Raw genomic sequence first — 57,414 nt, 5'->3', positions numbered from 1 at the left:
GATGGCGTTGGCGCCGAGGTTCTTCTTGTTGTCAGAGCCGTCGACCTCGATCATGGTGGCGTCCAGCACGCGCTGATCGTCAGCCTCGATGCCGGCGATCGCGTCGGCGATGGTCTCGTTGACGTTGCGCACGGCGTTGCGCACGCCCTTACCTTGGTAGCGATCGTCGCCGTCGCGCAGCTCGTGCGCCTCGTGCTCGCCGGTGGACGCACCTGACGGGACGGCGGCCAGGCCGTGGGAGCCGTCGTCGAGGAAGACCTCGACCTCGACGGTCGGGTTACCGCGGGAATCCAGGATTTCACGGGCGTACGTCAACATGATGTCAGCCACTGACATTCTCCTTGCATCGAAGTTGGCTTTTCCACCCCCAATTGTTCCAGAAAACCTCCCTGCCGGTCAGGGGTTCCACGGCCCGCTTCGCCAACCATGACCCTAAGCACCATGCGCACCACCTTCCCCATGCGTAACACTCTGCTATGCTTTTGGCCGTTCAACCGTCCAGCTCCATCCCCGCCATGAAAGGATCCACCATGCGCTTTACCCCCGCCAAGATCGCCGCAGCCGCCGCTGCCGTGACTGTGTCCGCTGGCCTGCTTACCGCCGCACCGGCTCAGTCCCAGACCGCGAACATGGAGAACCTGATGAAGGTCGCCGCCCAGGCCGACTCCATTTCGTGCCCCGACCTGAAGAAGCAGCTGGACAAGACCGGCCGCGTCAACGCCAACACCACACGCGCCGACCTGGTGAACATGGCTAACGCCGAACTCGCCTCCAAGCCGGCACTGCGCGCCGCTGCCGGCGGCACCATCAACAAGGTCGCCGACCGCGCCGTCGCCTGCGGCCTGGTCAAGACCCACAACAGCGGCGGCAACCGCGCCCCTGCCCCGGCACCCGCCCCGAACAACCGCAAGCCCGCACCGGCACGCCCGGCAGCTCCGGCACCGGCCCCCGCACCGGCACGCCCGGCTAACCCGGTCGACCAGATCGTCCAGCAGGTGAACCAGGCCATCGGCAACCCGGCCCAGATGTCCTCCGACGCCCAGGCGCAGATCATGAACCAGATCAACGCCTACCGCGCCCAGGTCAACGCTGCTCTGCCGGCCGGCTCGAGCATCTAAGCCACACACCAACAAAGGGCCTTCCCCACCCCCGGGGAAGGCCCTTTTCACATCCCGCCCCCCTACCGGTGCGCCGGCTGCCCGACGGCATAACTCGCGGCCGCGTCACGAACCCGAATCACATAGTCATTCGACTGGTTGTATCCGAGGATCGCGTCCTGCCAATCTTCCGGTTCCGATAGATCCCGCCCGCCATCGCAGAGCAGGTTCGCTGCACCGAGTGCCGCATCGTCGATCTGCTGCGGGTCGGCGTACCCGTCGCCGTTGGCGTCGCGCCCGTACCGCGACCAAGATTCGGGAATGAACTGCATCGGCCCCACAGCACGGTCGAATTCCGCGTCATCATCGAATTCCCCGCCGTCCGTGTCGGGCACATGCGCGAAGCCATCGCCATTCAACGCCGGTCCGACGATCGGCGGAAAGGCACGGCCGTTCTCATCCAGCCGCGCACCTGCAGCGATTTTGCCGCTGTACGTTCCGTGGCGCGTTTCCACCCAGCCGACGCCGGCAAGCGTGTTCCAGTGCAGGTTGCAGTCCGGCCACGCCTCCCGCGCGATCAGTTCCGCATTGCCGTAGGCGCGCACCGCCTCCGGGGCAATTTCGATCCCGTCCGCGATCGGCGCTGCCCACTCCTCAAGCAAGTCAGACGTCCGGCCCGGCCCGTGCACATCGATATCCGGCGGACTCACGGCGGCAGCCGGCGGAACATCTGCGGGAACCGGCACGCGCTTTTTCGTGCTCAGAGGCGTATCGAGAACGCTGAAAAGCCACATCAGTAGCGAGATGATCAGCACGATCGCCATCACTACGGCCAGCATCGCCCCGCAACCGCAGCCCGCACCATCGCGCGGGCGTCCGGGGGTTTTACGAGACGTACTCACGGTCGCTCACTCTACCGCGCCCGCATTTGCCCCCAGTTAGTCGGCCGACTTTTTCCATTCAAGTCACAATTTTCACTTCAGTCACTGTAGTATCAACGTTCGTCTGGAAAAACAGATACACAACCACCAGCCTCACTTTCCCGAAAGGACTTCCCCACCATGCGTTTCCGCACCGCCGCCATCGCCGCAACCGTCACTGCAGTTGCCACCACCGGCATCATCAACGGCAACCAGGCCGACGCCCAGAACAACACCCTCGAACTCGTCCGCGCCCTCAACGGCGGCATCGCCACCATGGACTGCAACTCCGTGGGCACATTGCTCCGCGGCGCCAAGCTTGTCGACGACACCACCACCCGCTCCCAGCTCACCTCCAAGCTGAACAAGCAGTTCGGCGCCGATGCCTCCCTCACCCTGATCGCCGCCCCCACCATCAACGCCGTCGGCGACCGCGCCCTTGCCTGCGGCGTCGTCAAAGCCGACCCCGCCACCCCGCAAAACCAGGCCATCGAGTTCGCCTCGAAGCTCTCCTCCCAGGCCGGCCTGCCGGAGCTGCGCAATGTGCTGCCCGCCGTCGCCTCCAACGGCAGCAGCTTCTAAACCACAGGCGATAAATATACGAACGCTGAGCGACGAAAGCGCGGACCCTGGCCTTGGGTTCGCGCTCGACGGGAACCTCTAGTCGAGTTTCACTGCTAGAGAGCCATCAACAAATCGCCAGCGTGTGCTGTGAACAGCCTTCTAACCGAATGCACTCATTTATCGCCCAGCACTCGATGATTCGCCACGATCATCCCTAGTGCGCTGTCAAATAATCCAAAATCTGTTTAGCTACAGGGCACGAAGCTCCGTACGAAGGGTGCTGATGCAGTCAGATCGCAGCATCGGCATTCATTTCGATCAGGTAAAACAACAAATGGCGGTATTCGAGTCACCGCACCGATAAATTTGCCCCCCATGAGTCCACCGCTAAATCTTCTTACTTTTGAACGCCCCCGCTGCGGGCTTTCGCTTGATCAGAGTCCTGCGTGCCCGACAATTTAACGCGCAGCCGAAAGTGTTTCGGAGGTTCACTCGATACTTATACTCCGGATTATGGCACCCGTTTTTGCCTTAATTAGCATCTCAACGAACCAATCGATCGCGGCTTGGGCCCCGGCGACTTGTAGCCTGATTTGAGTTTTCCCATATTTGGGTCGAGCCTCCAGCCCAGCCAATGCGCAAGTGTGAGCAATCCAGCGATCAAACTCTTTTACCCTCACCTTTCCCTCCACCACAATAATCGCGCTGAGAGAGTCGCCCACCCTGCTATTAGGGAAATAGAATTCAGCGAGGCGATCTGCTGCGTCGAGAGCCTCCCCCTGCCACGGCCAGTGGTGAATATCGATGTCAGGGTTAGCATTAATTTCAAGAAACGCCCAGCTTTGGTTGTCTGGGGATTTAGAGATGTCCTCAGCGAGCAGATCGATTCCCAAAATCTCTGGATTCCCTAAAACATCCGGGATCTGCTCACAAAGGCTCACGAAGTCTGGGTGCACCTCACCTGTTCGATCAACTGCATCTCCACCTGAGCCAATATTTGCCACAAAGCGCAAACGAACCTCAGCATCTTTCGGCGGCACTGAATTGATTGTTGTTCCTTGTTTTTCAAGACAATCCAACGCAATGTCGTCGATCTCAATCGGATGCGACTTCGTCGATGGGTTCAAAGCTCGCTTCCGGTTCTTCTCCTCTACGAGCTCTTTCACAGAAGAAATACCATCTCCAATGACGGATGCTGGCCGACGTTCAGTCGCGGCAAAAAAGCTTTGCCCGATAGTTAAAAGGCGATAATCTCGACCTCCAATTTGCTCTTCAAAGATTGGCGTTGCGCCCGCACTCAATAGAGCGGTCTCGAAAGAGTTGAAATCCTGGATATTCATGCTCACACCAGCGCCGTGAGATCCGCCGTTCGGTTTAAGAACGCCAGGCAATAGATCTAGCGCCTCAATAGCTGCAAAGTTTTCCCGCGATGTAGATCCCTTAAGTTCATAACTTCGAGGCACTCTCAAATTTGCTTCTGACAAAACCTTCTTTGTCGCCGTTTTGTCACGAGCCAGCTTGTGCGCGGACAAGCCCCGCTCAGCAGACATCAAGCCGCGAAAAAGTTTAACCTCGCCTTGCGATATGGCACCCCACAGCGGTAGATGCCCAGTCTTGTTCCCCTGCGATGTAACCACGCGGATATTGCGTCTAAGGAAAGCCCTACGAAAAAGGGAAACCTTGTTTCCCACCGATAGGTTCGAGGCCACATTCGCAATGCCCTCATAGGAGTTAACGTCCTCTTTAGCTGAGCTCATTTAACCGCCTATCTTCTAAAATCGTCGCTGTACCTTCAACACCTACTTAAGGCGAATACTAGCGCTAGCTTTTCTCAAAGATATCTCTTCGGGAGGCTGGTCGCTCATCGACGTTCAATAATGGTCGAACGAGCGGAAGTTTCACGGGTGATGTAAGAAGAGTCATCATCCATGAATTTAGTGATGGCAGGACTCGTGAAACCGTTACCTCGGATTTTCAGAGAACTCTTGAGGACACGAACTTGCCGAATCGATCGAAGCTAGGTGCTGGCTGAATCTACGGCACCGGCTACTCAAAATAGCGCATGAGTGGCATCTAGAAGCACGCACATCCGATCCCTTAATCTTGTACGAGAATCCGACCTCCAGCCTAGAGCCGATTCTCCGACTTTAATCGGACCGAAGCCTCGCATCCTTGCCGGCCGCTTGGCCTTGCCGCCAAAGGCCCCTATCCCGACTCGGCTTGTAAAAAATTGCAACTAGACACGGCCGGTGTGTCAAGTAACATTGGCCCGTCCCTTGCGCCTCTACGGCCCCTTGACTTTTTGGAAAGCGAATCATCACGTTGAAAATTCCTGTTGAGCTCCTCACCGAAGGCGGGCTTAATGCACCCCGATTCGAGGTCGACGCTGAAAACCCAGTTTTTGATTACTCCCCTGGTTGCGCAATATTCGAGGCAGAGTTATCGCGTGGAACGAAACTTGAATGCTTGACAGTAATCCGTGGAGACGCGCCCACAATAGTTTCTTTCCATGGGGCGCTCCTCCGCAAGAAGTACAACCTCCCGCGTTTTGAGCGCCTCAAAACATTGGTCGGTTTCGAGTGCAACGCGGTCTTTTTCTCAGACCCCGCCCTACATCTCAATAAACGGCTCGAACTCGCGTGGTTCACGGGATGGAAGGACCTGGACCTTCATCAGTTAATAGGACATTGGATTAACAGTTTTTCAAAAGGTGTTAATTCAAACCGCGTTATTCTTTCAGGATCGTCCGGCGGAGGATTCGCCGCTCTCCAAACTGCGCCTTATATTGATGATTCAATAGCTGTGGTTTTTAATCCTCAAACACAATTGGACCGATATCTCGTCGGAGGCCGCAGCGACGGACTCAAGGCCCAACGCGATTACCTGAGAAGCGTCTACCCCGAGTTACTAGCTCCCGACGGAGGGATTCCAAAAAATTGGGGCCGCTTAGTAGGTTCCAAAGCATCGGCGTTGGATCGATATGAAAAAGTTCGTGGACAACGAATCCACTACTGGACATCTCCCAATGATTTCCACCACGAGGATCACTTTAAACCTTTTAATCAGGTGTATAGCCAGAACGAGAATCCTCTCATCCCGTTTATCTACGAAACCAGGCCGGGACACCGACCACCTTCACTTGCAACATTTAACGAGGCAATCGAGACTGCACTCAGTTGCGAATAGCAACGGCTATCAACCATCAAACCTGGCTTTGAATTTCCCTCTACCTAATATGGAGATTCTCGATAAGGCATTGATGCTAGCATCACCAAACAAACAGATCCCGATTAGACGGCTCTCTTACCCACAAATATCCTTAAGGCTGTCTAGCGCGGGAACCTTTTACTGAACTAAAACGTTAGGTCTAACGGAATGCAAGCTGGAAAGAACCTTCTAGAGCAGGCTCGCCTTGCCGGCAACTCTCACACTCACGCCCTCTCGAGCGTCTATGCCGCAATAAGTGCACTCAGGCAGGACAACAGTATCGATGCGAAAGACCGTAGCGCTGCACTTAGACGCTTGTACTCAAAGCTCTCTTGGCGAGACGTAAGGGCCACAGTCGCAAACGAGGTGGAGCGTAGGAGGATCGGCGTTTCCTTCCGATCGAGCATTTCCCACATGCGGCTGGTTAAGCATGAACTTCGGAAGAAGGGCTACGCACTCTCTCCAGGCGGAAATCCAAAGATGCAGGACAGAGATTTCGCCCAAGCTCTTGGCGTGCCCACGCCTAAAACACTGTCTCTAAGCCAGACCGCTTCCGAGGTAAGCGTTCAAGCCAATACAGTAATCAAGCCAATAACGGGTGCTGCATCCAAAGGCGTCTTCATCGTCGATTCAGATTGCAAAGTGCGCTCTGTCTACTCGGGCAAGTCCTACGAGAGTTTTCTTGATGGAGTCGACAAAGAGTACGCGGGCACACATCTAGCCACTGAGCCGGTCTGGCTAACGGAAACGCTAATTGGAAACCCCAACAAACCAGCACGCGATATCAAAGTCTTCTGCTTCTATGGCCAGCCCGGCCTTGTTGAGGAAATACACCGCAACTCCAGCCCACGGGGGAAAAACGAATATTGCTTCTACTACCCCTCCGGGGAAAAGGTTCACGTAGATTCGAACCGAGCGAGGTACGATGGCAGTGGCTTCCCAGAGGCTGCTTTAGAGTACGCTTCGAGGATTTCAGCGGAATCTCCGGTTCCATTCCTTCGCGTTGACTTCTTAGAGTCAGAGGGAACGTTGGCACTGGGCGAAATTACTCCTCAGCCAGGTGGGACATACGCGGGTCAAGTACACGACCACATTGACCGCGAGCTAGGTGAACTCTTCCTTGAAGCAGAAGCGCGTCTCACAATAGATCTGCTGAACGGGAAGAAATTCGATACTTATTTTGAGTGCTATCCAGCGGCCCGGCCTTCTGATTAAAATGACAGAAGCGTCTTTTCCTGATCCAGACACTGCAAACCTATATCGAACGGCAGCGACGCGTCTCACACCCCTAAGACGCTAGTATGGAGCAATGACTAACCACTTCTTGGGTAGCACGAGGTTCAGCCTCTACGAACCTGCATCTCCCTCATGGAGGCTCTCTCGCCAGGTGGGGCAAAAGAACTCAGAAGAATATCTGGCTAAGCTATATAGTCCTGCGCGCATGGATCGACGGGTAGAGATTTTTTTCGATTACACGCTTCCGATAATCAACAAGGGCAGCCACGATCACAATTTAGTGCATGTCGTCAGTTTCTCGGAAGAGCTCCCTTCTAAATATTTAGAGCATCTAGCAAACGCATCGAAAAAGTATTCTTGGCTCCATCTAGATAAACGAACTGCCAATAAAAGAAAAGGAAAACCTATCGATAGTTGGGCCAAGAAATCATTCAAACCTGGCGACATTTATGCCGAATACCGCCTTGATGACGATGATCTTGTAGCGACAAGCTACTACGACACTGTCGCGAAGTACCTCACCGTCGAAAATGTTGGCTCGTATGTTTCGCTCGGCTTGGGTTTACAGGCTTTCTACGACAACGGAGCATTCCGCGAACCTCGCGTCGAGCACCGCCCCAAAATTGCAATCGGACTCGCCCGAGTTTGTGCTATTACCGAGGACAGAAAAATCGATGGTCCTCGTAGGGCCGCTCATACACAGGTTGACCGTTATGCACCCGTAATTATTGATAGCCAACAGATCCAGTTCCTCCACTCGATTCATTTTGATCAGGATTCAGGGGTAGACAAACCAGATGGAGATCTAGGTAACCGGTTTCGCAACTATTTGAATCAACCGAAACCGGACTCCATTCCAGCCGATGCTTTTCCCAACGTTCCTTTCGAGAAAATTGAGGAACCAGAACAAATCAAGATGCTTATCGGCGCCCACGCGAATTTGAGAACCGTAAGAGCGACTCTGAAGAAAATTGGTCGACGGCTCTCCAATATTCGGTTCTAAAGACGACGCTTAACGACGGCTAGTTAAGGCTGAGCCCCCCATACTCTTAGCCTTCTTGCTGATCAGGCGGAGTATCCTGTTTGAAAACGCCTCGCGAGTGAACTGAGATTCAAGGTGCTTCCGCGCAATTTGTATCTGCCGATCGTAGAGCTCAGGATCAGACCAATACTCATCAACTAGCCTTCCGACCTCGGCGGGTTCTGCGTAAACAGCGGCCGGGCCAAACACTTCCTCATAGTGTTTGGGAAGAATCACAACGAGGTTAGCGGCAATCGCTTCAAGGATCGATCGCCCGAACGCTTCCACTGCATTAGGGTGCTGGAAGAACACAAAGAAATCCAGTGAATGCAAGAACTTCACTACAGGCTCTTCATCTCGCGCGAGAATTTCCCAATTTGCCGGCGAATCAGAACGCCCCAGAACCTTCAATGGCGTCTTGCCGCCACCCATTATGCGTACGGACACTCGATCGTCAATGGGGTATGCGCTAAGAAGATCGTCTTTACTGGCGGGCCATTTCATAGAGTCGTCACGAGAGTGCCGACCAATGACCGGTTTACGCTTCAATGACCGTTTACCGGACGACTTTTCCCATTCTGCAGGCTCAAGAATTCCCGGTGAGTTAAACGACTCAAGTTCATTTGAAGTTAAATAGGGTTCTATCGCCTCCCTGGCCTGCGGCCCCTGGGGGATCCAGCTCACATTCGTATCGAACATGAACTCCGCATTCCTAGTGCAGTCACCGACCAAATAGCGTATGTCCGAGCCATCAATTTCTGAAGGCGCCTGATTCGCAACGATATACAGATGACCTACTTCTATCCTGCTCGGATCATTTGGGGGGAACTGCAATATCGGTGGATACCGTAAAAGCATGATCTGTGCTGTCACTGGGTCGTCGTAAAAAACCTGTGTTACAACGCCGCTGTTGACCAACTCCTGGATTTGATCATTCAACCGTTTCCCAGTCTTCGACATGAAACGGGCTGCTTCAAGATTAAGAATCGCTATCTTGAGGCCAACGGCGTGCAGAGCAGCAATCTCTTCCATCATCGAGTTTTGTGGACCGCCCTTTTTTGTCCAATCACCAGCGAAAATCACATCAAACTGCTCACTGGAGCTTGAGCTGCTACCTAGACGAGATGGAACGGCCACCGGGGGTAAAGCGTCAGGTTTGATCTCGAGCTCAGTTTTCGAGGCCTTTGCGTGCCAATGGCTATAGGCACCTTTGAAATGATCTCTGGATGGATGGCTCCACCCGGCTCCGAAGTCCGCCCTCGATAGGCTATCGGGCAACACTCGAACGATTGTGAGAGGTTTTTCAATCTGGTGGATCTTCTCACCCGTATACGCCTGAGCGCGGTGCACGAGTTCAGTGTCTGCTGCTTTCCGAGCTTCCATGAATCCGCCTAACTTCCTGATCAAATTCATAGGCATCATGAGCGACGAAGCATTCGAATTTTCAGGCTTATATCCAAGGCGAAGCTGGCTTAGGTTTTCATCGCAGAGCACAGCGTTCACGCGGCAGCCCGGGCTATCAGGATTATCGAAAAGATACTGCACCTGGGTTTCTAAACGCGATGGATGTGACCAATCATCATCATCCTGACCGGTGAAAAATCGACCTTTAGCAACTCGCACCCCGTAGTTCCTACACCCATATGTCCCTTGGTTTCTATCCATGGTGTGAACCGAGACTCGATCATCAACCTCCTGGAGATCTGCAAAGATCTCAGAGTATTCGGGGCCAGATGCATCGTCGACCACAATGACTTCTATCGAGGTCAGCGTTTGTCGAAGAATGGATCTAACTGCTGTGAAGATCTCATTTCTAGTTGGTTGATATGAAGTAATGATCACGCTGACCAGCGGCTGGTTCGAATCGTCACTTTGCGAAACCGCTTTGGAAGAAACTTCACAGGCCAGCCGGTCAAAGGGGGCACCATCGCCGACTTCCAAACTGACCGGACTGACATCAGCACAAGTGAAAATTTCATTAAAGCTCCGCATCCATTCACTGGAATCAGAACTGCGAGAGAAGCTGGTGAAAGGGTTCAGTAGCTCTGCCCTCAGGTACCCGTGGCCAATCCGGTTGATATCTTTCCACCGATTCAAGTACTGGACTGCCGTACTCGCTCGGCCCCCAAGGATCAACGACTGCACCAACATGAGACGCCACTTGCGTGTGGACAAATTTTTCGGCAACAGATCAATGGCTGCTTCTAAAAGATCGACCGCAAAAGCATTTGAGGGTGAATCGGCCGTGTTCTCGATTAGAAGGTAGTACGCGATTTCTCCGAATACGTCTGCGTTACCAGTCGGTTCAATCTCAGCTACCAAGGAGCGTTTTCCGCCTTGAATATGCAGCTTCAACAGCCTTGCTTCCAGAGCGGTCCAGTCTGCTGCAGAATCGCTTGCCTCATAAGCAAGAATATCTAGATAACTGTTCGCCCTCAAACGTCGAGCAGTTGCGACTGCTGCCCCCCGTCTTCTCGACGATATCTCCGCGTAATCTTCCAGTAGTTGCTCACGTGTTAGAGCGAACCTATCGCGCCCATCGGAAACATCGAGCCATTTACTTTCCGCCACCATCACTCAACTTCCTTTGCAACGACTCCAGAACCTTCAAATTCACAAATCTCTTCCTGCCGTGCTGCATCCGCTTTTGTTTGAAACCTCGCCGATGGTTCCAAGGGAACGACACCAAGTTTTCTAGCACGCTCCACGAATTCGTCTTCACTCAAGAAGTTGCCCGAGAAACCAACTCCGGCGAGCACCTGCTTGTTATAGAAGTCCTTATTGTCCCAAGCTCGAGAAACGACATTCCGAACTTCCTTCAGGCCGCAATAAAGCGCCGCGTCTCCATAAACTGGCTCTTGCTCAGGGGGAAGAATTACTACTACCCCGCTCGCCATAGCCGTTAGAACCTCCGGAGCTGGCTCAGCCTTCGGTAGAGACGGGTCAAACCCTAGCCAGAAATCAAGGGAGGCATAGTAATTTTCCTCGCTGACATCTTCCTCAGAAATCAGTGTCGCATTTTCCCTCAGTAGAGCCTGCGCCTTTGAGGACAGCCCTTCAATGCCATCCCATAGGAGCACCTCGTAGCTGTCATTATTCGTATACACATTCCGAATATCTGAAAGTTTGTCAGGCCAGTTGGAGCTGTGCGATCTGTTGGATCGTCCGACCAACGGAACGTCATTTTCCGTTGGGCGAACATCAAATGAGTCGTGAGCGAAAAGCACAGGCCATTTTTCAAAAGGAATTGAAATGCTATTTGCCTGTTCTCCAAACAATTGCTCGAGATTCCGGCGCCCAAGTTCATTGAGACGAGACCGCCATGAGTGTTTCTCATTCGCGGTCACAATCTGTCCCACGGACCACTGCGCGCGGAGGTTTTCTGCAAACGAGAGCGCAGTTAGGTCACGACAAATTACGGAGGCTGCCGACAATTGATCATTCAAAGTGATGAAAGAAACCTCGCGGGCTCGAACCGCGTCGAGAGCCGCCCTTTGGAATCTCTTTTCAGTTACACCGGAAGTGCCGTAGAGGTGCGCAATCCCCACGTGATAGCCCGCGTTAGCAAGAGCTCTTGCCTCACGTAGGGAAGCAACTGACGAAGCCGACATGAAGTCCCCTACAAAGACGACGTCAAACCAACCCAAATTTTTCCCGCGCATTCCAGGTTCCATATTTGCTGGCCGAGCATCTCTTGTCTTGCCATCCAGAGCATCCGCTTCATGCATACGCGAGAACGCGGAATGGTAGAAGAGCCTCGCGGGGTCTTGGTAACCGCGGTCGATCTCACCAGCTGTTAGCGAAGTGTCGCGAGTACGTGTGAATGAGAAGGGAGCTTTTCCCACCTGCGGGATTTTGGATCCTGTTGCTGCGATAACTCGGTTCTTGAATTCTTCATCGCCGCCACGATTCACATCGTCCCATTGCCCCACCTGATCAAAGATCTGCTTCCTGAACATCAACGAAGAGTAGTTGTTTTGAATCAGCGTAGGTGTCGAATTGATTCGTACGAACCGCAGGTCCGTGGTCGATCTGATGTGCCCTGTTGTGTTAGCAACGATGTCTTCGTGTTCAAGCAAATGCTCAACTTGGGCTTGAATCTTACGCGCGTGAGACCAGTCGTCGTCATCATGAACAGTGATGAACTCACCTTTACACTTTTGCAACCCAGCGTTCCGCGCGATATATGCACCTTTATTCTCTGTAAGCTCTAGTAGTTGAACTTCTGGGTAACGGGCACATACATCCCTCAGACGTTCGTTGTTTTGTGCGCTTGATCCATCGTCTACCACAATGATTTCGAGGTTTGCCCAAGTCTGAAGAGTCAGACTTTTGAGTGCAGTCTCGATCCTGTCCGCCCCCTCATAAGTAGGAACAATGACGGAGACGAGTGGGCCGTCGACGTCGTGTGGCGTGGCTTGAGTCTTGATCGAATCAAGGGTGGCAGAGCCATGTTCATCGACACCAATTTCATCCAAGGCATAACGTCTAAAGACAGCATTTACGCACTCAAGCCACCCACTTGAACCAGGCTTCAGAGAATTCGCTCTTGTGAGGGCGTAGTAATTGGGATCCTTGCGTCGCAATCCAGACTTTTCCAAGATGGTCAGGGCCGCTTTATGATCGCCTTGTTCTTGAACCACTTCGGCAAGAAGCTTCAAATCATTGTCCTTAAGGGCTCTATCGCCGAACACCCAGTGAAGGCCCAAGAAAAGATTCCGGGCTGCTTCGAGATCTGGCTCAGAGCGACGCTGATTAGCTATCACCCGGCCGAGAGCCAACAAACTCGCCCGGTTCCAATGTCGAATCGCTTTTGCCTCCCGCTCTTCGCCTGCTCTCAAGAGCGAGAATGCTTCAATAACTTCATCGTAGCCATATGCCATTCCGGTGGCTGCTTTGGCAAAGAATTCTCGAAATGCCTCACTACGTGTACGTAGGGCGAACTTCGTGAAGAGATCTGGATTCTGCCGGACACTGGCGAGGAGATCAGCCTCATCATCATCCGGCCGCAAAAAACCGGATCCAATCAATCCATGCTCAGGCAGTACTTCTTTTGTAGCAACTTTCGCCGACGGAGCCTTGACTTCTTTTGTAGCAACTTTCACCGACGGAGCCTTGACTTCTTTCGTAACAACTTTCACCGAAGAAGTTTTGGCGCCTTCAGCCGACTTGCCCGAGCTATTTGAGTCTTCAAAGTCGCTAAGAGCCTTAGTCTCAGGTAGGTCAATCTCCTCTCGCAAAGAACGCAGCTCTTTTCGGCTTTTTCCGAATTGTTCATTTAGAGCTCTCCGCGTTTGAACGAGATAACGATGGGTCGCTCCGATCAGAACCACCACGGAAGCAACTGAAAGAGCAATTAGAAAGGTAAATGCGCGGTATTGCCCCAAGAGACCGGTTACTGCGGCGATCAAAACCACTCCGACAGTCAGCAGACAAAGCTGAAGAACGCGGCTTTTGGAAATATTTTTAACCTTCATTTTTCTTCCGCCGTTACCTTGAGGCCGTCTCTAATCACCGAGTTTGCAGGTATCACAGTAGCTCCTAGTTGACGTTCTTATTCGCGATCTTGCAGATAATCGAAGCTGCTTCAGCAGCACCATTTGCAGGTTTCATTAATGCCTGAGCTGCCTTCATGTTCTTGCGGAGCTCAGGGTTATTTAGCCTATTTATTTGGTCGTATAGCTCCTGCGGAGTTGTAGCGAGCAAGCCCAAACCCTGTGATTGCAACCCAGACACTCTCCGAAATTGATCATCAGTTTTAGTTGCTTCATTAGGAACGAAAACTGCTGGCAATCCTCGCGCAACTGCTTCCTGGCAGCTGTTATAACCTCCAGCAAACACTCCCGCATCGAATGCACCCAGATAGTCGATTAGGGGGAACGCCTCTATACTCCTGCAACCAGATATCGCATTCGGAGAAAGCGGATTCTGCACCACCACGGGTTCCCATCCCTCGCCGAGTGAACGAACCGCCTTAAGAGCAACTGACAAATAATCCGTCGTGTCGTTAATGACACCAGCGCCAAGTTGAACTAGGAAAAAATTACCGTTTTCAGGCAAACCAAGCTTGGATCGAGCTTTACCACGAGACAAACTTCTATCCTGGTGTCCTGACACGATCGGAGGCACATAGTCGACATCAATTCCGGGACCGGCATCCACGGACTCTGCGCAACCATAATCCTCAGGGACGAGCACGTGGTCAACGTATTTCGCGGCATGATGACGCTGCTCCGAACTCCTATCGACCGCGTCCCGCCAGCATCCCCTCTGCAACCAGATAAGCGGACATCTTGAGTTCTTGACGATTTGAACAAGTCCTCTGTACACAAACGTCCCGTCAAACACGACTGCATCTGGAGAAAATGACTCGAAAACGGATTGAAAATGCGCTTTCATTAGCGTGTTCCACGCCCCACCAGCCATGCCTAAATCGCCGTAAGAGGGGAAATAGATCGTTTTAGCCGGATCGCGGTTAAGACGCCGGTAAGCGCTTGACATCGTATATATGAGGTCACTGCCACCCAGATGTTCCGAAATAGCGTTCACACGCGTCAAATGACCTAGGCCAGCCCCATTGCTAGTTACAAGGAGAATTCTGGGCCTCCCTGAACTAGCTGGGAAAGTTTCCTCGACGCGTTTCCCGGTCTGACGAAAATCATTAGCCGTCGGAGCTTTGTCAATCGCTACTGCCCGCAGAGCTTTTTTCGTTAGCCTTCGAAACGTCTGAGAGGCGGGGCGCTGATTACTGCCCTGCCCAATCAAACTTCTTTTCCTTAATCTCGTTTAAAGACGGTTAGACGGAATCTTAGACTTACCGGTGGTGTCCAAGAACAACTTCGATGCAGCTTCGATTACCTCGAGGTCATATTGCGAATGCCCCTGCAGCAGGACAACAACATCAGCATCCGCCACCGCTTCTTTAAGCTCGCTCGAGCGCATAATCGTGTCGCCAGAGTTCAGCCGCCACCCCTCTACGAAAGGATCATGGTATTTGAGGTTCGCCCCCCTCTTCAGCAACTCTTCGGCAATGGGTACTGCCGGCGACTCTCGCTGATCCGAGATATCCGGCTTGTAAGTGACACCAAGCAAAAGAACGGTCGAGCCAGAAATCGGCTTACGGTCAGCATTCAAAAGCTCTGCAATTCGCTGGACCACATAATTAGGTGCCGAGTTGTTGATCTCCTGTGCCAGTTCGACAAATCTCAACGGGTAACCGAGATTGCGACGCACCTCGTAACTCAGGTAGCCGGGATCGATCGGAATGCAGTGGCCGCCTACACCAGCGCCGGGCGTGAATTTCATGAAACCGAATGGCTTAGTCGAGGCGCCCCTAATGACTTCCCAAACGTCAATATCCATCTCATGGAAAACCCGCGTCAACTCGTTTACCAAAGCAATGTTGACATGGCGGAAGGTATTCTCCAGTAGCTTCGCCGACTCTGCCTCGCGGGTGCCACTCAACGGAACAACCTCATCGACGAAGTCCGAATAAAAGGCTGCGGTACGCTCAGCCGATACAGGGTTGATGCCACCGACCAGCTTTGGTGTGTTCTTGATGCCGAAATGCTTGGATCCGGGGTCCACGCGTTCGGGGCTGAAGGCCACCTGGAAGTCTGACCCCGCCCGAAGGCCAGATTTCCCTTCAAGAATCGGCACACAAAAGTCTTCAGTCGTGCCTGGATAGGTGGTCGATTCGAGGATGACAAGGGTGTCTTCTGTTAGGTGCTCGCCGACATTCTGGCAGGCCGACTCGACGTACTTCAGATCGGGGGCACCCGCATCACCGAGTGGCGTGGGCACACAAATAACGACAACGTTGGACTCTGCGACAACCGATGCATCGACGGTCGCTTCGTAACCATTCTCAACCATTGTCGCGATGTCCTCATTGCTCAGGTCGTCGACATGCGATTCTCCTGCGTTGAGGCGGGCCACTACTGCATCCGAAACATCGAGCCCAAACACTTTCCACCCTGCAGCAGATGCTGCTTGCGCAAGCGGCAGGCCAACGTAGCCCTGGCCAACAATCGTCACGACCCTCGAGGAATCATTCATTTCTATCCACGTACTCCTTCATTGAGTATCTAATTTTCTTCAGCTGTAGAGTTCAGCTCGATGTTCTATGGTTACCACGGATACGCTGATTCAGCAGCACTTGTGTGTTCGCGTTAGTACCTTGGAATCTTCGAACTCAAAAGGACTCGAGGCTGCTCATATCCAGCCTTTACTTCGGCCATTATCTCAGACGCTCTGTCATCCTTTCTCTTGGCCCGCGCTTTATTCCAGGCCTCGTACTTAGGGGCTATGTCACCTACATCTCCGTCTGCAACAACTTCACCCTGATCGATCCAAACTACTCGTTCGCACTGACGACGGATCTGGGCAGCCGAATGCGAGACGAGAACGACCGTGCCACTGTTATCGAGAAACTCATCCATTCTCTCACGCGCCTTCAACGCGAAAGTGGAATCGCCGGTAGAAAGCGCTTCGTCGATCAGCAAAATCTCGGAAGGTGTCGCAGTGGCGATTGCGAATTTCAGGCGCGCTTTCATACCAGAGGAATAAGTCTTCATTGGGCGGCTAAACGCTTCCCCAAGTTCGGTCCACTCTTTGACCTCTTGGGACAATCTCTTAGCTTCTTCCGGGGAAAATCCTTTGGCAAGTAACCCAAGTCGGGCATTTTGTTCTCCCGTCAGTGTCGCCTGCAACGCAGCCGAAACACTGAGCAATGTCGGACGACTCGAAACATATACGTTTCCGGAGGTTGGCGACAGAGCTCCTGCAATGATCGACAGAAGCGTGGATTTTCCGGAGCCATTCCTCCCCAAAATGCCCACCGACTCACCTTTGGAGGTTACAAAGGAAACACCTTTAAGAGCTTCGACTCGGATCTTGTTTCGACTGAAGGGAAGAGTGTTTGCCGAGCCTGACTTGCTCATCGTGTACGTATGTTCAACGTTCTGAACCGCAATCGTGGCTTTATCGAATGTTTCCATACCGCGCCTCCGCCATCCAGAAGAAGATGAAGCCGACAAGCGTCAGTCCTACGCTCCAACCTAAAAGGTACACCCAAGTAAACAGATCAGGTGAGTGACCATCGAGCACCGATGTTCGAACTGCTGTCAGCACCTGGTAGATCGGATTCAACTTCATCAGCAGCGCCAAGGTCTCGTGGTTCACAAATCGCTCAATAGAGAAGAAGACACCCGACAAGAAGAATAAACCGCGAACCATCAGTGTGAAGAGCGAACGTAAATCCGGAATAAAGGCCGTGGCTCGGGCAACAATGAAACTAGAGCCAAGGGCGAAAAGCTGCACAAGAAAATAAATTGGGATCACAAGTAGCACAGTCAGGCTGACTGGCGTGTCCGATTGAAATGCCAAAGCAAGAGCAATACCCACGATCGCTGGAGCAATACCGTCAAGAAAGTTCTTCACGGCAGTCGAGAAGATCACTGCTGCACGGGGAAAATGAAACGAGTTCACTAGGGCTTTGGATTTCTGAACCTGACCCATACCGGTTGTAATGCCACGAGTCGATATACGAAAAAATACGACGCCAAGAATCAGGAAGCCCGGAAAGTTGTCCATTCCCTTCGACACGTGCAGCACGACGCCGAAGATGAAACCGTAGAACATGAATTGAAGCAAGGGGTCGAGCACGATCCAGAGTCGGCCCAAAAATGTGTCTTGCCCCGATTTCAATGCAGCACCCCGCGCATAAGCGACGACGAAGTGGCGAGTTTGCCAAAGTTCTTTGACGTACTGGCCCAGGGTCGGCTGAGTCTGTAATTCTGAGAGATGCTCATCTTCAACAAGAATGAGGCGGCTCCGAGCCATGGGCTAATGCACCTTTCCTAACTCTCCGCTTCCCAACAACTTGAATCGACGCGAAGAACGTAAGCCTACAAAGTCTAAAACTTTTGCCGTGCTGTCGGCAAAGACCTCCATGGTCTCGAAAGCGGAGTGCGCAACGAGGAGAACATGTAATACCCCTGCGCCACCCGCTTCAAAGGCTGTTACTAGCTCAGCATTCCGGATCGCCGAAACCTCGTGAGCTTCCCTTTTCACCATAGGATCAACCACAAAGAATCTCTTGTCTGGGAACCTCTGTAAGCACTTATCGACGACCGCCAGCGCCGGCGACTCTCTCAAATCATCGACATCTGCCTTGTACGTGACACCATAGAAGACAATTTCCTCCCACGCGCCGTTGACGATCTCGCACGAGATTTCCTCGACAACCCATCGGGTTTTCCCGTTATTCACGCCCCTCGCGGTTTCAATCAAAGGAGCATTGTCACTAGTACTTGCGAGGAACCACGGATCCACAGCGATGCAGTGGCCGCCAACGCCGGGGCCGGGGTTGAGAATATTGACCCTGGGATGGTTATTTGCGAGCTGCACGAGTTCCCATGCATCGACATCATGTTCAGCGGCAAGCATTGAAAGCTCGTTCGCGAATGCGATATTCACATCTCGATAGGCATTCTCGGCGAGTTTGACCATCTCTGCAGTAGGGGCATCAGTCTTCAGCACTTCGGACTTCGTTGCCAGAGAATACAGATGCGCAGCCCTCTCAGTCGCTTCGGTATCAATCCCGCCGACGACTCGAGAGTTCGTAGCAAATTCGTTCAAAATGCGTCCGGGCATCACGCGCTCTGGGCAGTACGCAATAGAAACGCACTCTTCCTTCCCGGAATCGAAGTTCAAATCTTTGCGCAAATCAGCCAAATAATCCCGCAATGCCTTCGTCGTGCCCGGGGGCGACGTCGATTCCAAGATCACCAAGTCACCACGTGAAAGAACCGGGGCAATTGCCTCAGCGGCGGCCCAAATATTGGATACGTCCGCCGTTTTATCGTCTTTGAGGGGTGTGGGCACAGCAATCAAGAAATGTCTTGCCGGCTGGACATCGGTGCTGGTGCGAAGACAGCCCTGCTTCATCGCGCTGTCGAGAGCCTCTTTTAGACCGGGCTCGTCGATACGCAAAGTGCCCTGGCCAATATCGCGGACACGGTCCGCATTGATGTCGACGCCAAGAACCCGCAATCCCGATTGCGCAAAGACAACAGCAGTCGGCAGACCAATGTAACCAAGACCAAGAACACAAAGGTCAAAGCAGGAATCAAGGTCTTTTGCGGTCACCAACTGCGTTTCCTCCATAGCCACGGGCCATCTGCAATCAACTGGACGGGATTCTCCCAGAGTACAACCGCTGGAGTTGGATCGAGGTTTCATCCCATGTCAGTTGCGCCGCCCAGGCGGAGGCATCGAGGTAATCGTAGGTGCCTTCGACGACGTGAGTAACAGACTCGGCTAGTTGTTCCGGATTGCCCGGGGCAACGTAAACAGCAGCATTTCCCGTGATTTCGCGAACCGCGGGCAGGTCGGATGCGACCACGGGGATTCCCAGAAGCATTGCGTTTGCGGCCTTCAAAGGTGTCACTGCTCGAGTCACATCCAGATCCAGTCTGGGGAGGACGAAAACGTCGAGCTTGCGGTACCAGTCAATGATTTCGTTCCTCGGCTGCTGGCCAGCGAAGCGAACGCGATGCGTCAAGCCGAGAGATTCAGCCAGATTTTCGAGTTCGTCGCGTTGTGCACCATCGCCGACGATCAAAGCCGTCACATGCTCCGGCAGACACTCGAGAGAGCGGATCAACACATCGAGCCCCTCATACGGAACGACTGAAGTCGCTGTCCCGATGACGAATTCGCTCTTAGTCGTGTCGAGAGGCGGCTTCTGGTGGGCGAGAAGAGCTGGATCAGCTGTGTTCCGGATAACGTGAATCCGCTCGGCCTCTACTCCCCTACCAATGAGGTCCTGGCGCGACAGCTCACTCAAGGCAACTACTGCGGCCGCCGATCTTGCCGCTTCGGTCTCCTGGGCACGCCAGCGAAGAAACTGCTCAGACTTAGCGCTTCGCTCCACGCCTTCAGGTGCCGATGTTGAAAGCCATGTCTTTTCAAGCTCACCCCGCACCTCGTAGATCCACGGAACGCCGAGGATCGTGGCGGCCCGGGAAACAGCGAGGGCGTTGTGGAATCCGGTGGTTGTGTGAAGGACCGTGGCCCCGTTGCGGCGGGCTTCCTCGACGATCGCGTCTGCGGAAGCTTCAATCCATTTCTCTGCGCTGAGCGGAAAGATCCACGGGATGGCTCGTCGATAAGCAATACCGTCCACGAGTGATTCGTTTTGGGCTGAAGGCTGTCCGATGACCATGGGATAGCCCAGGCGGGTCAGAGCCGTGGCATCAATGCCGGCACGTTTCGCCGATTCCAGGATCAAATGAGTGCGATTGGAGTAGCCGGAGTTGGTGTATGGAAAGGAGTTTCCCACCACGTAGGTCACCCGGGGATTATCCGAATGTTCTAACGGCTTGCTCCTCTCAAACTCCGCGTCGAGAAAATGCTCGTAGAACTGTGTTCGGAACGTAACGCTCAGATGACCGAGTGCACGAACCGGATTGATGGTGAAGGATTTGGATTGTTTTTGAGCCCCCTGTAGATCCCCGGCGGCTAGAAGTTTGCCAGCTTCAGTCAGTAATCCGGTCGCGGAACTTGGAGCCTTTCGCCCGAGGCGTCGATATACCTTCGATCTCAGCTCGGCTGGGTCGAATATTGCAAGGAAAGCCATTGAAGACACGAAACAGGTCAGCGCCCTGAGGTTCAACGCCCGCTCCCATCGGCAGTGATCTGGCTGAGCAGGCGAGCAAGTTTCTCAATCGTGCGCTTCTCACGCTCTTCCGCCACCCATGCGAGAGCATTGCTCCCCATCTCAAGCGCCTCTTTATTTGCAGCTAAACGCTGCCACATCTCTGCGAGAGCTTCCGGATCATCGGGGGCGACGACATCGCCGGCTCCAAGAGCCTCAATCAGTTCAGCACTTTCTCCTGTGATCGAACCGGAAATATGGATGCGGTTTTGCATGAGCTCGAAGGTCTTGCTCGGGATGGCGCTGTCAAGGGGGCCCCAGTTGGCAAGGTGGACCAGTGCGCTATCCGCCCACTCGTAATGCTCTTCGAGTTCGGAAGCCCTGACGTTGTCAATGAAGTCGACATCGACGTTGAGGTTCTCCGCTAAGTCTTTCAACGCTTCGACGGCTACGCCAGAACCGATAAGACGAAGATTGACCCTCGTGCCGTGTTCGCGGGCCACGGCTACGGCCTCAACGGCATTCGAGAGCATCTGTGCGCGGCCGATCGTGCCCGCGTACATCACGTTGAGCTCGCCGCCGGACGAGACCGAATGGTTTTTGCGCATAGTCTCCGACGGAAACACGTTGAAGATTGTCTCCATCGGCTTCTCGGAATGCGCTGGAACAACGCGAGGATTCTCAGCCAGCTGCTTCCTCAGCAGGTTCGAGGTCGTGATCATTCCAGCACTGTTGCGGTACGACCGGAGCATCACCCGTTCCACAATGGCCGCGAGGACCTGGAACGGCCCCCGCTTCAGAATCTTCTCCCTCATCGAAGTCTTGCCGGTGCCGTCGTTCCATCGATCGTGCTCGGTGAGAAGATCGGGCCACGAATCGCGGAGATCGATGATGTAAGGAACTTTGAGTCCCCGAGCAACCAGCTCTGTCACCCATGCAGTGGGCAACGCGGGAACTGTGCCGATGACTAGATCCGGGGAAAACCCTTTAAGCGGGCCTTTGCGACGCCACGCGGTGGTGATCATCCCGAGCGCGGCATAGGCCTGGGCCGCAATGCGCCCCGAAAGAGAGTGCCCGGACTCGAGGAATCCGCACCGGGCGATCGGCTCGCCATTCGGCCCTGTCAGTAGTTCCTCCGGCTGAAACTCTCTCGTACGGCGCTGGGAGTCTTTCACCCTGTAGCTCGGATACGGCGCGACAACACGGACCTCGTGACCGAGCTGCTGAAGCAGCGACGTCAGCCATGCCCAGCGTCGCTGTGGGACTCCGTTTTCGGGATGCCAGTACTGAGACAAGACAAGGATTTTCACCCCGTTAGTTCCTCCCCTCGTTCTGATTCTCTAAATCGAAGTACTCCGTCAGCGCTGCCACCACACGTTCAGCAGCCCGCCCGTCGCCAAAAGCGTTCAGGGATTCGGACATTTCTCGGTACTGGTTCTCATCCTCGAGGAGCAGAGCTGTCTCGGAGACAATGCCGTCTCGCGCCGTTCCGATGAGCTTGGCATTACCTGCACTCACAGCTTCGTGGCGTTCCGTGTTCGCCCTCATGACAAGCACAGGTTTCCCGAGCGCTGGCGCCTCTTCTTGGATGCCGCCCGAATCAGTCACGACGAAGTAGGAACGATTCATCAGCGATATGAACTCGTCGTACGGCATCGGATCGCAGACCAAGATATTCGGCTGCCCTTCGGTCTTAGGGATCAGGTTTTCGCGGATCACTGGGTTCAAGTGCAGCGGAAGCACGAAGCCCGTGTCAGGGAATTGCTCCGCCAACTGCCGGAATGCCTCTCCGATCTGCGCGGCCGCAAAGACATTTTCCCGTCGGTGAGTCGTGCCGAGAACCACACGATCGTACGACCTCAGGAACTCATCGAGGACCTGATTGCTCAGTTTCGTGTCCCAGGTTTTCGCCAGATGGAGCGCATCAATGACGGTGTTTCCCACCAGCTTGATTGTGGCGGGCTCCACATTCTCACGCAGCAGATTATCTACTGCAGTCTGGGTAGGAGCAAGATGCAGGCCCGTCACCTGGCTGACGATCTTCCGGTTCGCTTCTTCGGGGAACGGTGACCAGAGATTGTCCGACCGCAGGCCAGCTTCCACATGAACCACTTGCACATGCTGGTTGAAGCCAGCGAGAGCTGCGCCCACAGCCGTGGTGGTATCCCCCTGAACGACGAGCGCATCCGGGGATTCTTCATCGATGATCGGATCCAAGCCATCGATGGCTTTGGCGATGATCTGGTTGAGGTTTTGCCCGCGCACCATGAGGTTCAAGTTGTAGTCGATGCGAAGACCGAAACGCTTGCTTACTTGGTCCAGCATCTCCTTGTGCTGCCCCGTGGAAACGGTGACTACGGAGAAACCGGGACTCTCTTGAAGCTGCCTGATCACCGGAGCAAGCTTGATGGCTTCAGGGCGCGTACCAAAGACAACCATGACCTTGAGCATGGGAGCTTGGGCGAACTCCATTGAGAATTCCAACCTACTGAGGGACAAATTGACAGTACGTACTGTAGCCGAGTGACGCGCACGGCTCGCGCTAAACCGATCTCACAATCGGCCCTACTTCTCCCTCTCCCTCGCCTTCCCCTCCGCCCACAGGCGGTCCTGCTCCTCTTTCGCCACGGTGCCGGTGGAGCCGTCGAAGAGGTACGGGGCGCGGTTTTTCATCTTGTCCACGAAGGCTTGGGCGACGTCGGGGAAGCTGAAAGCGCCGCGGCGGGACGCGATCTCGGCGTGGAAGAGGATTTGGAGGAGGAGGTCGGAGAGTTCCTTCTTGAGGGCGTCGTCGGGGTGGTGGTTGCGGATGGCGTCGATAAGCTCGCGCGATTCTTGCTCGAGGTACTCGATGAGCGACTCGTGTGTTTGGGCCATCTCCCACTCGCCGCGGGTGCGGGCGGTGCGCATGACGGACTGGGCTTGGAAGAGCGGGTCCGAAAGCGAGGGCGCCTCGATGAGCTGCTCCCCCGCTGCGACGCGTTTCTGTGCCTCGGGGTCAGTGATATCGGTAGTGACCAGGGTGCCCTGCGCGGATTCGGTGGTGGCGATGTCGCCCAAGTTCCAGCGTACGGAAACAGGTACCTCGTCGGTGTACGTGATCGGTCCTTCAAGGCTGGTGGCGGCGGCCAACGGGATCATGTCGGGCCAGCGGGGGTCCAGGACGAGGATGGTCATGGGAACGATAGTAGAGGTTCGGTTCTTGTCTCTGTCGAGTACCTGATCTCCATTGCTTAGTAATCCAGGTCGCTTGTTTCCCGCGCGAAATGCTACGGTAACGCCAGACCGTTCAAATGGCTTCGCCCCTTTGCGGTAGGGCCCAGCTAAACTCCCTCGCTTAGCGACAGTTGCTGGGTCCCTTTGGTTTTTGAGTGATCTCAACCGAATTCGGATTCAGTGTTATCCCCGGAACGCCCGGTCGTTCAGCTCCCGCCGCGCCTGCTCGAGTGCGACGAGGTCGGAGAAGAGGGCGTTGTAGGCCATCTCGTCGTCGCTGGGCCGCATGCGCTGCAGCTGGGATTTGAGCTGGGCGATCTGGTTGCCCACGCGGACTTCTTGCAGGCGGGAGAGGACGGAATCGGCGTAGGAGGCGGGGTCCTCAGCGAGGATCTCCTCGACGGCAAGTTCGGAGACGAAATTGCGGCCGGCGGCATCGACCATCTCGTCGGCGATGTGCGCAATCCAGCTGGAACCGGCATTGGAGGCGCCGCCGACTGTGCCCATGGCATCGCGGACGGCGCGGTAGGCGGGGTGGGTGAATGCGTCGGGGTTGATGCCGTCGAAATAGCTGCCCGCGGCCTCCGGGTATTGGAGAGCCACCTTGAGGGCTTCACGCTGGGCCCACAGCAGCGGGTCCTGCGGGTCGGGCAGCTCAAATGCCGGTTGGTTGGGAGCAGGCTGGTTCGGCTGCGTCGGGGTGGCCATCTCCCAGGCGGAGCGCTTGACCTGCTTCGGCTTCTTGGCCTCCTCGCGGACCTGGCGGATCACCTCATTCGGGTCGGGCCACCCCACCCAGCCGGCGAGCTGGCGGGCATATTCGGTCTGCAGTGGGGTGTCGCGGATCTGGGCGACGACGGGCACCGTTCGACGAAGCGCCTGCAAACGTCCTTCGGCGGTATCGAGAGAGAAGTCCTGGAGGAGAGACTCGATGACGAACTCGAACATCGGAACGCGACTAGCCACCAGATCGCGGACGGCCGAATCACCCTTGGCCATGCGCAGATCACACGGGTCCATGCCGTCGGGGGCAACGGAGACAAAAGACTGGCCGGTGAATTGCTGGTCGCCTTCGAAGGCGCGCATCGCGGCTTTTTGGCCGGCCTCGTCGCCGTCGAAGGTGTAGATCAGCTCGCCGCGGAAGTAATTGTCGTCCAGCATGAGACGGCGGATGATGCTCATGTGGTCCTTGCCGAAGGCAGTGCCGCAGGCAGCGACAGCTGTTTTCACACCGGCGGCATGCATGGCCATGACGTCGGTGTAGCCCTCCACGACCACGCACTGGTGGCCGGCGGCGATATTCTTCTTCGCCAGGTCAAGCCCGAAGAGCACCTTGGACTTGTGGTACAGCATCGTGTCCTGGGTGTTCATGTACTTGCCCATCGGGTCATCGTCGAAGAGCTTCCGGGCACCGAACCCGATCACGTTGCCCGCGACATCCTTGATCGGCCACAGCAGGCGGCGCCGGAACTTGTCGATGGGCCCCCGCCGCCCCATTGTCGACAAGCCCGCATCGACGAGCTCTTCGACCTCGAAGCCTTTGCGCAGTAAGTGCTTCGTCAGCGTGTCCCAACCGTCGGGCGCGTAGCCACACTCGAAGTGGTGGATGATCTCGCGGTCAAAGCCGCGGTCAAGGAGGAAACGCCGGCCCACTTCCGCTTCCGGCTGCTCCAGCATGTCGCGGTAAAACTCGTGCGCGGCCTTATTCGCCGCGATGAGGCGGGCGCGTGTGCCGGGCTTCACATCGCGGGCGCCTGTGGATCCGCCCTGGTAGTTGATGTGGTAGCCGATCTCCTCCGCGACGGCTTCGACCGCTTCGGGGAAGCTCAGCTGCTCCATTTCCATCATGAAGGAGAAGACGTCGCCGCCTTTGCCCGTGGAGAAGCAGTGGTAATAACCGCGGACCGGACGCACGTGGAACGACGGCGTTTTCTCGTCCTTGAACGGGCTCAGCCCCTTCAACGAGTCGTGTCCGGCGGGCTTGAGCTGGACGTACTCCCCCACAATGTCCGCGATATTGGCGCGCTCGCGGATAGCCTCGATGTCACTATCCGGAATTCTGCCCCTAGCCATGGCGCACATCCTACCGCGCGGGGGTGTGTTTAAAATGAACCCATGTCTACTGAAGGAGACAGTTCGAGCCATTCAGTGGCTCTGCCGTTGATCCTCATCATCGGCCTCATCACGCTCGTCGCCACCGTGTACTCAATCGTGCACGATCCGGACAGCACCGACGGGATCCGCGAGTGCACGTCGGTGCCGCAAGAAGCAACACAGCTTATCGACGTCATCCATGCCGGCGGCCCCTTCCCCCACCCCTCCAACGACGGCAAACACTTTGGCAATTACGAGCAGATCCTGCCGGCGGAGAACTCCGATTATTACCGCGAGTACACCGTGGACACACCCGGCGTGAACCACCGCGGGGAACGCCGCATTGTCACCGGCGGCGGCACCGAAACCGACCCGGACGTGTACTACTACACCGACGACCACTACGAGTCCTTCTGCGAAATGGTGGTGGAGTAATGCCCGTGAACACCATCGTCATCGCCCGCCCCGTCCACTCCATCGAGGACCTCGGCGCCGGCATCATCGATGCCGTCTACGCCTCCGACGAGCGTCCCATCCCGCGCAACCTCGATTCACTCGCCGACCTCCTGCGCGAAACCCGTGCGAGCCGCCTCGTGGTCTCGGATTGGCGGGTCCCCGAAGAACTGACCGGAAAGCTACACAACGTGTTCTCCCGCGAAAGCATCATACTGGTGCGGTAGCATCAGGATCATGCAACCCACTTCTGTCCGTGGCACTTTCGACGTTTCCCTGACCCCCGCTGAAGCTAGCGGCCAGTTGGGCCGATTCCAATTCACCAAACAATGGCATGGATCACTGTCCGGTGCGAGCTCCGGCGAGATGCTCTCCGTGGGCGATCCGAGCACCGGCACTGCGTCGTACACTGCGCTCGAGGTATTTGAGGGCGAGCTCGACGGGCGTAGTGGCGGCTTCGCGTTCCACCAGTACGGCACGATGGTCGATGGCGCCGACGAGCTGCGTTACACCATCGTGCCGGCGTCCGGCTTCGGCGACCTAGAGGGTATCTCCGGTGCACTTGAGCTAGACGTCGATGCTGACGGGACGCATTCCTACACCTTGAGCTACGAGCTGACCGCGTCCTAGAGGTACCCCTCGAAAGAGGCGGTCTTTTTCGCCGTGCGCTCCAGGCGGGACTCCGTCATGGACGCGATCTGGTCGATGATCACGCGCTCGCGCTCGGCGTCCGTGCTGGCCTCGTGCCACCACGCGGCGAACATTGTGTCCAGCGAGCCCGGCGCACCAGCGCTCAGGTAGTCGTAGACGCGGACGATGCGGTCACGCTGGCGGTCTTGCCGGGCGATGTGGGCAGGCATGTCCATTACGTAGAGGACCGCGACGGTCTTGAGTAGGCGAACCTCGGCTTCGGCCTCAGGCGGAATCACGAGCGTGCCGTGCATGCGGCCGACGGGGAAAGGATTCGCAGCTTCCGTAGCAGTGATCACGGCGCCGACATAGCGCCCGACCAGCTCAGACGTCATCTTCTTCAAGGTGACGTAGCCGGAAAGCGAGAAGTCGAAATCAGCGGCGGCGGCGACGATGGGAAGGGAACGGAGGCGGGCGGCGGCGTCGATAAGCTCGTCTGCTGTGCCCCCGAATGCCGCCGCTCCTTTGGCTGCGAGCGCGGCGAGCTCGACGAGATCCCACAGCACCTTCAAATCGACGCGGCCGGAAACGATGCCGTCTTCGACGTCGTGGACGCTGTAGGCGATGTCGTCGGAGCAGTCCATCACCTGCGCCTCCATGGGCGGTATGTCGTCGGTGTGACCTTCGCGCAGCCATGCCAAAACGTCGGCGTCCTCGTCGTACGCGCCGTATTTGCGGTTCACCGACCCGTCCGGGTTCGTGCGGGTACGCGGGTATTTGCACGCGGCATCCAGCGCCGCACGGGTGAGGTTGAGGCCGAAAGAGCCACCGTCCCCGAGAATCTTCGGCTCTAGGCGCGACAAGATCCGCAGGGTCTGCGCATTGCCTTCGAAGCCGCCACATTCACGGGCGAGCTCATTGAGCGCTACTTCGCCGTTGTGCCCGTAGGGCGGGTGGCCGATGTCGTGGGTCAGGCCGGCCATCTCGCACAGGTCGGGGTTCAAGCCCAGCCCCATGCCGATGCTGCGGGAGATCTGCGCGACCTCCAGCGAGTGTGTCAGGCGCGTGCGCGGCGTGTCTCCGTCGCGCGGGCCGACCACCTGGGTCTTGTCCGCCAGGCGGCGCAGTGCCGCGGAGTGCAGGACGCGGGCACGGTCGCGGGCGAATGCATCGCGGTGCTCCTCCATATTGGCGAGCTGCGAGCCTTTCTCCCCCTCCGCCGTGCGGCGAGCAAGGTCCGCGGAATCATACTGGTACGTCATAGCGCCATCGAGCCTAGACGTGTTTGTTTCTTGTCCCCGGTCACCACGCGCACGGGTACCCTAGTGGGCATGACTTCGCGTTACGTCCGTATTGCTCTCGCCGCCCCGATGATCGCCGGCGGCCTCGCATTTTCTGCTGCTCCCCTGGCGCTCGCTGCCACTGATTTCGTGGACGCCCAAGCCACCACAACTGCGGAAGCCTCACTGGCGCCGACGGAGCTGAAGGACAAGGTCACCGACGAAGCCGGTGTGCTCTCCGGCGGGGAGAAGGCGGAGATCGAGGACGCGATCGCGCAGCTGCAGCAGTCCAAGCAGCTCAACGCCTACGTGGTGTACCTGAGCACCTTCGGCGGCGAGGACCCGTCGGAGTGGGTGCGCGCAGCGATCACGGACAAGGGCCCGAACACCGCTGTGATCGCGATTTCGCCGGATGACGGAAAATACAACGTCAACGCCGGCTCCCAGTGGTCCAGCAGCGATGTGGACGCAATGTCGAACGCCGCTTTCGACCAGCTGACCACGAAGAACTACGGCGCGGCGGGCCTGGAGGCGATCAATGCAGTCAACGGCTCCTCCGACGGCGAGGGGGCTGGCCTTGTCGCCGGCGGTCTCGGCGCGGCGGCTCTCGCTGGCGGCGGCTTCTGGCTCTACGGCCGCAACCGCAACAAGAAGCGGGACAGGGAACAGTTGGCCTCGGCACGCGAACTCAATCCGGGAGATGCCGATTCGCTGGGCCGGCTGCCCACGCCAACGCTGGAACAACTGGCCCAGGACACACTGGTCAACACCGACGAGTCCATCCGCGAGGGCAAGGACCAGCTGGAGGTGGCCACCTCTGAATTCGGAGCCGAGCGCGTCCGCCCGTTCACGTCCGCGATGAATGAAGCGACCTCCGCATTGCAGCGCGCATTCGGTATTCATCACCGCCTCTACGACGCGATCCCGGAGACCGAACCGGAAAAGCGCGCGATGCTGATCGACATCATCACCTCCTGTGGCAAGGCCGATCAGGCACTGGCCGACAAGAGCCAGGAGTACGAGGACATGCGCAATGTGCTCATGAACGCCGACAGCGAAATCGACTCGATCTTCCAGCGCACGGTCGATCTGCGCGCACGCGTCGAACCTGCGCGCAACACATTGGAAGGCCTGCAGTCCCGCTATTCGGAGCAGATCCTGAGCTCCATCACCAGCAATGTCGACATCGCTTCCGAGTCCATCGACGAAGCGGAAAAGCAGTTGGAGGAGGCACGAGAGCTCTCCTCACAACCTGCCGGTAAGCAGGGCGCACTCGTGGACATTCTGCGTGGGGCGCAGCGCACAGTCGAAGTCGCGGATAAGAACCTCGGCGCGATCGAGCACGCCGACACCAATATCCAGACCGCGAAGACGAACCTGCCCGCGCTCATTCAAGAAATCGAGGACGAGCTGCGCGAAATCGAGCAGCTCAAGAACGAGCGCGAGCACGGCGCACGCATCGATATCGCTGCCCTTGATTCGATCTCGGCGCGGGCCCGCGAGGAATTGGGCGCAATCGGCAACCGGGGCGAGACCGATCCTTTGGCCGTCTTCACCGAGCTGACGGACTTGGACGCGGATATTGACGCGGAGATCGACAAGGCCCGCGGCGCCGCTACCGACCAGCAACGTAAACTCCAGCTCCTCGACCAGCAGTTGCAGGTCGCAGCAGCTCAGCTGCAGAGCGCCCAGGACCTCATCGAGTCCCGCGGCCGGATCATCGGCTCGACTGCCCGCGCCCTATTGGCTGAAGGCTCCCGCCAGTACGCGGAAGCCCAGAACAACCGCACAAAGAACACGTCGAGCGCGATCGATTCAGCACGCAAGGCAACGGACACTGCCCGTCGCGCCGCGCAGGCAGCCGAGAACGATATCGACGACTACCGCCGCCAGCAGACTGCCCGCACCACCAACTCCATGGCGAATGCCATCATCTGGGGTTCCCTGCTGTCCGGAGGCGGCGGATTTGGGGGCGGCGGCTTCGGTGGCGGAGGCTTCAGCGGGGGCGGCGGCGGAGGTGGCTTCGCCGGCGGTATGAGTGGCCGCGGAGGAAGTTTCTAGATCTTCGTGGTGCGCCCGGGGGTGTCCATGAAGGTCAGCGCCCAGGTGATGAAGGCGAGGTCGGAAAGAGGGGCGGCGTCGTCAAGCTCGACGTGCAATTCCGTTCCTTTGCGCGGACGCGTGCGCGCAACGACGACCCCTTCTTCGTCGACGATGGTGCGGGACGTGCTGAATGCCCCCTCGCGTTGTGCGCGGTAGCTGCGCGGGCCGCAATGGGCGATGAGGTTGCCCGTGCCCAGGCCGCGCATGCGGATTGAGAAATTCTCGTCTGCGCTTTCACCGCTGACCTGCCAACGAAGAGCGCCGGCGGTGTGGGAAACTGCGATGCGCTTCCCGTCAACAGTCAGTTCGTTATCCGCGGTGACAGCGGCGACGACATTTCCGTTGGCGACGAGGCTCGCGCCTTCCCACACTGCGTTGATCATGCTGCTCCTGCTTAGCTTGGTCCGATGAACCACACGGCGATGATGAACACGCTGAGCAACACCATGAAAGCGATGAGCGCGGTGGAATTGATCATCTTCCGTGCTTCGAGCACGAGCCGGCTGACCCATGCAAGGGCCACGATATCGGTGTCGGCGAGGTCTGTCTCGCCCTCGAATTCGAGGATTGCGCGGCGCACCCCGTTGTGGTCGGAGGTGAATTGGGCGACTTTCTGCCCTTCGGCATTGTCGATGATCCAATTCTTGGAGGTCTCCGCCACCATCACGTACCGGCGGTTTTCGATGATGACCGGGATCTGCTTGTCCCGGCGCAGGGAACCGTCGGCGCGAACGATATCGCGGCCGTCGCGACGCGCAATAGCGCCGCCCTCCGGGGTGGTGATGAGCTCCCACACCTCGCCCGAGGTGAGCTCCGCCCGGTCGTGTGTGAATTTCGCGAGCGCGTTCGGCCCCTCTTCGGCGAGCAGCACAGGCGCATCGCGGTCCGCGCGGTCCCAGCTGATGTAATGCATGGCTAGCAGCCGATCAGGCGAGCGGCCAGGTAGGCCTCGAGCTCGTCGAGCTTGACCCGCTCCTGCTCCATCGTGTCGCGCTCACGGACCGTCACGGCATTGTCCTCGAGGCTGTCGAAGTCGTAGGTCACGCAGAACGGGGTGCCGATCTCGTCCTGGCGGCGGTAGCGGCGGCCGATCGCGCCGGAGGTGTCAAAGTCGACATTCCAGTGCTGGCGCAGCGAATCAGCCAGTTCCTGTGCCGGGCCGGACAGCTCCGGCTTCTTCGACAGCGGAAGCACGGCCACCTTGACCGGGGCGAGGCGGCGGTCGAGCTTGAGCACGACGCGCTTGTCCACACCGCCCTTCGCATTCGGGGCCTCATCCTCGTGGTACGCGTCGATCAGGAAGGCCATCATCGCGCGGCCCAGGCCGGCGGCCGGCTCGATGCAGTACGGGATCCAGCGCTCATTCGTCTCTTGGTCGAAGAAGCTCAGGTCCTCGCCGGAGGCCTCCGCGTGCGTCTTCAGGTCGTAGTCGGTGCGGTTGGCCACGCCCTCCAGCTCGCCCCACTTGGAGCCCTGGAAGCCGTAGGCGTACTCAATATCGACGGTGCGCTTGGAGTAGTGCGACAGCTTCTCCTGCGGGTGCTCGTAGAGGCGCAGGTTATCCGGGTTGATGCCCAGGTCGATGTACCACTGGTGGCGGTCGTCGATCCAGTACTGGTGCCAGGTCTCGTCCTCGCCCGGCTTGACGAAGAATTCCATCTCCATCTGCTCGAATTCGCGGGTGCGGAAGATGAAGTTGCCCGGGGTGATCTCATTGCGGAAAGACTTACCGGTGTTGGCGATGCCGAACGGTGGCTTCATACGCGACGAGGTCATGACGTTCTTGAAATTCACGAAGATGCCCTGCGCCGTCTCCGGGCGCATGTAGTGCAGGCCCTCCTTGTCGTCGACCGGGCCCAGGTAGGTCTTCATCAGACCGGAGAATTCGCGTGGCTCAGTCCAGTTGCCCGGCTGGCCAGTCTCCGGGTCATTGATGTCGGCCAGGCCGTTTGCCGGCGGGTGGCCGTGCTTTTCCTCGTATGCCTCGAGCAGGTGGTCGGCGCGGTAGCGCTTGTGGGTGTACAGGGACTCCACCAGCGGGTCCGTGAACACGTCGACGTGGCCGGAGGCGACCCACACCTGGCGGGGCAGGATGATGGAGGTGTCCACACCCACAACGTCATTACGCGATTGCACCATGTGCTTCCACCACTGGCGCTTCAGGTTCTCCTTGAGCTCGACGCCCAAGGGACCGTAATCCCATGCGGAACGGGTGCCGCCGTAAATCTCTCCGGCTGGGTAGACCAAGCCGCGGCGCTTGCACAGGTTCACAACGGTATCGATCACGGTCGAAGCCATGGGTAGTTCAACTCTCCTGAAAACGGTTTCTTTACGTCAACGGGAACAAGTGTAGCGCCTCCCCAGAAGCGCAGGTACGGCGGTATCGCGTTAACATTCGCGGAGGAAATTGCGATGAGAAAAGTATGAAGATCTCTAAGAAGCTCATCGCCGCTGCGACCGCGGCAGCACTCACTGTCGGCACCCTTACCCCCGTTGCTTCCGCTCAGGAGCCTGCTCCCCAAGGCGGCAGCGCGATGGCGTTGTACACCACCGTCATGGGCGGCGCACTCAACGCAATCGAAGGATTGCGCGGGGACCGCCACCCAACTGAAACGTTCATGTTGGACATATTGCTGGTCGGGCCGTTGGCCATTCTGCTCATCCCTCTGCAGAAGATCGGCGCAGCCGAAATCGACTTGTCGAGCAAACTCGGTTAGAAATTGCTCGAATCCTGGGGCTTAGTCAAAACTGGAACACTTTCTTATTAAACTGAAGTGGCAACTATCTTTCACAAAATCCTGGAGTGACCCGGACGATGAGCGACCCAACGATCTGGCCTGCGGAAAAGCTCGAGCACACCGCAGGGATCATTGGCGCCCTCGACTCCCCCATGCGCTTGCAAATTCTTCTTCTGCTGCATGCCCGGGACCACGTCGTGCACGAGCTCGTGCGGGTGCTGGGTAAATCGCAGCCCCTGGTCAGTCAACATCTGCGCGTTCTCAAAGACGCTGGTTTAGTCGGTTCGTCCCGCTCCGGCCGCGAGGTGATCTATCGCCTCGCGGTGCCCGGTGTCATCGCCACCTTAGAATCCCTCTCCCTGCTCGCTGAGCGGACGAAAGAAACTGAAGATCAGGTCGACGAATTGGCTGCGCGCAGGAAGAAGGGCCCGGATTTCATCGACGCATCGAAGAGCGCCGGCGCCGCCGCTGCCTTCGGGCCACTGCCGGATGTGACTCCGGACAAAGATCCGGGCTTGAAACCGAACACCCCAGTCCCGCCGGCCTAAGAACCAATAAGGTGTAAGGCATGACTACTCGGCCGGATAAGACTGACACATTGAAAATCGGCGCGCGGAATACCCGCCAGCGTGCCGCAGTGGTCGATATTCTCCAGGACATCGACCGCTTCGCGTCCGCCCAGTCTATTCACCGCGAGCTGACCGACCGCGGACAAAAGGTCGGCCTGACCACTGTTTACCGCACGCTGCAGACACTCACCGAGGTCGGCGCGGTCGACGCCCTCAATTCTGAGACCGGCGAGACGCTCTACCGGCACTGCCTCACCGACCGGCACCACCACCATTTGGTGTGCACCAATTGCGGCCGCAGCGAGGAGATCGACGGCGGCCCCGTCGAGGAGTGGGCGAAAGAGACCGCCGAGAAATACGGCTTCCAGCTCAGCGGGCACGATGCAGAAGTATTCGGCATCTGCCAGACGTGCCAGAACCTCTAGGCTCCCACGAACGCGCCGAATACGACGCCGAGCAGGTACGTCACCAGCGCTGCGCCGAGTCCGATCGCGAGCTGCCTGAACGCCCGCATCGCCGGCTTCTTGCCGGAGAGCAGACCTGTGATGCCACCAGTGATCAACAGCGCCCCCGAGACCAAAACAAGCGCGATGATCGCACCCAGACGCGGAGATGCCCCGAACAAGAACGGGATGATCGGCACGAAAGCACCCGTGGCGAAGAAGATGAATGACGCGATCGCGGCCGACCACGCACCGCTGGCATCGGAATCCTCTGGCTCGAGCCCGTCCTCGACGTGGTGGTGCTGGTGTCCGGTCATCATGGACCAGAACACATTCTTCGCCTGAGCGTCGGCCTCCTCCGCGCTCATGCCGCGTGCGCGATACACCAAAGCGAGCTCGTTTTGGTTCACATCCAGTTTCGGCAACAGGTCGCGGGCTTCGGGGGCGGGCGTCGATGCGTCGAGAAGCTCTGCCTGCGATTTCACCGACACGTATTCGCCCGCCGCCATCGACAGCGCACCGGCGAGCAATCCGGAAATGCCGGTGAGAAGAATGAAATTCGAGGACACGCCCGAGCCCATCACGCCGAGGACGAGCGCGACATTGGACACCAGCCCGTCGTTCGCGCCGAACACGGCCGCGCGGAAAGAACCGGAGAGCTTCTCACGGCCCTGCGCCGCCAGTGCGCGCACGACCTCCGCGTGCATCGCCTCGTCCGCCGCGATCTCGTCCGGCGCGTCGTCGTCCTCGAGGTACGGCGATCTTTGCTCCGCGGTCTGCATCAACGCCAGCGCGAACACGGGCGAGACAGTCCGCGCCAGAAACGACATGAACCGCGTGTGCAGGTCCGGTTTGATGGGCATGCCCACCTCGGGCCCGAGCTTGTCGCGCCAGTATTTCTCGTGGCGTGATTCGGCATCGGCGATCTCTTCGAGAATCTCCCGCTCGTCGCCCTCGCGCTTCTTCGCCAGCTCACGGTACGTCGCCGCCTCCGCGCGCTCATTGGCCAGATACTGGCGCCATTTGCGGATTTGGCTACGGGTGGGAGCCTCCGTCATTTCTTCACGCCTCCGAAACGACGGTCGCGCTGCGCGTATTCCAGCACTGCATCGTAGAGATCATCCGCGGTGAAATCCGGCCAGAGAATATCGCGGTAGACCATCTCCGCATACGCCGATTGCCACAGCAGGAAATTCGACGTGCGCTGCTCGCCCGAGGGCCGCAGGAACAGGTCGACGTCGGGCATATCGGGGCGATAAAGAAAATCGCTTATCGACGCCTCGTTGATCTGCCCCGGCTTCAACTCCCCCTTCTTCACTGCCGTGGCCATTCGCTTCATCGCATCGGCGATCTCTGCCCGGCCGCCGTAATTGATGCACATGGCCAAAGTGAGGCCGGTGTTGTTCTTGGTCATCTCTTCGGCTGCCTCGAGCTCGCGGATCACTGAGCGCCACAGGCGCGGGCGGCGTCCCGCCCACACAATGCGCACATTCTTCGCGTGCAGCTGGTCGCGTTCCGCCCGCATGATGTCGCGGGAGAACCCCATGAGGAAGCGGACCTCGTCCGCGCTGCGGCGCCAGTTCTCCGTGGAGAAGGTATAGGCGGACAACCATTCGATGCCGCCGAGCTCGATCGCCGCGTCCACCATGTTCATCAGCACTTTCTCGCCGACTCGGTGACCTTCAGTGCGCGGCAGGCCGCGCTCTTGCGCCCAGCGGCCGTTGCCGTCCATGACGAGCGCGATGTGGCGCGGAATGAATTCGTGGGGGATCTCGGGGATGGTGCTCACCCCGTCTATTATGCCTGCTCCATGATCTTCAACGACGAAACGGCCGATTCCACGTTGAACTGCAGGTGAGCGATGGACAAGCGGTGCACCTGCGCCGCCGTGGTCTCCGTCAGCTTGTCTTGCGCGGCACCGAAATAGCCTTCCGCGAGCAGCCACATGATGTGCAGCGTGTCCTCTTCCACATCGAAAGACCCGGGCGGCCGGCAGTGCACGCACGCTGCCCCGCCTACGGCCGGGTGGAAAGCGTGGTGCGGTCCCCTCCTGCCGCACTGCGCGCAGTTGAACAGGCTCAAACCCCAACCGGAATGCGCCGTCGCGCGCAAAATGAACGCGTCGAGCACCAGCGTCGGAAATTCCGTGTCTTGCAGAGCTTTCAATGCAGAACCAATCTCGTCGAACAAGAACTCGTCTGCCTCATCCGCGTAGCTGAGCTTCTCCGCCGCCTCCATCACCGCGCATGCAGCGGTATACCGGTCGAAGTCGTCGATAATGCCGCTCCCGTAGTACGCCACCGTGTCCGCCTGGGTGATGGTGGCTAGATTCCGCCCCGGATACAGCTGGACGTCGATGTCAACGAAGGGTTGCACGCGTGAGCCGAAGCGGCTCTTTGTTTTCCGCACGCCTTTGGCGACCGCTCTGACGAGACCATGTTCTTTGGTCAGCAGCACCACGACGCGGTCGGCCTCACCGAAGTCGTAGGTGCGCACCACGAAGGCGCGGTCGCGGAAGCTGGGTTTAGAAGCCAAGGCGCCCCAAATGCTTCGGGTCGGATTGCCAGTTCTTCAGCACCTTGATGCGCAGATCCAGATAGACATTCTGGCCCACCAGATCCATGATCTGCTTCCTCGAACGCTGGATGATGCCGCTCAGTCTCCGGCCGTCCCTGCCCTCGATGATCGCCTTCTGGCCTGGGCGTTCGAGGTACAGCACCGCGTAGATTTTCGTCCTGGTGTTGCCGCGGTCATCAGTCTCCGGAAGCATTTCGTCGATCTGCACCGCCACCGAGTGTGGCAGCTCGTCGCGCAGCCCTCGCAGGGCTTCCTCGCGGATCAGCTCCGCGATGCGGGTCTCCATGTCCTCATCCGTGACGTGGCCTTCCGGATAAAAACGCGGCCCTTCTGGAAGATTCTTTGCGATCACATCCAACAGAACATCCAGCTGCACATTCTCTGTCGCGGAGACGGGCACGACGTCGACATTCTCATTACCGGTCGCTTCGACCAGCATCTCGTGCAAGCGGACCAGCTGCTCGCCCACCTGGTCTTTCCCAACTCGATCAAGCTTGGTCACGATGCCGACAATCGGTGTGCCCGGCTTGGTCTTCATCACCGCATCGAGGATCCAGCGGTCGCCGGGGCCGATCTTCTCGTTCGCCGGAATAGTGATCCCGATGACGTCCACGTCCGCGAAGGTGTCCTTGACCACCTCGTTGAGGCGATCGCCCAAAAGAGTGCGGGGGCGGTGCAGCCCGGGGGTGTCCACCACGACGATCTGTGCGTCCTCGCGGTTCACGATGCCGCGGATTGGGTGGCGCGTCGTCTCCGGCTGGTCCGCCATGATGGCGATCTTCTCGCCCACCAGCGCATTCGTCAGCGTCGACTTACCGGTATTCGGGCGGCCGACAAAGCTGACGAATCCGGAGCGAAAGCCCTCCGGGGTGTCGGTGAACTGGGAAAAGTGGTCCATGCCTGCATATGGTACTGCCACGAAGCTGTCTTCCGGCTCCACGATGAGGTCCTGTCGCTCGACTAATGGAAGTCCGGCAAAGCTGTTGTCCAGCCGCGTGGTCTTCTGCGCTGCCACGACCATCCCGTACAAGGAGCTCGCAATGTGCTCGAGGCGGTCTTTCGGGGTTTCGTCGATAAGCGCCGTGTACATCGCTGCCGCGAGATCCCCTGCCCCGACGACATTGCCTCCAATGCGCGGCGTCTCCACGTACCAGGCAAAATCACCATCGATGTCCAGCATTCCAATGGTGTCCGGATCACCCGTATCCACGCTGGTGATCAAGGCCCTCCCCTTCAGGGAGCGCGCTGCCTCGATCGTCTCCTCGATCGTGTTCAGCTCGCGACCGGTGAGTAGTGCTAGCTCCCACTGGTTCGGGCAGATCGCGTCGGCGAGCGGAATGATCTCGTCTTTGAAAATGCCCGGAATATCGTCATCGACAAAAGACCCGACCTTCGCGTTGCCGATCACCGGGTCGCACACCCACTCCGCATTCGGATTGGCCTGCTTGATCTCTTCTACTGCCTCGACGATGACGGAGGCAAGAGAAGAGGATCCCAGATACCCCGTCAGCACTACGTCGACATCCGGGTAGGCGAAACTCATCCCGTCCAGCACATCCGCGACGTGTTTCGGCGGGATCTTCGGCCCACGCCACGACGGGTACTCGGTGTGGTTGGAGAAATTGACGGTGTGCACCGGCCAGACCTCGTGGCCGAGCCTCTGCATCGGAAAGACGGCCCCAGAATTGCCCACGTGGCCGAAAGAGACCGCCGACTGGATCGAAAGAATATTCACAGCGCTTCAACCTCGAATTGCATGCGCGGATTCGCGTAGGCCTCCTGCGATTCCACCACGAGCAGCTCCGGCGCATCTGTTTTATATGTGGCCTCCAACAGGTCGAAGGTGCTCGATGCCGTCTTCGCCAGAGCATCCGCCGCATTACCTGATTCCGCGTAGTGCCCGGTAAACAGTGCGCATGCAACGTCCCCGGAGCCGTTTCGCTTGAACGGCAGGCGCGGTGTTTGCACAATCCACGTTCCTTGTTCATCCGCCGCGATCATTTCTAGGACGTCGTCAGGCTGGTCGGGCCGCTCAACGGAAGTGACCAGAATCGTCGACGGCCCCATGTTCTTCGCCGACTGAATCGCGTTGAGGGTCGAATCGAGGTCGGTGCATTCCACGCCGGTCAAATAGCCCAGTTCAAACTGGTTCGGGGTGATGATGTCAGCCACCGGAACGACCGTGTCGCGCAACAGCGGCGGAATATTGTCTGAGACGTGGCAGCCCGACTTCGCGTTGCCCATTACCGGATCACACGCATACATGGCCTTTGGGTTGAGCGCCTTAACGCGTGCCACTGTGTCCACGATGACCTGTGCAATATCGTCTCCGCCCTGGTAGCCAGAGAGCACCACATCCACGTCTTTCAGCGCACCGCGGTCGTCGATGCCCGCGATGACTTCGCGCACATCGTCGGCCGGAATCATCGGGCCTTTCCACGAACCATATCCGGTGTGGTTGGAGAAGTTCACGGTGTAGACCGGCCACACCTCATGTCCGATCCGCTGCAGCGGAAAGACCGCTGCCGAATTACCCACGTGACCGTAAGCGACCACCGACTGGATGGAGAGGATGTTCTTCATGCACCTATTGTGCACCGTCACCGAATGTGTCCTTGACAAGGGTCCACTCGGGAACGTCGATAAGCACGGTGCGCACCTTCACGCGTCCGCGTCGGTCGTGCCCTCCTTCTGCGGTATAGCGCAAACCGTCGACTTCCACATAGGACCCCGGCAGCGGAACGCGCCCCAGCTCGTACGACAACAAGCCCGCCACCGTCTCGACATTGTCCGTGATCTCCTCGTCGAATTCGAGCTCGTAGTCGATCTCGTCGTCGAGAAAATCAACGAGGTCATCGAGCGGCAGACGTGCCTGCGCCCGGTACGTGCGGTCCAAAACTAATTCGATGGGCGCCTCTTCGTCCGCGTCGTATTCGTCGGCGATCTCGCCCACGATCTCCTCGAGGATGTCCTCCATGGTCATCAGGCCCGCAATACCGCCGTATTCGTCGACGAGCACCGCGATGTGCATCTGATCCCGCTGCATCTCCGCGAGCAGATCGTCCAGCGGCTTCGAGTCCGGCACGAATTTCGGCTCGCGCATCAGATCGGACACGCTCACCCCGCTGCCGCCGTCGGTGCGGTTGTAGGTGCGCTCCACGATGTCTTTCAGGTAGATCACGCCCACGATGTCGTCGACGCTCTCCCCGATCACCGGCACGCGCGAATGCCCCGAACGAATCATGAGGTTCGCCGCCTGGCCGGCGGTCTTCTCCGCCTCGATCCACACCATCTCCGGGCGCGGCACCATCACCTGGCGCGCGTGGGTATCGGCCAGATCGAAGATGTTCTGGATCATGCGGTGCTCGACGGTTTCCACCACGCCCTGCTCTTGAGCCATATCGACTGCTTCGCGCAGCTCGACATCGGTGGCGTACGGATTCTCCAGCGCTTCCTCGCCCGGGGTGACCAGGTTGCCGATCCAGATCAGCAGCTTCGACAACGGCCCCAGCACGACATAGACCACCGTCAGGATCTGCGCCGCCCGCAAGGAGATCGAGTACGGGTTCAGCTTGCCAGCACGCCGCGCGATCACACCGATCACGCCGAAGCGCATGAGCGTGACCGCCACGATCGCGGCCGTGATCGCCCAACCGTGAGACGGAATCGCATCCAAAGCAGCCAGCAGTGCGAACACCGCCGCCAACGTATCCAGCACGGTCTGGATCAGCGCGAGCAGACCCAAGTGGTTCGGCCGCGCATCGACGACCCGAAGTAACGAAGTAGCGCCCCCGACATCGTCTTTGACCATCGATTCCACGCGAGCCCTCGAGATGGGCACCAGCGCAGACTCGAGCATTTTGATCACGCCGGCCCCCAAGAGGGAGACCAGCGAGATCAACAGGTAGGTCACCCAGAGGTCCACTACTCGCCCCGCTTTTCGACGAGCCCGTCGAGCTCCTCACGGTCCGCCGCCGACGGGAATGCGTGCTTTCCGTCCGGCTTCGGCTGGAATTCAATGCCACGGGCCGACAGATCGTCATACCAATCAGCGAGAATCTCGTTCTGCAGTGCGAACATTTCCCGCTCGTCCGCCGGGGTGGCGTGGTCATAGCCCAACAGATGCAAACACCCATGCACCGTCAGCAGCGCCATCTCGTGGCCGAGAGAATGCCCAGCCGCATCTGCCTGTTTCCTGTCGTAGGCGGGACACAAGATGATGTCCCCCAGCATGGACGGACCGACAGGCGTTGCATCCGGTCGGCCGGAACCGGGCGTGAGCTCGTCCATCGGGAAGCTCATCACGTCGGTGGGGCCGGGCAGGTCCATCCAGCGCACGTGCATATCCGCCATCGTGTCAGTGTCCACGCAGGTGATGGTCACCTCGGTGTCTGGGTGGACATCCATGGCGGTCAGGGCGAACGAGGCGACGTCGACAAGCATCTCCTCGTTGACGTCTGCCTCCCCGGACTCGTTGAGGACCTCGATGCTCATTGCTCATCTCCCTTATTTTGTGCGTCATACCGGTCGTAGGCGGCGACAATCCGGCTGACCAGCCTGTGCCTCACAACGTCCTTCGCGCTGAATTCCTGGAAGTGAATATCCTCCACATCCCGCAAAATTCGGCGTGCCACCCTCAAACCGGACACGACTCCGCGCGGCAGGTCCACCTGCGAGATATCGCCCGTGACCACCATCTTGGAGCCAAAGCCCAAACGCGTCAGGAACATCTTCATCTGCGCCGGCGTCGTATTCTGCGCCTCGTCCAAAATCACGAAGGCATCGTTCAGCGTGCGTCCGCGCATGTACGCCAGCGGAGCAACTTCAATGATCCCTGCCTCCATGAGCTTCGGGATCATCTCTGGGTCGAGCATGTCCCGCAGTGCGTCATAGAGCGGGCGAAGATACGGATCGATCTTGTCGTTCAGGGTGCCCGGCAAGAACCCGAGCTTCTCGCCCGCCTCCACGGCCGGGCGCGTGAGAATGATGCGCTTGACCTCTTTGGCCTGCAAAGCCTGCACTGCCTTCGCGACCGCCAAATACGTCTTGCCCGAGCCCGCCGGGCCGATTCCAAACACAATCGTGTTCTCGTCGATCGCGTCGACGTACTCTCGCTGCCCAGCCGTCTTCGGGCGAATGATCTTCCCGCGGCGCGCGACGATCTCCTGTCCGAGAATCTCCGCCACGGATTCAGGCATGTCCGTGGCCATGATGTCCACTGCGTGCGTCACGGCATCAGACGTGATCACGATGCCCCTCCGCACCATCGCCTCCAGCTCGGAGAGCACACGGGAGGCATGCGCCACCTTGTCCACCGGGCCGCGCAGCATCACTGAACCGCCGCGCGCGAAGAGATCCACGCCCAAAAGATCATTCAGGGTGCGCAGATTCCCGTCCGTGACGCCCAAAACAGACTGCGCCAATTCAGGGTCGAGCTCATAGGAGCTTGAGACCAGTTCTGCCATGCGGTTCACCCTACCAGCGGGAAAGTGCCCCAATGGCACTCAATCCAGCGAATGCCGCCGACGCCGTGCGCAGCACTTCCGGCCCCAGCTTCACTTTCACAGCATTCAGCAGCTCCAGCTCGTCCTCTCCGATTCCGCCTTCCGGGCCAACAATGAGGAACAGCTTATCGACGTCAAAATCGACCTCGCCGATCCCCTTTGTCGCATCCTCATGGAGAACTAGAGCCGTTTCTCCCTGAATCAGCTCCGCCAGCTGATTCGTCGTCACCGGCTCATGCACCTTAGGGATCCATGCCCGCCTCGACTGCTTCGCCGCTTCCCGCGCAGTCGATTGCCACTTCTCCACATTCTTGGCCACCTTCGCGCCCTGCCACCGCGCGATCGTCCGGTGCGAGATCCACGGAATAATCGCGTCCGCTCCACCCTGCGTAGCCAAATCCACCGCGAGCTCCGCCCGCTCCGACTTCGGAACTGCCTGCACCACGATCACTTCCGGCAGAGGCCTCGACACGTTTTTCAGCTCCACGACGGTGCCAGAAAGCTTGTCCTTTCCAGAGGTGTTCGTCACCTCAACCTCTGCCACAGTCCCCCGGCCGTCGATAAGCGCAATGCTCTCGCCGACCGTGATCCGTTTGACCGTGACTGCATGCCGCCCTTCGGCGCCGTCAAGCTTTCCCGAGGCCGGGTCGTCCGCGATGAAATACGGCAGGCTCATTAGAAGCGGAACCGGTCTCGCAGGCGGGAGAAGAAGCCCTCGTCCTGGCCTGCCTCTTCCTCGACGAATGCTGACCCGTCATGCGCGTCGCGCAGCTCCTCGAGGCGGTGGCGCTGATCCTTGCTCAAATCAGTCGGAATGACTACCTGGACGTGCGCGATCATGTCGCCCGCGCCCTCCCGGCGCAGCCGCGGCATGCCCTCGCCACGAAGAACGATCTCCTCCTCCGGCTGCGTGCCCGCCGGAATATCGATCGTCGTGGTCTCGCCAGAGAGATCTTCGACCTCCACCGAGGTTCCGAGAGCCGCGTCGAACATCGGGACATTGACCTTGAGGTGCAAATTATCGCCCTCGCGGACGAAGACCGGGTGCGTTTCCGTGTCTACCTCGACGTACAGGTCGCCCGCCGGGCCGCCGCCGTGCCCGACCTCGCCCTGGCCTGCCATGCGGATGCGCATGCCGCCGACGATGCCCGCCGGAATCTTCACCGAAATATCCCGGCGCGAACGCACGCGTCCCTGGCCACCGCACTTCTGGCACGGATCCGTGATGATCTCGCCGAAGCCAGAGCACTTCGGGCACGACGTCGTCGTCATGATATTGCCCAAGAACGACTGCTGGACCTGCTGCACCTGGCCCTGGCCGCCGCACTCGTCGCAGGTGACTGGCTTGGACTCCGATTCGGAACCCGTTCCGTGGCAGTGCTCGCACAGGATCGCCGTATCCACCGTCACGTCCTTGCGCGTACCCGAATAGGCTTCCGCCAGCGAAATGGTCGTCCGCAGCAACGCATCGTTGCCCGGCTGAACACGGGAACGCGGTCCACCGCTTCTTCCGCCAGTGTCTCCGAAGAACGCCTCGAAGATATCCCCGAAGCCAAACCCGCCCTGCGGACCAGCTGCACGTCCCTGCTCCATGGGATCGCCACCGCGGTCGACGATGCTTCGCTTTTGCGGATCCAGCAGCACCTCCTGGGCCACGGAAATCTCACGGAATTTCTCCGCGGCTTCTTCCGTGTCGTTCACATCGGGGTGGTACTTGCGCGCGAGACGTCGATAAGCCTTCTTGATCTCCGCGTCCGTCGCACCCTGGTCCACTCCGAGAATGCCGTAATAATCGCGAGCCATCTAAAATCCTTTGTTGCTAAATCTGTTTTCGTCTACATGTCCGGTAATGGTCAGCCGCCCTCTTCACCGAGGATATTGCTGATGTAGTGCGCCACGGCAGCGACTTTACGCATCGTACCGGGGTAATCCATATACGTCGGCCCAAGAACGCCGAGCCCGCCGAGCGTCTCGCCCGAGGTGCCGTACCCAGATGTCACGATGCTCGCCTTCGACAGCTCCTCGTCCTCGTTCTCCTGGCCGATCACCACCGAGACATTGCCTAGTTCCGGCAGATTGGTCAAAAGCTTCAGCACGACCACCTGCTCCTCGAGCGCCTCCACGACGCTGAGGAGGTCCGTAGTTTTCGGCACCAGGTTCGCAGCTCCTGCAATGAGCACTCGGTCGCTCGGGTTTTCCACCAGCGTATCGATGAGCACCGAGATCGCCCTGTTCAACGGGTCTGCGATCCCCTTCGGCGCCTCCTCCGCGAGGATCACCAGGGACGTCGACGCATCCGCCATCGTCTTACCCACCAAAGCCTTATTGAGAAGATCCCTCAACTGCGTGAGCGCGTCGTTGCCGATGGGAGATGCCAATTCGACATTTCGCTGATCGACCCGTCCGTTGTCCGTGATGAGCACCAGAAGGAGACGCGTCGGCGTCAACGCGACCACCTCGCAGTGCTTCACCCGCGAGACCGCCAGCGTCGGCAGTTGCACCACCGCCGCCTGGTGAGTGAGCTGCGCCAAAAGATGCGCCGACCTGCGCATCACGTCTTCCAAGTCGACGCTCGATTCCAAGAACTCCGAGATCGCCCGTCGTTCAGGCAAAGAAAGCGGCTTCACGTCGTTGATCGCATCGACAAAAGCCCTGTAGCCCTTCTCCGTCGGCACACGCCCAGAGCTCGCGTGCGGCTGCGCGATGAATCCTTCGGCCTCCAGCACCGCCATGTCATTGCGGATCGTCGCCGACGACACATTGAGTTTGTGCCGCTCCACCAGCCGCTTCGAACCGACCGGCTCCTGGGAAGAGATATAGTCCGCAACGATCGCGCGCAGCACTGCCTGCCTGCGCTCGCGTGCGACACCCGCCATACTTGGCACTCTCCTTCCTCGACTGCTAAGTCACGAGTGTAGCGCCCTCGCTACTCCGCGGCCAAGATGTCCGTGATCACCCCGTCGATCAGCAGTCTGCCCGCATCGGTCGCGAAAATCCGTCCCGCTTCTTCGGTGAGCACACCACCGCGCACATGCTTATCGACGACCCCTTGAGCTCCCCCACCGATCCATTCCCGAGGGATTCCTTCCTTCAGCCGCAGCCCCAGCATGATCTTCTCGAAGTGTTCCTCAGCGTCAGAGATCGTCTCCGTACCGTCGATTGGAAAAGCATTCTCGGCGAGTATCTGCTCGTATTTCTCCGGCCGCTTCACATTGAAATAGCGGAACCGATCGACATATCCGTGCGCTCCAGGACCTGCACCCCACCAATTGCCTCCCTGCCAATACAGCAGGTTATGCCGGCACTCCCCGCCCGGCTTCGCCCAATTCGACACCTCGTACCAGTCAAATCCAGAAGATTCGAGCCGGTTCGCGATGATCTCGTACCGGTCGGCATACACATCTTCTTCCGGCGCCGGCAGTTGACCTTTCCGGATCTTCCGCGCCATCGCGGTGCCGTCTTCCACGATCAGGGAATAGGCAGACACATGGTCTACCTCCGCGCTGAGCACGGCATCAAGGGATTTCCGCACATCGTCATCCGTCTCCGTCGGGGTGCCGTAGATCAGGTCCAAATTGACATGCTCGAAACCGGCCCTTTTGGCCTCTTTCGCCGCCTCTACGGCTCTGCCCGGCGTGTGCTGGCGGTCAAGCACCTTCAACACCGGTATCGACGCCGACTGCATTCCCAAGGACACCCGGTTAAACCCCGCCTCCTTGAGTCCCTCGAAATAAGCCGGGCTCGTCGATTCCGGGTTCGATTCTGTGGTCACCTCTGCGTCTGTGGCCAATCCGAAGGTGTTTCTGATCCGTGTCAGGATCCGTCCCAAACTATTTGCCCCCAACAGCGACGGCGTCCCACCGCCGACAAAGACCGTGTCCGCCGTCCTGCCGACCTTTTCCGCCGCCAGCTCCAGTTCTTTTTCCAATGCGACGAGATATGCCTCGTAGGAGCTTTCCGTCTCACTCGGCGTGTAGGTGTTGAAATCGCAGTACCCGCACCGGGTCGCACAGAACGGGACGTGGACGTAGACACCGAAACTCATGCACCCAACCCTAAAACCAGTGCTGGATTTCGATCACATTCTTGCCGCCTCAACCAAAGAAACCCCAGCTCAGATTTGGTTGATTTGGTAAGCAAAGGCTCTAAATCCAGCGCTCCTAAGCGCCGCGCCGCGACCGCTTCGCCGCCACCTTCGCCACGATGGCATCCACGCGGGCACGCTCCTCCAAGAACTTCGGCGGATTAGACCCGCGCATCGCCCGGGTGAACCCGGGGTGCTCAGCTGCCACCGCATCGAGCCAGCCGTCTACGGCTGACTCCACCAGCTCGCCCACCCGCGCATACAGGTGCGGCAACGAAACAGCAGCGAGGTTCTGCGCCACCATGTCAGTCTGCTCGAGGGTGTAGTCGACCACTTCCTCGAGGTGCTGCACGATCAGGTCAGTCCTTTGCGTGCACACCTCCGTCATCGCCTTCACCGGGGAGGGCGAACTCAACGGAAAGAGCTCGAACAGCCCGACCGCGTCGAGCGGCTCCGGCTCCGGCAGCCTCTCATTGGCCGGGAGCGCAGCAGAGATGGACCCTGCTTTGACGCCAGAAACCAGCGCCTGGCGCAGACCGATCAGCTCGCCGACCACGCGGCGAGCATCAGTACGAGCATCATCGACGATCTCTGAGAACTCGGCCAGACAGTCGTCGGTAAGCTCCCCGTCGTAATCCGCGATGGCCTCAGCGATGTGCTCGATGTACTCCGCGACCTCGTCGCCGATGTTGTAGACCTCTTGAGTCAATTCGCGGTGGCGCAGCGTCGCGGCAGTCCGGTGCACACTGGCCCCCTTCAATTCGAGTCACATTATGGCGTTCGAGCGTTGACTCTAGGCCACAGCTTCACAGCGTTTTGTACGGCGCGCCGAGACCTACCCGTAAAGCTTCCGCATCTGGTGCGCGAAGTGGTCCATCACCACTGGACGCTTCACTTTCAGCGTGGCCGTGAGCTCGCCGTCCTCCTCGGTGAGGTCGCGGGGAAGAATCCGGAATTTCTTGATCTGTTCCGCCCGACTGACCGAAGCATTGACTCGGTTCACCGCATCCTGCACTTCACCGCGCAGCTCAGGCAGCTTGGCCAATTTGTACGTCGGCATATCCAGCCCGCGCTGCTCTTTCCAGCGCACCAGCGCGTCTTCATCGAGCGCGATCAGCACGCCGATGAACGGCTTTCCATCTCCCACCACGACCGCCTGGGAAATCAGCGGGTCCTGTCGGAGCATTTCCTCGAGCGGCTGCGGTGCGACATTCTTTCCGCCCGAGGTCACCAGAATGTCTTTCTTGCGGCCGGTGATGGTGATGAAGCCATTCTCGTCGATTTCACCGAGATCGCCGGTGTGGAACCAGCCGTCGATAAGCGCTTCTTTTGTTGCTTTCTCGTTCTGCCAGTACCCGACGAAAATCCCGTCGCCCGAAAAGCAGATCTCCCCGTCTTCGGTCGTCTTGGCGGAATAACCGAACATCGGCTTGCCCACGGATCCGATCTTCGCGTCTTTCCCGAAATTCACGGCGGCCGCCGACGCAGTCTCCGTCAGCCCGTACCCTTCGTAGACGGGCAGCCCGGCCCCGCGGAAGAAATGCCCGAGCGGAACGCCCAACGCGGACCCGCCCGATATTCCGTACTGCACATTGCCGCCTAGACCTGCGCGGATTTTCGAGTACACGAGCTTGTCAAAGAGCTTTTGCTTGAGCTTCAAGCTTATCGACGGCCCCTGTTTTTCCATCGCCTTCGAGAACTCAATGGCAGTCTTCTCGGCCTCTTTGAAGATCCGTGCACCGATCGCTGAGCCGTCCGATGCCTTCACGTAGGCGGCATTGCGTGCCTTCTCGTACACGCGTGGAACGCCCAACACCACGTCCGGCTGCGCGCGCTGGAATTCCGCCGCGATCGTCTTCACATCCGACCAGTGAGTCTGCAACGTGCCCGAAATCGTCGCGAGCAGGTGCACCGACCGCGCCATCACGTGCGCGAGCGGCAAATACGTGACCATCTTCGTCCCCGGTCCTGCGATCTTTCCGATCGGGTGCTGCTGCAGGCCACGCACTTGGAAGATCCAATTCAGGTGGGTGATGATGCAGCCTTTGGACCTGCCCGTCGTCCCGGATGTGTACACCAGCGATGCGATGTCGTCATGAGAAATACCCTTGATTCTCTCGTCCAGAACCTCATCGCCGACCACTTCCCCGGCGCGTTCCAAGTACCCAATCGCGTCCTCGTTGAACAGGAGAATCTGTTGCAAGTCCGTCTCGGTGAGGTGCTCGAATTTCACGCCATGCTCGTGCGTTTCCCCGATCGCGAGCATCGCGCCTGAATCCTCCACGATCCACTGCACCTGGTCGAGAGAACTGGTCGGGTAGATCGCCACCGTTGTGGCACCGGCCGCCATGATGGCGAAATCGATGACCGCCCATTCATAGCGCGCCCCCGACAGCAGCGCGATTCGATCGCCTTTCTCCACCCCAATACCAATGAGACCTTTGGCGACCTTCCGCACATGCGCGACGAATTCCGCCGCCGTCACATCGACCCAATCATGCTCACCGGGCCGGGAGAAAAGCACGATATCCGGACTCTTCTCCGCAGTAGCCACCAGTGCCGAGTAGCAATTCTCGTCGGGAGCAACCTCAAATCCAGCAGGAACAGTGAATGTGGTCACGAAAAGCCTCCTTTGCGGCAATTACTTTCTGACTACAAAGTACTTGCCACAAAGGAGGCTCGTGGGCGTTTTAGCGGTACATGCGCTCGATCTGCTTCTCGAAGTTCTCCATGACCACGTTGCGCTTCACCTTCAGCGTCGGAGTGATCTCGCCTTCTTCCTCGCTCAGGTCGCGGGTCAGAATGCGGAATTTCTTGATCTGCTCAGCGTGGCTGACGGTCTTATTCGCCTCGTTGACCACATTCTGGACGGCTGCGCGCAGCTCGGTCGTCTTCACCAGTTCCTTCAGCGGACGGTCTCCCAGGCCGTTATCCGCCTGCCAACGGCGCAGCTCGTCCTCGTCGACGGTCACCAGGAGACTGACAAACGGCCTACCGTCGCCCACCACGACCGCCTGGGAGATCAACGGATCGGAACGCATGATGTCTTCCAGCGGCCCAGGCGAGACATTCTTGCCGCCGGCAGTGACGATTAGGTCCTTCTTGCGGCCCGTGATCTTCACATAGCCCTCGTCGTCGATCTCGCCGAGGTCGCCGGTCACAAACCAGCCGTCGACAAGCGCTTCGTTCGTGGCTTCCTCGTTGTTCCAGTAGCCCTTGAACACGCCGTCGCCCTTGAAGCAGATTTCCCCGTCCTCGTTGATCTTGACGGAGTAGCCGTTATTCGGTTTGCCGACGGTGCCGATCTTCGTACCGCCCGGGTAGTTCACGCAGGCAGCCGCTGCCGTCTCAGTGAGGCCATATCCTTCGTAAATCGGAATGCCCATGCCGCGGAAGAAGTGGAGCAAATCAGTCGAAATCGCGGAACCACCCGAGATAGCGAGCTGCGCCTTGCCGCCAACAGCCTCACGCAACTGCTTGTACACGAGGCGATCAAACACCTTGTGGCGCACACGAGAACGCAGCGAAAGACGCTCCCCCGAATCCATCGCTTTCGAGTGCTCGATGGCGACTTTTTCCGCCTCGAGGAAGGTCTTCGCCTTGAATGCCGAACCTTCCGCGGCCTTGTTGTACGCACCGTCGCGCACCTTCTCGAACACGCGCGGAACGCCGAGCAGCATCTCCGGCTCGAAACGCTGCAGCGCCAGGGTCAAAGTGCGCATATCCGACCAATGCGCCTGGTGCGCACCGCCGATAGCGCTCGCGAGAGCGACCGAACGCGCCAAAACATGCGCCAGCGGAAGAATCGTCATGTAGTGCGTCGCGTCTTTGTCATTGATCAGGTAGCCGATCTTGTTGGTCAGCAGAGCATTCGCCTGCGACGCCCACACCAGGTGGGTGAGGATGCAGCCCTTCGGGCGGCCAGTCGTGCCGGAGGTGTACACCAGCGACGCCAAATCATCATGCTTGATATTCGCGATCCGCTCGTCGATCACAGAGTCCTCAACCTCGCGACCGTCCGTGGTCAAAGCGCCTACAGCACCCGTCGCGAAAGACAGCGAACGCTGCACCTGCGATGGAGATCCCTCGAGGCGCGGAGTGCCGTCCTCGCGCAGAATCAGGTAGTCGTACAGGTGACGGTTCCGCTCGCTATCGGTGATCACGAGCTTCGCGCCGGAATCCTCCGCAATCCACTGCACCTGGTGCTCGGACGACGACGGGTACACCGGCACGCTCGCCGCGCCCGCCGCCCAGATGGCATAGTCCAGCAGCGCCCACTCGTAGCTGGAATCCGCCATCAGGATGACGCGGTCGCCCTGCTCCACCCCATTGGCGACAATGCCTTTGGCGACAGCGCGGACCTGCTTGGCAAATTCCTCGCCGGTCACCTGCACCCAGTCGCGCCCCTCTGGGCGGGAGAAGAAGGTCTGATCGGGATGCTTCTCGCATTGGGCGAGCATCATGGTCAAACAGTTGTCTCCCGGCGCCAGCGTGAATTCAGCAGGCTTAGTGAAGACTTTGGATTCTTGTGCAGTCACGGTGAAACCTCCCTCGGTGTGGGCTATCTAACACTGACCGTACTACTGCCCCATGCGTCACCGCTCACCAGCATCAACACTTTTGACCAGGAAATCTGTGGAAGCTGTCATTCTTTGGCACAATGACGTGTTGTGGCTGATACGGAACTGCTCGAGCAACTCGCAACCGCCTACGGTTTCAGTTTGACCTACCGAGGCCAGAACAACGAGATCGTGGCTTCGCCGCGCGAGTCCCTCGTCCACCTACTCAAAGCACTCGATGTTCCGCTTTCCGACGACCCCGCGCCCGAAGAGCTCACCGAAGCCCTCCACGCGTGGCGCACCCATTGGGACACCCGCCCGCTACCCCCAGTGGTCATCGCCCGTGAGGGCCGTGAGACCTATTTCAACGTCCACGTTCCCGAGGGCGCGCCGGCGGAGGTGACCATCACTCTGGAGGATGGAACGACATCCACCGCTTACCAGGACGAGAACTGGGCACCGCCGACTGAAGGTTGGGGCGAAGCCACCTTCCACACCCGCGGCGACCTGCCGACCGGCTGGCACACCATTCACCTGAAATCAGATGGAATCGACGAGACGTGCTCCCTCGTGGTCACTCCCCAGATGATCCGCCGCAATCTCGAGTTCCTCAACGACCCGGCATACGGCGTGATGGCGCAGCTCTACTCGGTGCGCTCGAAGCATTCCTGGGGCATCGGCGACTTCCACGATCTTGGAAAGCTCGCAGAAGTCCTCGCCCGCAACGGCGCCGAGTTCCTGCTGATCAACCCCGTTCACGCAGCCCAGCCCCTTCCCCCGATCGAGGACTCCCCGTACCTGCCCACATCCCGTCGTTTCATCAACCCCATCTACATTTCGGTCGAGGATGTCCCCGAATACGAGCTTCTCGACGATGACACCCGCGAAGACATCGAAGAGTTGGCCGCCGAGTTCAAGGCCCTCAACACCTCGCCCGCATTCATCGAGCGCAACGCGATTTTCGATGCAAAACTCGCCGCCCTCAACGAGCTCTTCTATGTTTTCGAAGAATCCGGGGACCACGAGGCATTCCAGGAATTCGTCGAATTCGAGGGAACCGGATTATTCGATTACGCACGCTGGTGCTCCAAACAGGAACTCGACATCGACTCCGACGACCTGCCCCGCTTCTACATGTGGCTCCAGTTCGTCGCCGACAACCAAAGGAAAGCTGCGCAGCAGGCAGCTATCGACGCTGGCATGTCCATCGGAATCATGACCGACCTCGCAGTGGGTGTTCACCCCGGCGGATCAGACGCTCATACTTTGCGCAGTGTCCTCGTCCAAGACGCCTCCGTCGGCGCCCCGCCTGACGCGTACAGCCAGTACGGACAGGATTGGTCCCAGCCACCGTGGAACCCGTTCAAGCTGGCAGAGAATGGATATACTCCCTGGCGCGAACTGCTCCAGACAGTCCTGCGCCACTCCGGCGGCATCCGCGTCGACCACATTCTGGGCCTGTTCCGCCTCTTCTGGATCCCGCGCATGGGCACCCCGGCCGAGGGCGCTTACATGAACTACGACCACGAGGCCATGCTCGGTATTCTGGCTCTCGAGGCGGACCGCGCAAACGCCGTCGTCGTCGGCGAAGACTTGGGCACCTTCGAACCGTGGGTCCAAGAGGAGCTGCGCGACCGCGGCGTGATGGGCACCTCCGTCATCTGGTTCGAGCATTCCCCCACCGGCCAGCGCCCCATGAACCCGCAGGAATACCGCAATCTCGCGCTTTCCTCCGTGGGCACCCACGATCTCCCGCCGACTGCCGGTTACCTCTCGGGCGCCCACAACGAATTGCGCTACCAGCTCGGGCTCGTGGATGACTCCCTCGAGGAGCTCGACGCCCACGATGTCGCCTGGCAATCCCACGTGCTCAACACCGCCCGCGAACACGGATTCTTCGCCGACACTCCCCTCGCCGACACCGATTTCGACGGACTTGGAAGAGACGAACGAGGAGACGTCGATGACTTGGTGATTGCCCTGACCCGCTTCATCGCCGGAACCAATTCAGCGCTGACCTGCAGCAACCTCGTGGATATGGTCGGCGATACCCGCATTCAGAATCAGCCGGGCACGAACTCCCACCAGTACAAGAACTGGTGCGTGCCGTTGAGCGATAAAAACGGCAATGCCGTCCTCATCGAGAATCTGGAAGACATCGACCTCTTCCACAAGGTCGCCGCGGCTAGCGCTAGAACAGCCCGATAATCCCCATCACCAGCACTAGTGCGATGAGCACCCACAGTGCTTGGGTGACGCGGGAGCGGGGATACTTCCTGCGCGCCTTCGGCAGTTTCATGTCCTCTTTGCGCAGGTCTTCGGGGTTAGCCATGGCTTCCTACTCTACGTCACCACTCATGACGGCAGCCAGCCAGTCCACCAGCCTCAAGATACCGGCGGCCACGAGCACAGCAATGGGCAGCGCAAACACCAAAACAATGGGCAGCTGCAGCCACGGACTTGCCTGCGTCAGTTCGATCATGTCGCTTAAGCTTAGGCTCCATGAGCTCTCCCGTTGAAGTGACGTGCCCTGCCGGGACTGTGATTGGAAAATCCGGAGGCGAAATCTCCTATTTCCACTCCATCCCTTTTGCGCATTTCCCCGCTCCTTTCGACGATGCAGAAATGGCGCCGAAGGGAGAACTCATCGACGCGCAATCGCCCGACCCCGAAAAAATCGCCCTCACCATCGTCGCGCCGAAGCACGCAAAGGAAGCTCCCGTCGTCGTCCATATTCACGGCGGCCGCTTCGAAATGGGCAACCATGAAGACGCCGCATCACCGGGAAAAACTTTGGCAGAGAACGGCGTCATTCTCGTGCGCATCGGCTACAGGAAGAAGCTTGCGGGCCTCGTTCCTTTTCGCGACGACCAGCCCCACCATTTCCGCGCGGTCGACGACGTCAACCTCGGTCTCGAGTGGGTCCAGCAAAATATCGAGGCTTTCGGCGGCGACCCCACCAATGTCACGCTCACTGGCCAATCCGCCGGTGCCGCCATCGTGTTGTGGCTCATGAGGAAAGACCACTACCGCGGAGCTTTTCGACGGGCCGTGGCCATGTCCCCTGCCTTTCCCCACAAGAATTTCCGTCAGAGGAAATCCGCCCTTCGGATTCCCACCACCAGAACCTGGCTCAACAAGGCAAAACCAGACACACTCGAGCGCGCCTACAAACGTTTGCGCCGCCGCTACCCGACAGACATGGCTTTAGGCCCCACCCCACTGAAACCCGAAGAAATGGCAGACATCCCGCTGGTCATTTCCTCTCACGACGAGGAATTCCAGCAGCCGATCATTGGAAAACGCCTGACCAACAAAATCATTCTCCGCTGGGTCAAAGCAGTAGTCGACAACGCCCCCGGAGAGGTCTGGCACGTCCGGTTCACCGGAGGCTCAAAGCATTGCGACGAGCTATTTCCGCTTTTCGACGGCCCCCTTACCCCCTGGCTCGTCAACTATGCAAAATTCGGCAACCCGAACCTCACTGAGGAAACTGCTCTAGCTCTTCCACCAGCCACGGCGAAAAGATGAATGGAAAACTTTTGACCGCTTCCTTCAGGCTTTCCATCGAGACCCACTCAAATTCACACACCTCGTCCGGGTTCGGGTCGAGTTTTCCATCCAATTCCGCGAAATAGACCGGGCAAATCTCGTTCTCCACGATCCCCGACGCATCTACCGCTCGGTAGCGAAATTCGGGCAGCACCGACTCGATATTTTTCACTGTCGTGCCCAGCTCTTCAGATGCCCTTCTGACCAGCGCCTCTTCGAATGTCTCGTCAGGCCCCGGGTGACCGCAGAAACTGTTCGTCCACACTCCCGGCCACGTCAGCTTGTTCAAGGCCCGACGCGTCAGGAGAACGTTGCCAGCATCATCGAAAAGCCATGCCGAAAATGCAAAATGAAGAGGAGTATTGGCTGTGTGCACCTCGCCTTTGCGGGCAGTTCCCTTCTCTTTTCCGTCCTCGGTGCACAGCACCACGAGCTCATCCACTAGTTGTTCAGATTCCCTTCAAAAACGACGTTGCCGATCTTGAACGTCGCGTCGTAAAGATTGCCCGAGCTCACGTCGAATGCGTACTGAACATTCATCGTCGCACCTTTGCCCAGCGGAAAATCAAGCCCTTCAAGCTCGATGCCGGCGTCTTCCGCGCTGATGCGGCTGGCTTTTTCTCCGCCGTCGTACGTGAGTTCAGGCTCGCCGAGCGCCTCCGGCGGCATGATGTTGTCCGAGTGGTTCTTCACCGCGACCGTGACGACGGTCCCGCCGTTCGGCGCGTAGTTGGTTCCCTGCCACTTGTAGGAGACATCCATGCCCGGGTCTTCGACGGACTCGCCGCTAATCTCGTCGGTTGTGAGCGGTTCAGCACTGTGTGTCTCGAATTCTTCCGGCTCTTCAGTCGGCGTCGCCACACCCGTGGTCGGGGTGAGCGAGCCCTCTTGGTCCACGACCCCGTCATCCCCACATCCAGCGAGCAGAAGCAATGAAGATACTGCCGCGATGGTCCCAAGAGCCTTGCGCGTCATCATGAGCCTTCCCTGTCGACGAAACTTCAACACACTTTACAGTGGAGTCCGTGCAGCCACTATTTCGAGTCATCCGTAGCGCGTCCGCACTTTGGCCCTACTACGTCGGCATTGTCGTCATCTCCTCGGTCACTGCGGCGCTCCACCTTGTGTCCCCGTTCATCATTCGCGAGGCCACCGACACGATTGTCGAGGGAAAAGATCTCGACCCCATTGTCTGGCTCGCAGTCGCCCTGTTTGCGGCGTATTCCGCAAATACATTGATGCAGAATATCGGCGGCTACCTCGGCGACGTCGTCTCCGCACGGATCAGGCAAACACTCTCGACGCGATATTTCGCCAAACTTCTCTCTCTGCCCCAAAGCTATTTCGACGGTCAAGTCACCGGCACGATCATCGCCCGCCTGGACCGCTCGATCATGAATATCACGCAGACGGTCCAGACCTTTTCCAACACGTTGTTGCCGATGCTCCTGCAGGTCATCGCGATCCTCGGCATCACCGCTTTCTTCTACTGGCCGCTCTCCCTCCTCCTGCTTGCGCTATTTCCTATCTACCTCGCGCTGACTGCCCTGACGTCGAAACGCTGGCAGAAATACGAGAAAGACAAGAACGAGCAAATCGACCTCGCCAACGGCCGCTTCGCCGAGGTCGTCGGCCAAGTGAAGGTCACCAAATCTTTCGTCGCTGAGACCCGTGAGCTCCAAGCTTTCAGCAACCATTATGGAAAGACCATCGATCTCACTCGCCCGCAATCCCGCTGGTGGCATGGAATGGACGTTGCTCGCGGCATGGCGATGAATGCCGTCTTCTTAGGCATCTATTTGATCCTGTTCGTCCAGACCTACAACGGCCGCTTTTCCATCGGCGACATGGTCATGCTCATCCAGCTGGTCACCATGGCACAACAACCAGTCCAGATGATGAGTTGGCTTGTCGATTCCGCCCAGCGCGCCATCGCCGGCTCCCGCGACTATTTCAAGGTGATGGACCAGCCGATCGAAGCCTCCGCAAACCCCCAAGTCGTCTCCGCGACGGATTCCGCCGATGTTCCCGCGCTGGACACAACGCCGACCCAGCCACTTCCTGCGGCCGAGCCAACCATCCGATTCGACAACGTCAGCTTCTCCTACGACGACGAAGAGCCCGTCCTGTCCGATATTTCCTTCTCCGCCCGCCATGGAGAAACAATCGCGCTCGTCGGTGAGTCCGGCGGTGGAAAATCCACGCTGGTCAACCTCATTTTGGGCTTGTATCCCATCAATCACGGCTCGCTGACCATCTGCGGTAAAGACATCGACACCGCCGACATCGAACGCGTCCGCGCCTCCGTCGGTGTCGTCTTCCAAGAACCCGCGCTCTTCTCCGGCACCATCCGCGAAAACATCGCGTACGGAAACCCAAACGCATCCGAAAACGAGATCATTGAAGTTTCCAAGCGCGCCAATGCACACACTTTTATTTCAGGCTTCGCCGACGGCTACGACACCGTCATCGGCGAACGCGGTCTGCGACTTTCCGGCGGCCAAAAACAGCGCGTCGCCGTCGCCCGCGCCATGCTCAAGGATGCACCAATCCTCGTCCTCGACGAAGCGACATCAGCGCTCGATACCAAATCCGAACGCGCCGTCCAAGCCGGGCTCGACGAATTGATGAAGGACCGGACCACCATCATGATCGCGCACCGCTTATCGACGATCGCCTCCGTCGACACCATCATCACCCTCAAGGACGGAAAAATTGACGAGATCGGCACACCCTCCGAACTCGCCGTCTCCGGCGGAGTTTATTCAGAGCTTCTCGCGCTAACAGCGTCGTCGTCTGCGGAAGATCGGAAGCGACTCAAGGCTTTCGGCTTCCACGAAGGAATTGGAGAAACCGACGAGGCAGAGCTGTGACGACTCACGTCCATAATTCACCTCGGCAAGTCT

53 protein-coding genes and 1 pseudogene (1 of these 54 only partly in view) are annotated in these 57,414 nt (G+C 58.4%); 15 read left to right on the top strand and 39 right to left on the bottom strand.

The window, feature by feature from the left end:
- Nucleotides 1-330, bottom strand: the 5' portion of a protein-coding gene (gene eno / locus J5Y21_RS02920) for a phosphopyruvate hydratase (protein WP_210572698.1). The gene continues 948 nt to the left of window position 1, outside the view; the window shows 330 of its 1,278 coding nt (coding positions 1-330); the start codon lies at nt 328-330; its stop codon lies beyond the left edge, outside the window.
- A 200-nt stretch (nt 331-530) separates the two neighbouring features.
- Here eno and J5Y21_RS02915 point away from each other — a divergent pair, with 200 nt between their 5' ends.
- The gene (locus J5Y21_RS02915) at nt 531-1,118 is read left to right on the top strand and encodes a hypothetical protein (RefSeq protein WP_210572694.1); all 588 of its coding nucleotides are present in this window, start codon (nt 531-533) and stop codon (nt 1,116-1,118) included.
- A 62-nt stretch (nt 1,119-1,180) separates the two neighbouring features.
- Here J5Y21_RS02915 and J5Y21_RS02910 read toward each other — a convergent pair whose 3' ends face one another.
- Nucleotides 1,181-1,921, bottom strand: a complete 741-nt coding sequence (locus J5Y21_RS02910) for a lytic murein transglycosylase (RefSeq protein ID WP_210572766.1) — start codon at nt 1,919-1,921, stop codon at nt 1,181-1,183.
- Nucleotides 1,922-2,158: 237 nt separating this feature from the next.
- Here J5Y21_RS02910 and J5Y21_RS02905 point away from each other — a divergent pair, with 237 nt between their 5' ends.
- Nucleotides 2,159-2,599, top strand: coding sequence for a hypothetical protein (locus J5Y21_RS02905; RefSeq protein ID WP_210572692.1), 441 nt, complete (start codon nt 2,159-2,161; stop codon nt 2,597-2,599).
- 470 nt (nt 2,600-3,069) lie between these two features.
- Here J5Y21_RS02905 and J5Y21_RS02900 read toward each other — a convergent pair whose 3' ends face one another.
- Nucleotides 3,070-4,338 carry a hypothetical protein gene (locus J5Y21_RS02900; RefSeq protein ID WP_210572690.1) on the bottom strand — a complete coding sequence of 423 codons (1,269 nt, stop codon included), beginning with the start codon at nt 4,336-4,338 and terminating at the stop codon, nt 3,070-3,072.
- Between the two features lie 709 nt (nt 4,339-5,047).
- On the opposite strand from J5Y21_RS02900, the gene J5Y21_RS02895 reads away from it, so the two are divergent.
- The 3 genes from J5Y21_RS02895 to J5Y21_RS02885 all read left to right on the top strand — a co-directional run bounded on the left by J5Y21_RS02895 (nt 5,048) and on the right by J5Y21_RS02885 (nt 8,027).
- Entirely contained in the window at nt 5,048-5,767 is a 720-nt protein-coding gene (locus tag J5Y21_RS02895; protein ID WP_210572688.1) for a hypothetical protein, read from the top strand.
- A 189-nt stretch (nt 5,768-5,956) separates the two neighbouring features.
- On the top strand, nt 5,957-7,003 hold the full coding sequence (locus J5Y21_RS02890) for an ATP-grasp fold amidoligase family protein (protein ID WP_210572684.1): 1,047 nt from the start codon (nt 5,957-5,959) through the stop codon (nt 7,001-7,003).
- A 94-nt stretch (nt 7,004-7,097) separates the two neighbouring features.
- Nucleotides 7,098-8,027: a glycosyltransferase gene (locus J5Y21_RS02885; protein WP_210572683.1), complete on the top strand. Its 930-nt coding sequence runs from the start codon at nt 7,098-7,100 to the stop codon at nt 8,025-8,027.
- 9 nt (nt 8,028-8,036) lie between these two features.
- On the opposite strand, the gene J5Y21_RS02880 is transcribed toward J5Y21_RS02885, so the two are convergent.
- From J5Y21_RS02880 to dnaG, 12 genes are all read right to left on the bottom strand, one after another.
- Nucleotides 8,037-10,619 carry a glycosyltransferase gene (locus J5Y21_RS02880; RefSeq protein ID WP_246874899.1) on the bottom strand — a complete coding sequence of 861 codons (2,583 nt, stop codon included), beginning with the start codon at nt 10,617-10,619 and terminating at the stop codon, nt 8,037-8,039.
- Nucleotides 10,619-13,522: a glycosyltransferase family A protein gene (locus J5Y21_RS02875; RefSeq protein WP_210572679.1), complete on the bottom strand. Its 2,904-nt coding sequence runs from the start codon at nt 13,520-13,522 to the stop codon at nt 10,619-10,621. Before J5Y21_RS02875 ends, J5Y21_RS02880 begins: the two co-directional genes overlap by 1 nt.
- 64 nt (nt 13,523-13,586) lie before the next feature.
- Nucleotides 13,587-14,594, bottom strand: coding sequence for a glycosyltransferase (locus tag J5Y21_RS02870; protein ID WP_210572676.1), 1,008 nt, complete (start codon nt 14,592-14,594; stop codon nt 13,587-13,589).
- A 237-nt stretch (nt 14,595-14,831) separates the two neighbouring features.
- Complete coding sequence (locus J5Y21_RS02865; RefSeq protein WP_210572673.1) at nt 14,832-16,103, bottom strand: nucleotide sugar dehydrogenase; 1,272 nt, start codon at nt 16,101-16,103, stop codon at nt 14,832-14,834.
- A gap of 113 nt (nt 16,104-16,216) precedes the next feature.
- Nucleotides 16,217-17,044 (bottom strand): ABC transporter ATP-binding protein, encoded by an 828-nt coding sequence (locus J5Y21_RS02860; RefSeq protein WP_246874877.1) that lies wholly within the window; start codon nt 17,042-17,044, stop codon nt 16,217-16,219.
- A complete protein-coding gene (locus J5Y21_RS02855) occupies nt 17,028-17,888 on the bottom strand; it encodes an ABC transporter permease (RefSeq protein ID WP_210572657.1) in 861 nt (286 codons plus the stop codon). The genes J5Y21_RS02860 and J5Y21_RS02855 overlap by 17 nt, the downstream gene beginning before the upstream one ends.
- Before the next feature lie 3 nt (nt 17,889-17,891).
- The gene (locus tag J5Y21_RS02850) at nt 17,892-19,214 is read right to left on the bottom strand and encodes a nucleotide sugar dehydrogenase (protein WP_246874897.1); all 1,323 of its coding nucleotides are present in this window, start codon (nt 19,212-19,214) and stop codon (nt 17,892-17,894) included.
- A 19-nt stretch (nt 19,215-19,233) separates the two neighbouring features.
- On the bottom strand, nt 19,234-20,688 hold the full coding sequence (locus J5Y21_RS02845) for a glycosyltransferase family 4 protein (RefSeq protein ID WP_210572653.1): 1,455 nt from the start codon (nt 20,686-20,688) through the stop codon (nt 19,234-19,236).
- A 32-nt stretch (nt 20,689-20,720) separates the two neighbouring features.
- Nucleotides 20,721-22,016, bottom strand: coding sequence for a glycosyltransferase family 4 protein (locus tag J5Y21_RS02840; protein WP_210572652.1), 1,296 nt, complete (start codon nt 22,014-22,016; stop codon nt 20,721-20,723).
- Nucleotides 22,017-22,020: 4 nt separating this feature from the next.
- Nucleotides 22,021-23,178, bottom strand: a complete 1,158-nt coding sequence (wecB, locus tag J5Y21_RS02835) for a UDP-N-acetylglucosamine 2-epimerase (non-hydrolyzing) (protein WP_246874876.1) — start codon at nt 23,176-23,178, stop codon at nt 22,021-22,023.
- 93 nt (nt 23,179-23,271) lie between these two features.
- Nucleotides 23,272-23,883, bottom strand: coding sequence for a MazG nucleotide pyrophosphohydrolase domain-containing protein (locus J5Y21_RS02830; RefSeq protein ID WP_210572647.1), 612 nt, complete (start codon nt 23,881-23,883; stop codon nt 23,272-23,274).
- Nucleotides 23,884-24,105: 222 nt separating this feature from the next.
- Entirely contained in the window at nt 24,106-25,995 is a 1,890-nt protein-coding gene (dnaG, locus tag J5Y21_RS02825; RefSeq protein WP_210572643.1) for a DNA primase, read from the bottom strand.
- 42 nt (nt 25,996-26,037) lie between these two features.
- Between dnaG and J5Y21_RS02820 the strand changes: the two genes are divergently transcribed.
- Genes J5Y21_RS02820 through J5Y21_RS02810 form a run of 3 tightly spaced genes read left to right on the top strand, consistent with a single transcriptional unit; the run spans nt 26,038 to nt 27,099 of the window.
- Entirely contained in the window at nt 26,038-26,451 is a 414-nt protein-coding gene (locus J5Y21_RS02820) for a ribonuclease domain-containing protein (RefSeq protein WP_210572640.1), read from the top strand.
- Nucleotides 26,451-26,696 carry a hypothetical protein gene (locus tag J5Y21_RS02815; protein WP_210572637.1) on the top strand — a complete coding sequence of 82 codons (246 nt, stop codon included), beginning with the start codon at nt 26,451-26,453 and terminating at the stop codon, nt 26,694-26,696. Before J5Y21_RS02820 ends, J5Y21_RS02815 begins: the two co-directional genes overlap by 1 nt.
- 10 nt (nt 26,697-26,706) lie before the next feature.
- Entirely contained in the window at nt 26,707-27,099 is a 393-nt protein-coding gene (locus J5Y21_RS02810) for a DUF3224 domain-containing protein (RefSeq protein ID WP_210572634.1), read from the top strand.
- Here the strand turns inward: J5Y21_RS02810 and J5Y21_RS02805 are convergent.
- On the bottom strand, nt 27,096-28,361 hold the full coding sequence (locus J5Y21_RS02805; RefSeq protein ID WP_210572631.1) for a deoxyguanosinetriphosphate triphosphohydrolase: 1,266 nt from the start codon (nt 28,359-28,361) through the stop codon (nt 27,096-27,098). The two genes, J5Y21_RS02810 and J5Y21_RS02805, sit on opposite strands and share 4 nt — an antisense overlap.
- A 69-nt stretch (nt 28,362-28,430) precedes the next feature.
- On the opposite strand from J5Y21_RS02805, the gene J5Y21_RS02800 reads away from it, so the two are divergent.
- Nucleotides 28,431-30,440: a TPM domain-containing protein gene (locus J5Y21_RS02800; RefSeq protein ID WP_210572629.1), complete on the top strand. Its 2,010-nt coding sequence runs from the start codon at nt 28,431-28,433 to the stop codon at nt 30,438-30,440.
- Here the strand turns inward: J5Y21_RS02800 and J5Y21_RS02795 are convergent.
- From J5Y21_RS02795 to J5Y21_RS02785, 3 genes are read right to left on the bottom strand one after another with little or no spacing between them, the layout of a single operon-like run.
- Entirely contained in the window at nt 30,437-30,865 is a 429-nt protein-coding gene (locus J5Y21_RS02795; RefSeq protein ID WP_210572616.1) for a hypothetical protein, read from the bottom strand. The two genes, J5Y21_RS02800 and J5Y21_RS02795, sit on opposite strands and share 4 nt — an antisense overlap.
- A gap of 11 nt (nt 30,866-30,876) precedes the next feature.
- Nucleotides 30,877-31,395, bottom strand: coding sequence for a hypothetical protein (locus J5Y21_RS02790; RefSeq protein WP_210572614.1), 519 nt, complete (start codon nt 31,393-31,395; stop codon nt 30,877-30,879).
- A gap of 2 nt (nt 31,396-31,397) precedes the next feature.
- The gene (locus J5Y21_RS02785) at nt 31,398-32,780 is read right to left on the bottom strand and encodes a glycine--tRNA ligase (protein WP_210572611.1); all 1,383 of its coding nucleotides are present in this window, start codon (nt 32,778-32,780) and stop codon (nt 31,398-31,400) included.
- A 125-nt stretch (nt 32,781-32,905) separates the two neighbouring features.
- Between J5Y21_RS02785 and J5Y21_RS02780 the strand changes: the two genes are divergently transcribed.
- The 3 genes from J5Y21_RS02780 (at nt 32,906) to J5Y21_RS02770 (ending at nt 34,214) form a co-directional block, all read left to right on the top strand.
- Nucleotides 32,906-33,199 (top strand): hypothetical protein, encoded by a 294-nt coding sequence (locus J5Y21_RS02780; RefSeq protein ID WP_210572608.1) that lies wholly within the window; start codon nt 32,906-32,908, stop codon nt 33,197-33,199.
- A 98-nt stretch (nt 33,200-33,297) separates the two neighbouring features.
- Nucleotides 33,298-33,768: a metalloregulator ArsR/SmtB family transcription factor gene (locus tag J5Y21_RS02775; protein ID WP_210572606.1), complete on the top strand. Its 471-nt coding sequence runs from the start codon at nt 33,298-33,300 to the stop codon at nt 33,766-33,768.
- Between the two features lie 20 nt (nt 33,769-33,788).
- Entirely contained in the window at nt 33,789-34,214 is a 426-nt protein-coding gene (locus J5Y21_RS02770; RefSeq protein WP_210572604.1) for a Fur family transcriptional regulator, read from the top strand.
- Here the strand turns inward: J5Y21_RS02770 and J5Y21_RS02765 are convergent.
- The 16 genes and pseudogenes from J5Y21_RS02765 to J5Y21_RS02695 all read right to left on the bottom strand — a co-directional run bounded on the left by J5Y21_RS02765 (nt 34,211) and on the right by J5Y21_RS02695 (nt 50,935).
- Nucleotides 34,211-35,290 (bottom strand): VIT1/CCC1 transporter family protein, encoded by a 1,080-nt coding sequence (locus J5Y21_RS02765; RefSeq protein WP_210572601.1) that lies wholly within the window; start codon nt 35,288-35,290, stop codon nt 34,211-34,213. The genes J5Y21_RS02770 and J5Y21_RS02765 overlap by 4 nt on opposite strands.
- Nucleotides 35,287-36,030: an isoprenyl transferase gene (locus J5Y21_RS02760; RefSeq protein ID WP_210572759.1), complete on the bottom strand. Its 744-nt coding sequence runs from the start codon at nt 36,028-36,030 to the stop codon at nt 35,287-35,289. The genes J5Y21_RS02765 and J5Y21_RS02760 overlap by 4 nt, the downstream gene beginning before the upstream one ends.
- Nucleotides 36,030-36,767, bottom strand: a complete 738-nt coding sequence (gene recO / locus J5Y21_RS02755; RefSeq protein WP_210572599.1) for a DNA repair protein RecO — start codon at nt 36,765-36,767, stop codon at nt 36,030-36,032. Before recO ends, J5Y21_RS02760 begins: the two co-directional genes overlap by 1 nt.
- On the bottom strand, nt 36,757-37,707 hold the full coding sequence (era, locus tag J5Y21_RS11640; RefSeq protein ID WP_246874894.1) for a GTPase Era: 951 nt from the start codon (nt 37,705-37,707) through the stop codon (nt 36,757-36,759). Before era ends, recO begins: the two co-directional genes overlap by 11 nt.
- Before the next feature lie 81 nt (nt 37,708-37,788).
- Nucleotides 37,789-38,502: pseudogene (pdxY, locus tag J5Y21_RS11635) on the bottom strand (pyridoxal kinase); the annotation flags it as partial.
- Nucleotides 38,503-38,540: 38 nt separating this feature from the next.
- Nucleotides 38,541-39,392, bottom strand: a complete 852-nt coding sequence (gene pdxY / locus J5Y21_RS02745; protein WP_210572592.1) for a pyridoxal kinase PdxY — start codon at nt 39,390-39,392, stop codon at nt 38,541-38,543.
- Nucleotides 39,393-39,396: 4 nt separating this feature from the next.
- Entirely contained in the window at nt 39,397-40,734 is a 1,338-nt protein-coding gene (locus J5Y21_RS02740; RefSeq protein WP_210572589.1) for a hemolysin family protein, read from the bottom strand.
- Nucleotides 40,734-41,303, bottom strand: coding sequence for an rRNA maturation RNase YbeY (ybeY, locus tag J5Y21_RS02735; protein WP_210572587.1), 570 nt, complete (start codon nt 41,301-41,303; stop codon nt 40,734-40,736). The genes J5Y21_RS02740 and ybeY overlap by 1 nt, the downstream gene beginning before the upstream one ends.
- A complete protein-coding gene (locus J5Y21_RS02730; protein WP_210572584.1) occupies nt 41,300-42,274 on the bottom strand; it encodes a PhoH family protein in 975 nt (324 codons plus the stop codon). Before J5Y21_RS02730 ends, ybeY begins: the two co-directional genes overlap by 4 nt.
- Before the next feature lie 10 nt (nt 42,275-42,284).
- Entirely contained in the window at nt 42,285-42,989 is a 705-nt protein-coding gene (locus J5Y21_RS02725) for a 16S rRNA (uracil(1498)-N(3))-methyltransferase (protein ID WP_210572581.1), read from the bottom strand.
- Nucleotides 42,989-44,116: a molecular chaperone DnaJ gene (gene dnaJ, locus J5Y21_RS02720; protein ID WP_210572579.1), complete on the bottom strand. Its 1,128-nt coding sequence runs from the start codon at nt 44,114-44,116 to the stop codon at nt 42,989-42,991. Before dnaJ ends, J5Y21_RS02725 begins: the two co-directional genes overlap by 1 nt.
- Nucleotides 44,117-44,166: 50 nt before the next feature.
- Nucleotides 44,167-45,189, bottom strand: a complete 1,023-nt coding sequence (hrcA, locus tag J5Y21_RS02715; RefSeq protein WP_210572577.1) for a heat-inducible transcriptional repressor HrcA — start codon at nt 45,187-45,189, stop codon at nt 44,167-44,169.
- A gap of 50 nt (nt 45,190-45,239) precedes the next feature.
- A complete protein-coding gene (gene hemW / locus J5Y21_RS02710; RefSeq protein ID WP_210572576.1) occupies nt 45,240-46,358 on the bottom strand; it encodes a radical SAM family heme chaperone HemW in 1,119 nt (372 codons plus the stop codon).
- A gap of 115 nt (nt 46,359-46,473) precedes the next feature.
- Entirely contained in the window at nt 46,474-47,142 is a 669-nt protein-coding gene (locus J5Y21_RS02705) for a hypothetical protein (RefSeq protein WP_076599563.1), read from the bottom strand.
- 90 nt (nt 47,143-47,232) lie between these two features.
- On the bottom strand, nt 47,233-49,017 hold the full coding sequence (locus J5Y21_RS02700; protein WP_210572568.1) for a long-chain fatty acid--CoA ligase: 1,785 nt from the start codon (nt 49,015-49,017) through the stop codon (nt 47,233-47,235).
- Between the two features lie 70 nt (nt 49,018-49,087).
- Nucleotides 49,088-50,935 (bottom strand): long-chain fatty acid--CoA ligase, encoded by a 1,848-nt coding sequence (locus tag J5Y21_RS02695; RefSeq protein ID WP_349236914.1) that lies wholly within the window; start codon nt 50,933-50,935, stop codon nt 49,088-49,090.
- A 132-nt stretch (nt 50,936-51,067) separates the two neighbouring features.
- Between J5Y21_RS02695 and J5Y21_RS02690 the strand changes: the two genes are divergently transcribed.
- On the top strand, nt 51,068-53,164 hold the full coding sequence (locus J5Y21_RS02690) for a 4-alpha-glucanotransferase (protein WP_210572565.1): 2,097 nt from the start codon (nt 51,068-51,070) through the stop codon (nt 53,162-53,164).
- Here the strand turns inward: J5Y21_RS02690 and J5Y21_RS02685 are convergent.
- Both J5Y21_RS02685 and J5Y21_RS02680 read right to left on the bottom strand, forming a co-directional pair.
- Complete coding sequence (locus J5Y21_RS02685) at nt 53,148-53,288, bottom strand: hypothetical protein (protein WP_200803293.1); 141 nt, start codon at nt 53,286-53,288, stop codon at nt 53,148-53,150. The two genes, J5Y21_RS02690 and J5Y21_RS02685, sit on opposite strands and share 17 nt — an antisense overlap.
- A 6-nt stretch (nt 53,289-53,294) precedes the next feature.
- Entirely contained in the window at nt 53,295-53,438 is a 144-nt protein-coding gene (locus tag J5Y21_RS02680) for a hypothetical protein (protein WP_210572563.1), read from the bottom strand.
- Between the two features lie 20 nt (nt 53,439-53,458).
- On the opposite strand from J5Y21_RS02680, the gene J5Y21_RS02675 reads away from it, so the two are divergent.
- A complete protein-coding gene (locus tag J5Y21_RS02675) occupies nt 53,459-54,487 on the top strand; it encodes a carboxylesterase family protein (protein ID WP_210572559.1) in 1,029 nt (342 codons plus the stop codon).
- On the opposite strand, the gene idi is transcribed toward J5Y21_RS02675, so the two are convergent.
- Both idi and J5Y21_RS02665 read right to left on the bottom strand, forming a co-directional pair.
- Nucleotides 54,438-54,950 (bottom strand): isopentenyl-diphosphate Delta-isomerase, encoded by a 513-nt coding sequence (gene idi, locus J5Y21_RS02670; protein ID WP_210572556.1) that lies wholly within the window; start codon nt 54,948-54,950, stop codon nt 54,438-54,440. The two genes, J5Y21_RS02675 and idi, sit on opposite strands and share 50 nt — an antisense overlap.
- Nucleotides 54,950-55,486, bottom strand: coding sequence for a hypothetical protein (locus J5Y21_RS02665; protein ID WP_210572554.1), 537 nt, complete (start codon nt 55,484-55,486; stop codon nt 54,950-54,952). Before J5Y21_RS02665 ends, idi begins: the two co-directional genes overlap by 1 nt.
- 47 nt (nt 55,487-55,533) lie before the next feature.
- Between J5Y21_RS02665 and J5Y21_RS02660 the strand changes: the two genes are divergently transcribed.
- Nucleotides 55,534-57,381: an ABC transporter ATP-binding protein gene (locus tag J5Y21_RS02660; protein WP_210572552.1), complete on the top strand. Its 1,848-nt coding sequence runs from the start codon at nt 55,534-55,536 to the stop codon at nt 57,379-57,381.
- Nucleotides 57,382-57,414: the final 33 nt, after the last annotated feature.

The sequence above is a fragment of the Corynebacterium sp. Marseille-P3884 genome (assembly GCF_017942225.1).
In the GTDB taxonomy this organism is placed as follows: domain Bacteria; phylum Actinomycetota; class Actinomycetes; order Mycobacteriales; family Mycobacteriaceae; genus Corynebacterium.
This window is presented reverse-complemented; position numbering and strand designations above follow the sequence as displayed.

What these genes read in the sequence shown, in the direction of transcription:
- J5Y21_RS02765 (WP_210572601.1), bottom strand. Translation starts at nt 35,290, where the DNA reads ATGACGGAGGCTCCCACCCGTAGCCAAATCCGCAAATGGCGCCAGTAT.
- pdxY (WP_210572592.1), bottom strand. Translation starts at nt 39,392, where the DNA reads ATGAAGAACATCCTCTCCATCCAGTCGGTGGTCGCTTACGGTCACGTG.
- J5Y21_RS02845 (WP_210572653.1), bottom strand. Translation starts at nt 20,688, where the DNA reads ATGGCTTTCCTTGCAATATTCGACCCAGCCGAGCTGAGATCGAAGGTA.
- hemW (WP_210572576.1), bottom strand. Translation starts at nt 46,358, where the DNA reads ATGAGTTTCGGTGTCTACGTCCACGTCCCGTTCTGTGCGACCCGGTGC.
- J5Y21_RS02815 (WP_210572637.1), top strand. Translation starts at nt 26,451, where the DNA reads ATGCCCGTGAACACCATCGTCATCGCCCGCCCCGTCCACTCCATCGAG.
- J5Y21_RS02685 (WP_200803293.1), bottom strand. Translation starts at nt 53,288, where the DNA reads ATGGCTAACCCCGAAGACCTGCGCAAAGAGGACATGAAACTGCCGAAG.
- J5Y21_RS02675 (WP_210572559.1), top strand. Translation starts at nt 53,459, where the DNA reads ATGAGCTCTCCCGTTGAAGTGACGTGCCCTGCCGGGACTGTGATTGGA.
- J5Y21_RS02905 (WP_210572692.1), top strand. Translation starts at nt 2,159, where the DNA reads ATGCGTTTCCGCACCGCCGCCATCGCCGCAACCGTCACTGCAGTTGCC.
- dnaG (WP_210572643.1), bottom strand. Translation starts at nt 25,995, where the DNA reads ATGGCTAGGGGCAGAATTCCGGATAGTGACATCGAGGCTATCCGCGAG.
- J5Y21_RS02900 (WP_210572690.1), bottom strand. Translation starts at nt 4,338, where the DNA reads ATGAGCTCAGCTAAAGAGGACGTTAACTCCTATGAGGGCATTGCGAAT.
- J5Y21_RS02820 (WP_210572640.1), top strand. Translation starts at nt 26,038, where the DNA reads ATGTCTACTGAAGGAGACAGTTCGAGCCATTCAGTGGCTCTGCCGTTG.
- J5Y21_RS02680 (WP_210572563.1), bottom strand. Translation starts at nt 53,438, where the DNA reads ATGATCGAACTGACGCAGGCAAGTCCGTGGCTGCAGCTGCCCATTGTT.
- J5Y21_RS02780 (WP_210572608.1), top strand. Translation starts at nt 32,906, where the DNA reads ATGAAGATCTCTAAGAAGCTCATCGCCGCTGCGACCGCGGCAGCACTC.
- hrcA (WP_210572577.1), bottom strand. Translation starts at nt 45,189, where the DNA reads ATGGCGGGTGTCGCACGCGAGCGCAGGCAGGCAGTGCTGCGCGCGATC.
- J5Y21_RS02830 (WP_210572647.1), bottom strand. Translation starts at nt 23,883, where the DNA reads ATGACCATCCTCGTCCTGGACCCCCGCTGGCCCGACATGATCCCGTTG.
- J5Y21_RS02915 (WP_210572694.1), top strand. Translation starts at nt 531, where the DNA reads ATGCGCTTTACCCCCGCCAAGATCGCCGCAGCCGCCGCTGCCGTGACT.
- J5Y21_RS02865 (WP_210572673.1), bottom strand. Translation starts at nt 16,103, where the DNA reads ATGAATGATTCCTCGAGGGTCGTGACGATTGTTGGCCAGGGCTACGTT.
- J5Y21_RS02880 (WP_246874899.1), bottom strand. Translation starts at nt 10,619, where the DNA reads ATGGTGGCGGAAAGTAAATGGCTCGATGTTTCCGATGGGCGCGATAGG.
- J5Y21_RS02810 (WP_210572634.1), top strand. Translation starts at nt 26,707, where the DNA reads ATGCAACCCACTTCTGTCCGTGGCACTTTCGACGTTTCCCTGACCCCC.
- J5Y21_RS02795 (WP_210572616.1), bottom strand. Translation starts at nt 30,865, where the DNA reads ATGATCAACGCAGTGTGGGAAGGCGCGAGCCTCGTCGCCAACGGAAAT.
- J5Y21_RS02770 (WP_210572604.1), top strand. Translation starts at nt 33,789, where the DNA reads ATGACTACTCGGCCGGATAAGACTGACACATTGAAAATCGGCGCGCGG.
- J5Y21_RS02800 (WP_210572629.1), top strand. Translation starts at nt 28,431, where the DNA reads ATGACTTCGCGTTACGTCCGTATTGCTCTCGCCGCCCCGATGATCGCC.
- J5Y21_RS02885 (WP_210572683.1), top strand. Translation starts at nt 7,098, where the DNA reads ATGACTAACCACTTCTTGGGTAGCACGAGGTTCAGCCTCTACGAACCT.
- J5Y21_RS02805 (WP_210572631.1), bottom strand. Translation starts at nt 28,361, where the DNA reads ATGACGTACCAGTATGATTCCGCGGACCTTGCTCGCCGCACGGCGGAG.
- J5Y21_RS02665 (WP_210572554.1), bottom strand. Translation starts at nt 55,486, where the DNA reads ATGATGACGCGCAAGGCTCTTGGGACCATCGCGGCAGTATCTTCATTG.
- era (WP_246874894.1), bottom strand. Translation starts at nt 37,707, where the DNA reads ATGGACCACTTTTCCCAGTTCACCGACACCCCGGAGGGCTTTCGCTCC.
- J5Y21_RS02860 (WP_246874877.1), bottom strand. Translation starts at nt 17,044, where the DNA reads ATGGAAACATTCGATAAAGCCACGATTGCGGTTCAGAACGTTGAACAT.
- J5Y21_RS02730 (WP_210572584.1), bottom strand. Translation starts at nt 42,274, where the DNA reads ATGGCAGAACTGGTCTCAAGCTCCTATGAGCTCGACCCTGAATTGGCG.
- J5Y21_RS02775 (WP_210572606.1), top strand. Translation starts at nt 33,298, where the DNA reads ATGAGCGACCCAACGATCTGGCCTGCGGAAAAGCTCGAGCACACCGCA.
- J5Y21_RS02855 (WP_210572657.1), bottom strand. Translation starts at nt 17,888, where the DNA reads ATGGCTCGGAGCCGCCTCATTCTTGTTGAAGATGAGCATCTCTCAGAA.
- wecB (WP_246874876.1), bottom strand. Translation starts at nt 23,178, where the DNA reads ATGGAGTTCGCCCAAGCTCCCATGCTCAAGGTCATGGTTGTCTTTGGT.
- J5Y21_RS02850 (WP_246874897.1), bottom strand. Translation starts at nt 19,214, where the DNA reads ATGGAGGAAACGCAGTTGGTGACCGCAAAAGACCTTGATTCCTGCTTT.
- J5Y21_RS02785 (WP_210572611.1), bottom strand. Translation starts at nt 32,780, where the DNA reads ATGGCTTCGACCGTGATCGATACCGTTGTGAACCTGTGCAAGCGCCGC.
- J5Y21_RS02910 (WP_210572766.1), bottom strand. Translation starts at nt 1,921, where the DNA reads ATGGCGATCGTGCTGATCATCTCGCTACTGATGTGGCTTTTCAGCGTT.
- ybeY (WP_210572587.1), bottom strand. Translation starts at nt 41,303, where the DNA reads ATGAGCATCGAGGTCCTCAACGAGTCCGGGGAGGCAGACGTCAACGAG.
- J5Y21_RS02890 (WP_210572684.1), top strand. Translation starts at nt 5,957, where the DNA reads ATGCAAGCTGGAAAGAACCTTCTAGAGCAGGCTCGCCTTGCCGGCAAC.
- J5Y21_RS02875 (WP_210572679.1), bottom strand. Translation starts at nt 13,522, where the DNA reads ATGAAGGTTAAAAATATTTCCAAAAGCCGCGTTCTTCAGCTTTGTCTG.
- J5Y21_RS02790 (WP_210572614.1), bottom strand. Translation starts at nt 31,395, where the DNA reads ATGCATTACATCAGCTGGGACCGCGCGGACCGCGATGCGCCTGTGCTG.
- J5Y21_RS02725 (WP_210572581.1), bottom strand. Translation starts at nt 42,989, where the DNA reads ATGAGCCTGCCGTATTTCATCGCGGACGACCCGGCCTCGGGAAAGCTT.
- dnaJ (WP_210572579.1), bottom strand. Translation starts at nt 44,116, where the DNA reads ATGGCTCGCGATTATTACGGCATTCTCGGAGTGGACCAGGGTGCGACG.